Source organism: Pseudarthrobacter sp. MDT1-40-2 (assembly GCF_059383595.1).
On sequence record NZ_JBWZCL010000009.1, the window covers coordinates 1 to 44,412 of the forward strand.

The 44,412-nt window shown below is 63.2% G+C and carries 43 protein-coding genes and 1 pseudogene; 15 read left to right on the plus strand and 29 right to left on the minus strand.

All coding sequences use genetic code 11. The features are described from left to right. Positions 1–133: 133 nt before the first annotated feature. Together mmsA and mmsB are read left to right on the plus strand one after the other, a co-directional pair. Positions 134–1,663 carry a multiple monosaccharide ABC transporter ATP-binding protein gene (mmsA, locus tag AC50X5_RS16200; protein WP_494977105.1) on the plus strand — a complete coding sequence of 510 codons (1,530 nt, stop codon included), beginning with the start codon at positions 134–136 and terminating at the stop codon, positions 1,661–1,663. Positions 1,664–1,668: 5 nt separating this feature from the next. Next, the gene (gene mmsB / locus AC50X5_RS16205) at positions 1,669–2,973 is read left to right on the plus strand and encodes a multiple monosaccharide ABC transporter permease (RefSeq protein WP_494977106.1); all 1,305 of its coding nucleotides are present in this window, start codon (positions 1,669–1,671) and stop codon (positions 2,971–2,973) included. Between the two features lie 117 nt (positions 2,974–3,090). Here the strand turns inward: mmsB and AC50X5_RS16210 are convergent, their stop codons facing one another. The 3 genes and pseudogenes from AC50X5_RS16210 to AC50X5_RS16220 form a co-directional block, all read right to left on the minus strand. Beyond that, positions 3,091–4,380 carry an ammonium transporter gene (locus tag AC50X5_RS16210; RefSeq protein ID WP_494977107.1) on the minus strand — a complete coding sequence of 430 codons (1,290 nt, stop codon included), beginning with the start codon at positions 4,378–4,380 and terminating at the stop codon, positions 3,091–3,093. Positions 4,381–4,547: 167 nt separating this feature from the next. After that, positions 4,548–5,252 carry a TenA family protein gene (locus tag AC50X5_RS16215; protein WP_494977142.1) on the minus strand — a complete coding sequence of 235 codons (705 nt, stop codon included), beginning with the start codon at positions 5,250–5,252 and terminating at the stop codon, positions 4,548–4,550. A gap of 42 nt (positions 5,253–5,294) precedes the next feature. Next, positions 5,295–5,857 (minus strand): annotated as a pseudogene (locus AC50X5_RS16220) (dehydrogenase family protein); the annotation flags it as partial. Positions 5,858–6,039: 182 nt separating this feature from the next. Here AC50X5_RS16220 and AC50X5_RS16225 point away from each other — a divergent pair. Continuing rightward, complete coding sequence (locus AC50X5_RS16225; protein WP_494977108.1) at positions 6,040–6,666, plus strand: AmiS/UreI family transporter; 627 nt, start codon at positions 6,040–6,042, stop codon at positions 6,664–6,666. Here the strand turns inward: AC50X5_RS16225 and AC50X5_RS16230 are convergent. After that, positions 6,663–7,790: an FAD-dependent oxidoreductase gene (locus tag AC50X5_RS16230; protein WP_494977143.1), complete on the minus strand. Its 1,128-nt coding sequence runs from the start codon at positions 7,788–7,790 to the stop codon at positions 6,663–6,665. The two genes, AC50X5_RS16225 and AC50X5_RS16230, sit on opposite strands and share 4 nt — an antisense overlap. 42 nt (positions 7,791–7,832) lie before the next feature. After that, positions 7,833–8,399: a TetR/AcrR family transcriptional regulator gene (locus AC50X5_RS16235; protein ID WP_494977109.1), complete on the minus strand. Its 567-nt coding sequence runs from the start codon at positions 8,397–8,399 to the stop codon at positions 7,833–7,835. Positions 8,400–8,494: 95 nt separating this feature from the next. Between AC50X5_RS16235 and AC50X5_RS16240 the strand changes: the two genes are divergently transcribed. Then, on the plus strand, positions 8,495–9,328 hold the full coding sequence (locus AC50X5_RS16240) for an alpha/beta fold hydrolase (RefSeq protein ID WP_494977110.1): 834 nt from the start codon (positions 8,495–8,497) through the stop codon (positions 9,326–9,328). Between the two features lie 192 nt (positions 9,329–9,520). Next, positions 9,521–10,378 (plus strand): prephenate dehydratase, encoded by an 858-nt coding sequence (locus tag AC50X5_RS16245; RefSeq protein ID WP_494977111.1) that lies wholly within the window; start codon positions 9,521–9,523, stop codon positions 10,376–10,378. A gap of 34 nt (positions 10,379–10,412) precedes the next feature. On the opposite strand, the gene AC50X5_RS16250 is transcribed toward AC50X5_RS16245, so the two are convergent. From AC50X5_RS16250 to paaA, 8 genes are all read right to left on the minus strand, one after another. After that, positions 10,413–10,970 (minus strand): YdeI/OmpD-associated family protein, encoded by a 558-nt coding sequence (locus AC50X5_RS16250; protein ID WP_494977112.1) that lies wholly within the window; start codon positions 10,968–10,970, stop codon positions 10,413–10,415. A 105-nt stretch (positions 10,971–11,075) separates the two neighbouring features. After that, positions 11,076–11,732 (minus strand): LysE family translocator, encoded by a 657-nt coding sequence (locus AC50X5_RS16255; protein ID WP_494977113.1) that lies wholly within the window; start codon positions 11,730–11,732, stop codon positions 11,076–11,078. A 107-nt stretch (positions 11,733–11,839) separates the two neighbouring features. Next, positions 11,840–12,631: an enoyl-CoA hydratase/isomerase family protein gene (locus AC50X5_RS16260; RefSeq protein WP_494977114.1), complete on the minus strand. Its 792-nt coding sequence runs from the start codon at positions 12,629–12,631 to the stop codon at positions 11,840–11,842. 59 nt (positions 12,632–12,690) lie between these two features. Continuing rightward, positions 12,691–13,932: a 1,2-phenylacetyl-CoA epoxidase subunit PaaE gene (gene paaE, locus AC50X5_RS16265; protein WP_494977115.1), complete on the minus strand. Its 1,242-nt coding sequence runs from the start codon at positions 13,930–13,932 to the stop codon at positions 12,691–12,693. A gap of 9 nt (positions 13,933–13,941) precedes the next feature. Then, positions 13,942–14,490: a 1,2-phenylacetyl-CoA epoxidase subunit PaaD gene (paaD, locus tag AC50X5_RS16270; protein ID WP_494977116.1), complete on the minus strand. Its 549-nt coding sequence runs from the start codon at positions 14,488–14,490 to the stop codon at positions 13,942–13,944. After that, positions 14,490–15,398 (minus strand): 1,2-phenylacetyl-CoA epoxidase subunit PaaC, encoded by a 909-nt coding sequence (gene paaC / locus AC50X5_RS16275; RefSeq protein ID WP_494977144.1) that lies wholly within the window; start codon positions 15,396–15,398, stop codon positions 14,490–14,492. The genes paaD and paaC overlap by 1 nt, the downstream gene beginning before the upstream one ends. A 50-nt stretch (positions 15,399–15,448) precedes the next feature. Continuing rightward, positions 15,449–15,862, minus strand: a complete 414-nt coding sequence (gene paaB / locus AC50X5_RS16280; protein WP_494977145.1) for a 1,2-phenylacetyl-CoA epoxidase subunit PaaB — start codon at positions 15,860–15,862, stop codon at positions 15,449–15,451. A 53-nt stretch (positions 15,863–15,915) separates the two neighbouring features. Beyond that, positions 15,916–16,941 (minus strand): 1,2-phenylacetyl-CoA epoxidase subunit PaaA, encoded by a 1,026-nt coding sequence (paaA, locus tag AC50X5_RS16285; protein ID WP_494977117.1) that lies wholly within the window; start codon positions 16,939–16,941, stop codon positions 15,916–15,918. 315 nt (positions 16,942–17,256) lie between these two features. On the opposite strand from paaA, the gene AC50X5_RS16290 reads away from it, so the two are divergent. After that, complete coding sequence (locus AC50X5_RS16290) at positions 17,257–18,438, plus strand: glycosyltransferase 87 family protein (RefSeq protein WP_494977118.1); 1,182 nt, start codon at positions 17,257–17,259, stop codon at positions 18,436–18,438. A gap of 120 nt (positions 18,439–18,558) precedes the next feature. On the opposite strand, the gene AC50X5_RS16295 is transcribed toward AC50X5_RS16290, so the two are convergent. Next, complete coding sequence (locus tag AC50X5_RS16295; protein WP_494977119.1) at positions 18,559–19,923, minus strand: MFS transporter; 1,365 nt, start codon at positions 19,921–19,923, stop codon at positions 18,559–18,561. Positions 19,924–19,982: 59 nt separating this feature from the next. Continuing rightward, positions 19,983–21,929 (minus strand): FAD-binding monooxygenase, encoded by a 1,947-nt coding sequence (locus AC50X5_RS16300; RefSeq protein ID WP_494977120.1) that lies wholly within the window; start codon positions 21,927–21,929, stop codon positions 19,983–19,985. A 220-nt stretch (positions 21,930–22,149) separates the two neighbouring features. Between AC50X5_RS16300 and AC50X5_RS16305 the strand changes: the two genes are divergently transcribed. The 7 genes from AC50X5_RS16305 to AC50X5_RS16335 all read left to right on the plus strand — a co-directional run bounded on the left by AC50X5_RS16305 (position 22,150) and on the right by AC50X5_RS16335 (position 30,256). After that, complete coding sequence (locus AC50X5_RS16305) at positions 22,150–23,616, plus strand: fumarylacetoacetate hydrolase family protein (RefSeq protein ID WP_494977121.1); 1,467 nt, start codon at positions 22,150–22,152, stop codon at positions 23,614–23,616. Then, a complete protein-coding gene (locus AC50X5_RS16310) occupies positions 23,609–24,295 on the plus strand; it encodes a GntR family transcriptional regulator (protein WP_494977122.1) in 687 nt (228 codons plus the stop codon). Before AC50X5_RS16305 ends, AC50X5_RS16310 begins: the two co-directional genes overlap by 8 nt. Before the next feature lie 34 nt (positions 24,296–24,329). Continuing rightward, on the plus strand, positions 24,330–25,883 hold the full coding sequence (gene hpaE, locus AC50X5_RS16315) for a 5-carboxymethyl-2-hydroxymuconate semialdehyde dehydrogenase (RefSeq protein ID WP_494977123.1): 1,554 nt from the start codon (positions 24,330–24,332) through the stop codon (positions 25,881–25,883). Positions 25,884–25,931: 48 nt separating this feature from the next. After that, the gene (gene hpaD, locus AC50X5_RS16320) at positions 25,932–27,029 is read left to right on the plus strand and encodes a 3,4-dihydroxyphenylacetate 2,3-dioxygenase (RefSeq protein ID WP_494977124.1); all 1,098 of its coding nucleotides are present in this window, start codon (positions 25,932–25,934) and stop codon (positions 27,027–27,029) included. Positions 27,030–27,031: 2 nt separating this feature from the next. After that, the gene (hpaH, locus tag AC50X5_RS16325; protein ID WP_494977125.1) at positions 27,032–27,817 is read left to right on the plus strand and encodes a 2-oxo-hept-4-ene-1,7-dioate hydratase; all 786 of its coding nucleotides are present in this window, start codon (positions 27,032–27,034) and stop codon (positions 27,815–27,817) included. Next, the gene (locus AC50X5_RS16330) at positions 27,802–28,629 is read left to right on the plus strand and encodes an HpcH/HpaI aldolase family protein (RefSeq protein ID WP_494977126.1); all 828 of its coding nucleotides are present in this window, start codon (positions 27,802–27,804) and stop codon (positions 28,627–28,629) included. The genes hpaH and AC50X5_RS16330 overlap by 16 nt, the downstream gene beginning before the upstream one ends. A 124-nt stretch (positions 28,630–28,753) precedes the next feature. Further along, on the plus strand, positions 28,754–30,256 hold the full coding sequence (locus AC50X5_RS16335) for a DUF5129 domain-containing protein (RefSeq protein ID WP_494977127.1): 1,503 nt from the start codon (positions 28,754–28,756) through the stop codon (positions 30,254–30,256). Between the two features lie 27 nt (positions 30,257–30,283). On the opposite strand, the gene AC50X5_RS16340 is transcribed toward AC50X5_RS16335, so the two are convergent. From AC50X5_RS16340 to AC50X5_RS16370, 7 genes are all read right to left on the minus strand, one after another. Further along, positions 30,284–30,877, minus strand: a complete 594-nt coding sequence (locus AC50X5_RS16340; protein WP_494977128.1) for a histidine phosphatase family protein — start codon at positions 30,875–30,877, stop codon at positions 30,284–30,286. Positions 30,878–30,962: 85 nt separating this feature from the next. After that, positions 30,963–31,655: an urea ABC transporter ATP-binding subunit UrtE gene (gene urtE / locus AC50X5_RS16345; RefSeq protein ID WP_494977129.1), complete on the minus strand. Its 693-nt coding sequence runs from the start codon at positions 31,653–31,655 to the stop codon at positions 30,963–30,965. Further along, complete coding sequence (urtD, locus tag AC50X5_RS16350) at positions 31,655–32,491, minus strand: urea ABC transporter ATP-binding protein UrtD (protein ID WP_494977130.1); 837 nt, start codon at positions 32,489–32,491, stop codon at positions 31,655–31,657. Before urtD ends, urtE begins: the two co-directional genes overlap by 1 nt. Beyond that, positions 32,488–33,645, minus strand: coding sequence for an urea ABC transporter permease subunit UrtC (urtC, locus tag AC50X5_RS16355; protein ID WP_494977131.1), 1,158 nt, complete (start codon positions 33,643–33,645; stop codon positions 32,488–32,490). The genes urtD and urtC overlap by 4 nt, the downstream gene beginning before the upstream one ends. Beyond that, positions 33,642–34,526 carry an urea ABC transporter permease subunit UrtB gene (urtB, locus tag AC50X5_RS16360; RefSeq protein WP_494977132.1) on the minus strand — a complete coding sequence of 295 codons (885 nt, stop codon included), beginning with the start codon at positions 34,524–34,526 and terminating at the stop codon, positions 33,642–33,644. Before urtB ends, urtC begins: the two co-directional genes overlap by 4 nt. Before the next feature lie 55 nt (positions 34,527–34,581). Continuing rightward, positions 34,582–35,847, minus strand: a complete 1,266-nt coding sequence (urtA, locus tag AC50X5_RS16365; protein WP_494977133.1) for an urea ABC transporter substrate-binding protein — start codon at positions 35,845–35,847, stop codon at positions 34,582–34,584. Positions 35,848–36,135: 288 nt separating this feature from the next. Beyond that, entirely contained in the window at positions 36,136–36,639 is a 504-nt protein-coding gene (locus AC50X5_RS16370; RefSeq protein WP_494977134.1) for a GNAT family N-acetyltransferase, read from the minus strand. A 92-nt stretch (positions 36,640–36,731) separates the two neighbouring features. Here AC50X5_RS16370 and AC50X5_RS16375 point away from each other — a divergent pair, with 92 nt between their 5' ends. Then, entirely contained in the window at positions 36,732–37,376 is a 645-nt protein-coding gene (locus AC50X5_RS16375; protein WP_494977135.1) for a CG0192-related protein, read from the plus strand. 8 nt (positions 37,377–37,384) lie between these two features. After that, complete coding sequence (locus AC50X5_RS16380) at positions 37,385–37,921, plus strand: GNAT family N-acetyltransferase (RefSeq protein WP_494977136.1); 537 nt, start codon at positions 37,385–37,387, stop codon at positions 37,919–37,921. On the opposite strand, the gene AC50X5_RS16385 is transcribed toward AC50X5_RS16380, so the two are convergent. The 7 genes from AC50X5_RS16385 to AC50X5_RS16415 form a co-directional block, all read right to left on the minus strand. Further along, positions 37,886–38,305 (minus strand): heat shock protein transcriptional repressor HspR, encoded by a 420-nt coding sequence (locus AC50X5_RS16385; protein ID WP_494977137.1) that lies wholly within the window; start codon positions 38,303–38,305, stop codon positions 37,886–37,888. The two genes, AC50X5_RS16380 and AC50X5_RS16385, sit on opposite strands and share 36 nt — an antisense overlap. Positions 38,306–38,317: 12 nt before the next feature. Continuing rightward, the gene (locus AC50X5_RS16390; protein ID WP_493985809.1) at positions 38,318–39,295 is read right to left on the minus strand and encodes a DnaJ C-terminal domain-containing protein; all 978 of its coding nucleotides are present in this window, start codon (positions 39,293–39,295) and stop codon (positions 38,318–38,320) included. 102 nt (positions 39,296–39,397) lie between these two features. Further along, complete coding sequence (locus AC50X5_RS16395; RefSeq protein ID WP_494977138.1) at positions 39,398–40,108, minus strand: nucleotide exchange factor GrpE; 711 nt, start codon at positions 40,106–40,108, stop codon at positions 39,398–39,400. Between the two features lie 2 nt (positions 40,109–40,110). Further along, positions 40,111–41,979 carry a molecular chaperone DnaK gene (gene dnaK / locus AC50X5_RS16400; protein WP_494977139.1) on the minus strand — a complete coding sequence of 623 codons (1,869 nt, stop codon included), beginning with the start codon at positions 41,977–41,979 and terminating at the stop codon, positions 40,111–40,113. Between the two features lie 268 nt (positions 41,980–42,247). Further along, positions 42,248–42,685 (minus strand): hypothetical protein, encoded by a 438-nt coding sequence (locus AC50X5_RS16405; RefSeq protein ID WP_494977140.1) that lies wholly within the window; start codon positions 42,683–42,685, stop codon positions 42,248–42,250. A 45-nt stretch (positions 42,686–42,730) separates the two neighbouring features. After that, positions 42,731–43,486, minus strand: a complete 756-nt coding sequence (locus AC50X5_RS16410) for a TetR/AcrR family transcriptional regulator (protein WP_494977146.1) — start codon at positions 43,484–43,486, stop codon at positions 42,731–42,733. Positions 43,487–43,708: 222 nt separating this feature from the next. Continuing rightward, a partial coding sequence (locus AC50X5_RS16415; RefSeq protein ID WP_494977141.1) for an LPXTG cell wall anchor domain-containing protein occupies positions 43,709–44,412 on the minus strand: 704 nt, incomplete at its 5' end.

Sequence of the window (44,412 nt, forward strand, 5' to 3'; positions counted from 1 at the left end):
GGGGGAGGGGGGGGGGGGGGGTTTTTTTTGGGTGTTGGCCGCGTGGGGGGTGGGTCCGCCCCCACAGCCCATCCCAAGAGCCCCGTCGAAGAATCGGCCCGGCCAAGTTCCAACCAGTCAGCGGGAATTGACGATGAACGTACCCATTCTTCAAATGCGAGGAATCACCAAGACCTTCCCAGGGGTTAAAGCCCTTCAGGACGTCACACTGGACGTCAACCGTGGTGAGGTTCACGCCATTTGCGGCGAGAACGGTGCCGGGAAGTCCACCCTCATGAAGGTGCTCTCCGGCGTCTACGCACACAACACCTTCGATGGCGACATCCTCTTTGAGAATGAGCCCTGCCAGTTTTCCAGCATCTCGGACAGCGAGAAGCGCGGGATCGTGATCATTCATCAGGAACTGGCCCTCAGCCCCTATCTGTCCATCGCGGAGAACATCTACCTCGGCAACGAGCTGGCGAAAAACGGCTGGGTGGACTGGCGGAAAACGAATCTGGAAGCCGCCAAGCTGCTGGCGCGCGTGGGACTCAGCGAGAACCCCGTTACGCCCATCCAGCACATCAGCGTTGGTAAGCAGCAGCTCGTGGAGATTGCCAAAGCGCTTTCCAAGGAGGTGAAACTCCTCATTCTCGATGAGCCCACCGCAGCCCTGAACGACGAGGACTCAGATCACCTGCTGGATCTCATCCTGCACCTCAAAGGCCAAGGTGTCACCAGCATCATCATCAGCCACAAACTCAATGAGATCCGCAAGGTAGCAGACGCCGTCACCATCATCCGCGACGGCAAATCCATTGAGACCCTGCGGCTGGATCAGGGGCAGATCACTCAGGAGCGCATCATCCGCGGCATGGTGGGCCGCGACCTTGAGAGCCTTTATCCGGATCGGACACCCGCCATCGGCGAAGAAGTCCTGCGCATTGAGGACTGGACAGTCCAGCATCCCCAGGACCACTCCCGCACGGTGGTGCATAACGCCAGCCTCAACGTGCGCAAGGGCGAGGTGGTAGGCCTTGCCGGGCTCATGGGAGCCGGCCGGACCGAGCTCGCCATGAGCGTGTTCGGACGGACCTATGGCCGGCAGGTCTCCGGCAAGGTCTACAAGTACGGCAAGGAGATCAATACCTCCACCGTCTCGCACGCGATCGACCATGGCATCGCTTACGCCACGGAAGACCGGAAACACTACGGCCTCAACCTGATTGAGGACATCAAGCGGAACATCTCCATGGCAGCTTTGAACAAGCTGGCCAAAGGCGGCTGGGTAGACAGCAACAAAGAGACCACGGTGGCTAACCAGTACCGGAAGAGCATGAACATCAAGGCACCCTCTGTTGCTGCCATCACCGGCAAGCTCTCGGGTGGAAACCAGCAAAAAGTGGTGTTGAGCAAGTGGATGTTCTCCGACCCCGATGTCCTCATCCTGGACGAGCCGACCCGCGGGATTGATGTGGGCGCCAAGTTTGAGATCTACACGATCATTGCCGAACTCGCCGCCGCGGGGAAAGCCGTCATTGTGATCTCCTCCGAGCTTCCGGAACTGTTGGGCATTTGCGACAGGATCTACACGCTGTCCGCGGGCCACATCACGGGCGAAGTTCCCATCGCCGAAGCCACCCAGGAATCCCTCATGCACTTCATGACCCAAGAGAAGGAATAGCGAACATGTCCGCCCTACGAGAATCCCTTGGCTTCCTGACAAGCCGCCTCCGCCAGGTTGGCATCTTCGTCGCCCTGATCCTCATCGTCATCCTTTTCCAGATACTGACTGACGGCATCCTGCTGCAGCCACAGAACGTCAGCAACCTGGTGGTCCAGAACAGCTACATCCTGATTCTGGCCATCGGTATGGTGATGGTCATCATCGCAGGCCACATCGACCTCTCCGTCGGCTCGGTTGCAGGCTTCATCGGCGCTGTCTCTGGCGTCATGATGGTCCACTGGGGATGGGCCTGGTGGATTGCCATCCCCGCCTGCCTGTTGATGGGCGCCTTGGTAGGTGCGTGGCAGGGCTACTGGATCGCCTATGTGGGCATCCCGGCCTTCATCGTCACCCTAGCGGGCATGCTGATCTTCCGTGGCCTGACCCTGATCACCCTCAAGAACCAGCAGATCACTCCCTTCCCGGACGAACTGCGCGCGTTGGGCGGCGGTTTCCTGCCCGATATTTCGGGTGGAACATCTGTCCTGGAGTGGCTGACAGTTATTCTGGGCGTCGGCGGTACTGCTGCCATCCTGTTCCAGGCCATCAAGGAACGCCGGGTCCGCCGGAAGTTCAACCTGGAAAATGAACCGATGGCATGGTTTGCCGTCAAAAACGGCTTCATCGCCGTGCTGATGCTCATCATCACGTTCCTACTGGCAAGCTACCGCGGAACCCCGATTGTCCTGATTGTCCTGGCCCTCCTGGTGATCGTTTATTCGGCGCTGATGAACAACAGCATCTTCGGCCGCCACATCTACGCGATCGGCGGCAACCTCCACGCGGCTGAGCTCTCCGGCATCAAGACCAAGCAGGTAACCTTCCGGCTGTTCGTCAACATGGGCATCCTCGGCGCATTGGCGGGGCTGGTGTTTACGGCACGGCTGAACTCTGCGCAGCCCGCAGGTGGCACAGGGTTCGAACTAGATGCCATCGCAGCAGCCTTCATTGGCGGTGCGGCTGTCCAGGGCGGCATCGGCACCGTGGCCGGAGCAATGATTGGCGGCCTCATCATGGGTGTGCTCAACAACGGCATGTCCATCCTCGGACTGGGTACGGATTACCAGCAGCTCATCAAGGGTTTGGTGCTCCTCCTCGCAGTCGGATTCGACATTTTCAACAAGAACCGCACCGGCGGCAGCAGCAAGATCGGAAAGGCATTCACGTTCCGGACCAAGCCCCCGGCTGCCGGTGAAGGCGCACCGTCCAAGGACAAGGCGCCCGGACAGCCGGTGGCCGCATCCTCGGGTTCGTCCGCCAAGTCCTGACCCGTAAATAGTCCCTGCACGGCAAGCAGGGAGCACACATAACGCCCGGCCGGATGTTTTCCGGCCGGGCGTTCCGCGTAATCGCGACGTCCGGATATGCGCTCGAATAAACGCGCGCTATGACGGGCGCGCAGACCCCAGTTCCACGGGATCCTCATCGGTGAGGTAGGCAAACTCGGAGTGCGCCGCGATGTCGATGCCGCGGAGCTCGTCTTCCGGATGGATGCGAAGGCCCATGGCCCGGTCCAGGATCTTGGCCAGGATCCAGGTGACGCCGAACGAGTACGCCAGGACCGAGACCGTGGCCAGTGCCTGGACGCCCAGCAGCGCCAATCCGCCGCCATAGAACAGTCCACTCACACCGTTGGGAGCCGCGTCCGTGGCGAAGAAGCCGATCAGCAGCGTCCCCAGGATGCCGCCCACCAGGTGGACGCCAACGACGTCGAGCGAATCGTCATAGCCGAGCCGGAACTTCAGTTCAATGGCCAGGGAGCAGACGGCGCCGGCAATGGCGCCAATGGCAAGCGCACCAAGCGGGCTCACCGCGCCACAAGCCGGCGTAATGGCGACGAGAGCCGAGATCAGGCCCGAGGCGGCGCCCATGCTGGTTGCGGCACCGTGACGGAGGCGTTCCACCAAGGCCCAGGCGAGCAGGCCTGCGGAGGCGGCGACTGCGGTGTTGAGGAAGACCACCGACGCCGAATGGCCTGCGGACAGTGCCGAACCAGCGTTGAAACCGAACCAGCCGACCCAGAGCAGGCCTGCGCCGATCAGGACCAGCGGGCGGCTGTGCGGCTTGGTGTGCTCCATGGTGGGCCACCCTGAGCTGCGGCCCAGAACCAGAGCCAACGCCAGGGCTGCCGCACCTGCGTTCATGTGTACTGCCGTGCCCCCGGCGAAGTCGATAGCCTCAATGCCGCTGGCAATCCAGCCGCCGGTAACACTGCCGTCTTCGGAGGAGAAAGCGAAAACCCAGTGGGCAATCGGGAAGTAGACCACGGTGGCCCAGATGCCCGCGAACAACATCCAGGCGCCAAATTTCATCCGGCCGGCGGCGGCTCCGGCCACCAGGGCCGTGGTCACGCAGGCGAAGAACAGCTGGAAGGCTGCGAAAAGAATCACCGGGATAGATGATTCCTCGTCGGCGGCCAGCAGCTGCCCCATGCCGGGGAACTCGGTAATGTCCCCGATCAGTCCCAGCCCGCCAACAGAGTTGCCAAAGGCCAGGGAGTACCCAAAGAGCGCCCAGAGGACAGCCACCAGGCTGGCTCCACCGAAGCACATCATCATCATGTTGAGGATGCGGCGCGAACCCACCATTCCGCCATAAAACAGCGCCAGGGCGGGGATCATCATACACACAAGTGCTGAGCTTGCCAGGATCCAAGCGACGTTTCCGGAGTCCATGGAAACCCCTTTCTAGATGCGAGGAGAGAGCAGCAACCACCCGGAGAACCTGCCTGTAGCCGGGAAGCGGAGTTAGAACCGCGGAGCAAAGGAGGCAGCGGTTGCCGTCTGAAATCCACCATAGGACGGGGAGTCTGCAATAGGTTTCGGCCGGGTTAAATCAACGTTTAACTCCCGGGACGGGACCAGTAGCGGGTCTCCGGTGGACCGGATGGCCGTTCCATTGCCGAGTCGAAGAATGCCCGCTCAAGCCGGACGGCCTCCGTGAAGGTCTCCGCCACCCGCTCGCGGGTCGCGGCATCCGCGGGCTCGACGGCGTCGAACTCCTCCCTAAGCCACGTCACCCAGCCGTTGTAACCGGGGTTGTTGTGCAGCCGGATCCACTCCCGGTGCCTCGCGGCCGCAGGCCAGGATTCCTCATCACCGGCCCGTGCTGCCCAGTCGCCGTACAGCCACTCCGCCACCAGCAGCACAGCCAGGACATCCGGGTAGGAGCGGACGTCCAGGGCACGGCGCATCAGGGCATCGAAATCCCGGGTTGCCGGCGTCAGCTCAGGTGCGTTCCGGTCAGCCTCCGGGACGGACAACTCATGAAAGGAGTCCCGGAAATAACTGTTTTCGTCGGCGGCGAAGGCCCCCAGGACTCCGGCGAAGACCAACCTGGATGACAAGGACGGCGCGGACGCAACGGCCTGTCCCAGCAGGGCAACAAAGGCATCACAGAACTGGTAATCCTGCACCAGGTAGTGCCGCAGCACGGAGTCCGGGAGGCGTCCGTCCAGCAGCAGGTCAACAAATTCATGCCCGACGGCGGCGTCCCAGTCCGCGGCACACCTGCTTCTCAGATCTTCGGCAAAGCCCAAGCGCTTCATCCCCTTTTTCTTTTGGCGTTTCCCTTTTGGCGTTGGTGGCCAGATCAGGCTCTGGGCCAGCATCGCGTCGGCAACCTTTACGAAGCCGGCAATATTGGCCCCCCCGGACGTAGTCCCCGGGAGCACCATACTCTTCGGCAGTGGCCGCGCAGGCATCATGGATCCCATCCATGATGTCCGTTGGCCGGTTCTCCGTGTGTTCGAAGGACCAGGAATCGCGGCTGGCGTGCTGCTGCATCTCGTGGGCAGAGGTGGCCACGCCGCCGGCATTAGCGGCCTTGCCCGGTCCGAACAGCACGCCGCCCGCCTGCAACGCGGCCACCGCGTCAGGGGTGCAGGGCATGTTCGCGCCTTCGCCAACTGTCAGGAGACCGCTGCGCATCAGGGCGGCGGCAGCTCCGCCGTCGAGCTCGTTCTGCGTTGCCTACGGCAGCGCCACGGTGGCGCCGGCACGTCCACGATATACCCGCTCGAATCTGAACAGGCCACCACGGCGGCGCCGAGCGCCTGGGCCTTGGCGATTGCATGATGGCCACGTTGCCCGAACCGGAGCCCACCACGCGCTGGCTGTCAAAGGGCGGGCCATGCGATTCTGCCAGTCGTTTATGACCGAGCCGTACGGTCACATCGGCGAATCCACCGGCGGCAAGGCCTGCATCCATGAGTGTCTCCCCAGGCCGACTACAATTCCACTTGACGGTATCAAGTTTTCATATCTTGGAATCGAGATTAGCGGATTCCGCTCCCGCAACCGCCCCCAAGTCAGTCAGCTTACAAAGAGGTCGTCATGCCTTATCTCTGCCTGCTCCTTTCCGGAGCCGCCCTTCTGGTCAACGGGCTGGGCCTGTTGGGCCGCCTCCCCCGGCGCGATGCCGGCGCATTGAGCGCACTGGTGGGCGCAATCCAGGTCCCACTCGCCCTCGGCTATGTGGCCACGCACGACGGCGGCACCCAGGTTCTGCTCAGTGCTGCAGGGATGCTCCTGTTCGGCCTGACGTATGTCTATGTAGGAGTGGACACCTTCCTGGGGCTGGGTTCAAAGGGACTTGGCTGGTTCTGCGGCATGGTGGCCGTTCTCGGCGTACTGCTGGCCTTCGCATGGCTGGGCAGCGACCCCGTACTGGCGGTCTTATGGCTGGGGTGGGCCGTCTTGTGGGGCCTCTTCTTCGTTTCCATGGCCCTGGGAAAGACGGGCGTGAACCTGTTTACCGGCTGGTCCCTGGTGGTGACCAGCCAGGTCACCGCAACGGTGCCGGCTTTCCTGGGTATCGCCGGGCTGTGGCCCTATAGCGCGGAGGTTGCCCTGGGCCTGGCGGCGTTCCTTGCGGCGCTGTTCCTGGTGGCGGGCGCACTGGCCAGGCGCGGAACACCCGCACTGCGCCTTCCGGAGCCACTGACCGGCCTGCCGTCCTAGCGGGACGGACGGAACCTGGGCGGCACGCCGCCTGACCCGCCGGCCAGGTCCGCCGCCCACTGCCCGATCAACGGCGCAAATTTGGCCCCGTGGCCGGAGCATGGGGAAACCACAGTGATGCCGCCCACCCGGTCAATCACGAATTCCTCGTCAGGGGTGCTGGTAAACAGGCATGTGGTTTCGGCATAGGGCTGGGGGTCGACGCCGGGCAGGTAGCGCCGTACATAATCCACCACGTGTTCCCGGTTAGCCGGATCCACCATTCCAGTTTGTTCCGCGGCGGACGGGATCACCGGGCCGCCGTTGAACTCGGCCACTTTCTGCCCCTCGAATCCGGCGTCGCGCCCGCCGGGGAGGCCATAGACCATTATCCCGTCGGAACCGTGGATGAACGTGGGCCAGGAACGGGCAGCACCCTGGTCCAGGTAGCGGAAATGGAACGCCTGCTCCTGCCGCACCGTGATCTCCGGCAGCGCAGCGAGGAAACCGGCCGGAAGTGCCAGATCCTGCAGCAGCCGCGGCAGCCAGCCACCGGCACTGACCACCACGTTGCCGGCGTCGAGCGTTTCACCGTTGCGGGCGGTGAGCCGGTACCCGCTTCCGTTCCGCTCAATGCGCTCCATTTGCCAGCCAGTCTGGAGCCGTGCGCCGTCCGCAACGGCCAGCCGGACCATGGCCTCAACTGCCGATTCGACGTCAATTACCCCGGCGCCGGGGTGCCAAAGGACTTCGGTATCGAACGCGATCCCGGGCCAACGGCTGCGCGCCTCGCCGGCGGCCAGCAGGGAATGTTCGACGCCGGCACCCGCCAGGACATCCGCCAGCCGGCCGGGATCGCGGCCGGGACCGTAATCGACGGCGCCAGTGGGAGTGATGAACTTTTCTCCAGTGACCGCCTCCAGGGCATCCCACATGACTTTCGCCTCCACCACGGCGCCGGCATAAAAATGATCTTCATAGGCATAACGGAAAATCCGGGCTGAACCGTGCGAACTTCCATGGCGGCCCGCCGGCACATCTTGCTCCACCAGCGTGACGTCCAGTCCGCGCGAGGCCAGCTGCCAGGCGGTAGCGGCGCCGGCCAGGCCTGCGCCCACCACCACAAAGTCGGCAGTTTCGGTCAGTTTCACAGGTAATCCAAGCCTTGTTGTTGGGTGTAGAGGCAGCTACGAAGCGGCATTCAGCGCTGCGTCGATCAGGACTTCGGCGGCCTGCCGCGCCTGCCCGGCGGCATCCGGGCTGCCGGCGATGGCAGCGGTGGTCTGCGCCCCTTCGGCCAGGATGGACAGCTGCGCGGCAAGCACCGGCGGCCCACCGGCCTCCTTGGTCAACTTCCCCACATACTCCTGAAAAGACGCTTTATGCTGACGCGCGTAGTCGGCCACTTCCGGGCTGCCGGCCCCCAGTTCCGCGAAACTGTTGATAAACCCGCAGCCGCGGAACGAGTCCTGGCAGAACCATTGCGAGAGGTAGTCAAAGATGGCCAGGAGCCGTTCGCGCGGTGTTGCTGCCTCGCGCACCTTGGCGTCCAGGCCCTCCGTCCAGGCCTGATGCCTGCTCTCAAGGACCGCCATGACAATGCTGCTCTTTGATGGGAATTCCTGGTACAGCCTTTTGAGGGAGACACCGGCCGCCGTGCGCAGCTCGTCCATACCGACGAACTGGATTCCTTTCGCGTTGTAGAGCTCGTCGGCGGTAGCGACGATGCGGGTGCGAATCTCGGAAACTTCCATGCAACCATTCTACTTGCAATGAGAACGATCGTTCTATACGCTCTTACATATGACGGAGAACGATCGTTCTCCCATCACGAAAGGAACACTGGATCATGGGTTTCATCAAAGTCGGCACGGAGAACACCACGGACATTGAACTGCATTACGAGGACCACGGCTCAGGTCAGCCAGTGGTTCTTATCCACGGATACCCCCTCGACGGCGACTCCTGGGAGAAGCAGACGGCGGCTCTCCTGCAGGCCGGCTACCGGGTCATCACCTACGACCGCCGCGGATTCGGCAAGTCCAGCAAACCGACCACCGGCTACGACTACGACACCTTCGCTGCAGACCTCAACACAGTGATGGAAACCCTGGACCTTCAAAACGCAGTCCTGGTCGGCTTCTCCATGGGCACCGGCGAGGTGGGCCGCTACATCGGGACCTACGGCGAAGCACGCATTGCTAAGGCAGTGTTCCTCGCATCCCTGGAGCCGTTCCTACTCCAGACGGACGACAACCCCACAGGCGTTCCTGCCACTGTCTTTGACGGCATCCGCGATGCGGCCATCGAGGACCGCTACGCCTGGTTCAGCAACTTCTACAACGACTTCTTCAACACGGACAACTTCCTGGGCAACCGGCTCAGCGAGGAAGCCCTGCGCAGCGCCTGGAATGTGGCTGCCGGCTCCTCCTGGTACGCTTCCTTCGCGGTGGTTGACTCCTGGCTAACGGACTTCCGTGCGGACATCGAAAAGGTCACGGTCCCAGCGCTGATCGTCCACGGCACGGATGACCGCATCCTGCCCATCGACGCCACCGGACGCGAGTTCGCCAAGCGGCTTCGCTCCGCCGAGTATGTGGAGATCGACGACGCACCCCACGGCATGCTCTGGACACACGGCGCGGAGATCAACCAGATCCTGCTGCCCTTCCTGGCCAAGTAGCCGTCCGTCCCTTCCAACGGGCACTCCCAGGCTTGTCCGCAGGTCCCAGGCTTCAAAGCCGGGTTCTGCGGACAGGCCGGGGAATCCCGGAGCCGGCCGGAGCCAGCCAATCACGGGCCGGGACGGGCACGTCCAACGACATCCAAGACGACTGAATTGGGTGGTTCGGAAGGACATGGAACGATAGTGTCCATGCCTCAGAAAATCGCGTACCAGGGTGAACCCGGCGCCAACTCCAACATTGCCTGCCAGGAAATGTTCCCCGACATGGAGAGTGTTCCCTGCGCCAGCTTTGAGGACGCCTTTGAGCTGGTGTCCAGCGGTGAGGCCGAGCTCGCCATGATTCCGATCGAGAACTCCATCGCAGGCCGGGTGGCGGATATCCATATCCTCCTGCCCCAATCCAAACTGCAGATTGTTGGCGAGTTCTTCCTGCCCATCCACTTTGACCTGCTTGGCCTGCCGGGCAGCAGTATCGAGGCGGCCACCGAAGTCCACAGCCACATCCACGCTTTGGGCCAGTGCCGCCGGATCATCCGCGCCCACGGCCTCAAGCCTGTTATTGCGGGCGACACCGCCGGTTCCGCCCGCGAAGTACGGGACTGGAACGACCCCACCAAACTCTCCCTCGCTCCGCCCCTGGCGGCCCAGCTGTACGGATTGGAAGTCCTGGCTACCGCCGTCGAGGATGACCCCAGCAACACCACCCGCTTTGTGGTGCTGGCGCGCGAAAAGGAACTTCCTGCCCGCGACGAACTGGACGGGCCCGCCGTCACGAGCTTTGTTTTCCGCGTCCGCAACGTCCCGTCCGCGCTGTACAAGGCGTTGGGCGGATTTGCCACCAATGGCGTGAACATGACCAGGCTGGAGAGCTACATGGTGGGCAATGAATTCGCCGCCACTATGTTCATGGCGGACGTGGAGGGCCACCCTGAGGATGTGTCGCTGAAGCTTGCGCTGGAGGAACTGGCCTTCTTCACCACCGAGGTTCGGATCCTTGGCGTTTACCCGGCCGCCAATTATCGCCTGCAGCAGGCCGCCGGCGCCTGAGCTCCGCGTAAACCACCCGGGCCCGCGACGGGGATCAGGAAGAGTCGCGTCCTGCCAGCTTGGCTACTTCCCTGTCCAGAATAGCGGCACGGGATTCCGGGGTTCGGGCCTTAAGAAGAAGCAGGATCACCGCGTAGCGTCCGGTCCGTCCCAGCTTTTGGAAGGCAGAGTAAGCAACAGCATCCTCTGCAAGGGCCGCCGCCAGGTCCGGCGGCACCTCGGCCTTTCGCTGGGATTCATAGGCAGCCTCCCAGCGCCCGTCCGCCTTAGCCGCTTCGACTTCTGCCACACCCGAAGGCCGCATTAGACCGGCCGCCATCAGGGCCTCCACCTTGTCCACATTGATCCGCGACCACGCACTCCTGGCCCGCCGCCGCGAATACCGCTGCAGGAAGGCAGTGTCGCTGTGGGATTTCCGTTGGCCGTCGATCCAGCCGTGGCACAGGGCCACATCGAGCGCATCTTCGATCGCGATCAGCCCCGCTCCCGAGTGCCGCTTTCCGATCAGCAGCCAGGCTTCTGTCCGTTCAGCCTGGTTGGCTTCCAGCCAGTCCCTCCACTCCGCGGCATTGCGGAATTTCAGCATTTCCATCCTGGCCAACCCTTTCCGGTTCCATGCTGCCATTGTGTCGCGGGAGTGCCACGGGCGTAGCGGCGTGTTTAAGCCGCAAGGGTCCGCTCCCCCAGGGCAATACCATCAGCTCGTAGCGCCGGAAGCCACCACGCCCAGGCCCAGTGCCGCGATGATGCCGCTGCTGGAATTCTCGACGGCGGCACTCACCTTGGGGCGTTTCAGCCACCGCATCGCCTTGAAGGCCACGAGCGAAACCATCGAGAGGTAGGCGAACGAAACGACGGCCACGATGACGCCGAGAAGGAGCGCCGTGCCCATGGTGTCGCCGCCGCGGGGGATGAACTGCGGAACCACCGCCAGGTAGAACAGGCCGACCTTGGGATTGAGCAGGGTGGAAAGCGTTCCGGCACCGAAGCCGGTCAGCCGGCTGTACAGGAGCGCCGATTCCTGCACGCTGCCGTCCACACCGGTCCTGGCTGCCAGGGCCTTGGCGGCCTTCCGTGAGCGGATGAAGGACGATACACCGAGGTAGAGGAGATACACGCCGCCGGCAATCTTGAGCCAGCGGAAGAGCTCGGCTGACTGCTCCAGGAGTGCCGCCAACCCAATACCTACCAGGGCAGCCCACACCAGCGAGGCCGCCGCAGAACCCGCAGCAGCAGCCACCCCAGCGCTTGGCCGGCTCAACGCGATGCGCAGGACCAGGAAGGTGTCCGGTCCGGGCGTCAGGGCAAGAACAACGCACAGACCGGCAAACGCGGCGAGGGAAGCAAGGGTCATGAGCGCAATTATCCGGACAGGAGGCGGCGGACGGCAAGCTCCCGGAAGCAGCCAGCCTGACACTGATTCTGCAGCTCTCGACGCTCAGCTGCTTGACCTCCCCGGCATCAGCGAGCGTGGGAACCCCGGAATACCGGCTCCCGCTTCTCCTGAAAGGCCCGGAACCCTTCGGCATAGTCCTCGGTGGCGCACAACCTGGCCTGTTCGGCATTCTCCTGCGCCATCGCGTCCCAGAGGCCCAGGCGCTGGTCGCGGATGTGTGCAACCAGCTCCTTACTGGCAGCGAAGGCGCCCGTGGCACCCACCGCCACCCTGGCCACGATGTCCCTGGTGGAGTCCAGAAGTTCGTGTGCCGGCATAGCCCGGCTGAAGAGGCCCTGTGCCACGGCTTCCGCCCCGCTCATCAGTTCCGCTGTATAGATCAGGTCCAGCGTCCGGTGCATGCCCAGCCGCTCGGTAAAGTACCAGTGCCCGCCGGAATCCAGCGTGGCTCCCAATTTCGCAAACGGGGAACCGAACTTCGCGGTATCCGCCACGTACACCACGTCCGTGGCCAGCAGCAGCCCGAGGCCCACGCCCAAGCAGGCGCCGTGTGCCGCCGCGAAGGTGGGCGCCGGGAAAGAGCTCATCTTTTTCAGCAACGGTTCCACCAGCCCGCCAAGGTACGCCGCGGCGTCATCACTGTCCGCGCTCACGCCGGAAATGTCCCGGCCGGCGCAGAATGCCCGGCCCTCCCCCCTGAGCAACAGTGCCCGGACCTCGCCCCGGAAGGCGGCGGCAGCAGCGTCGTCGTACGCCTGGGACAAATCAGCCAGCGCCTGCTCGTCGAGGGAATTCAGCTTGTGTGGCGCGTCCAGCACCACCTCGGCAACACCGTTGCCAATGGAGAGGGAAATCATTCGGGCTCCTTTTTATTGGGGGTCTCGGACTTCGACAAGCTCGACCAACAATTCCACCGCTAGACGTCGAAGTCGACGGTGACTTCCGGGGTGATGGGATGCGACTGGCACGTCAACACGTAGCCTCTATCCAGCTCATCCTGCTCCAGAGCGTAATTCTCATCCATGGCGACGCTCCCGGCGACAACCTTGGCGCGGCACGTTCCGCAGACTCCCCCGGCGCAGGCGAACGGCACATCCGGGCGGACCCGCAGCGCTGCGTTGAGGATTGATTCACGGGCGTGGGTGGGGCTGGCCACCTCGCCCTGCAGGCCGTCAAGCTTGAACGTGATTTTGTACGTGTCCTGGGATGTGTCCACCGCTACCGGCCGGCCGGCATTGCCTTCGGGGCGGTCGGGTTTTCCGGAGGTGAACAGCTCGAAACGGATGTTTTCCGGCTGGACGCCGCGCTCGGCCAAAGTGTCACGGCACAGCTGTACCAGCTCAAACGGTCCGCACAAGAACCACTCGTCCACATTCTCAGCGTGGATGGCAGTGCCCAGCAGCTGTTGGAGCTTGTCGGCGTCGATCCTGCCGCTGAGCAAGGGAGCGATCCGCTGCTCGCGGGACAGCACGTGGTGGATGGCCAGCCGCTGCGGGTACTTATCCTTCAGGTCCGCGAGTTCTTCCAGGAACATCACATCCATGGCGGCCTTGTTAGCGTAAATCAGGTCGAAACGGCATTCCGGGTTGGCGGCAAGGAGCGTGCGGGCGATGGCAATCACGGGAGTGATGCCGCTGCCGGCGGCGATGGCTACAAACGTGGCTTCCCCGTTGGCGGCTACATCACCGGCCAGCTGCTCCGGGTTGTTCATGGAGTTCATGCGGTTCTGCTCCACAGCTTTGCCGTCCCGGCCGTGCTTGGACACGAACGCGCCCATGGGGCTCATGACATCCAGCGTGTCCCCGGCCTTCAGCTCGGCATTTGCCCAGGTGGAAAACAGCCCGCCCAGGTCCTTTTTCACCGCCACCCGGATCTCGCTGCTGCCGTCCTCGAAGCTGCGCGGCTCGGCGCAGATGGAGTAGCTGCGGCGGACCTCGCGCAGCTCGCCGGTCTCATCCGCGAGCTTGGTGCGCAGCGCCACGTACTGGCCGGGCAGGTAGTTGAAATGGCCGGCCAGCTCCGCCGGGACGTGGAAGCCCACCTCGATGGCGTCCTCGGTAAGCCGGCGCACCGCCTTGACGGTAAGGGTGTGGAAGGACGGACGACGGCGGCCGGGGGCCTGCTCCGTCTCTGCGTCAGTGGGGCGGACAACAGGCATGGGGCTTCCTTACAGCACTTTGAAGTAGTCGAACGGTTCCTTGCAGTCCTGGCACACATAGAGCGCCTTGCAGGACGTGGAACCAAAACGGGTGAGTTCCGTCGTTTTCAGGGACGAGCACTGCGGGCACTTCACGGCCATTTGGAGGCGGATGGGCCCGGCGTGGCGGGCGGCAGCGGCCAAACCGGTTGGCGGCGCAATGCCGTACTCCTGAAGCTTTGCCTTGCCCGCCTCGGTCATCCAGTCAGTAGTCCAGGCGGGGGCGAGCACCAGATCCACCTCGACGTCGGCGTAACCCCCGGTGGCGAAAGCCGTCTTGAGGTCATCACGGATGGCGTCCATGGCCGGGCAGCCCGAGTACGTGGGGGTAATGGTGACCTTGATGTTTCCACCCTGACCCAGCTCCACCTGCCGCAGGATGCCCAGGTCTGCGATAGTGAGCACGGGAATTTCGGGATCGCAGACGGTGGCAGCGATGTCCCACGCCTGTTGCTCCGCCGTTTTCTCCGACGCGGCGGCTTTGCTTTCGACGTCCGACACGTAGATGTCCATGACCATCACCAACTCGCTCCGGGATGCTCGCGGGCCAGCACCTGCATCTCGGCCAGGATGTAACCCAAGTGCTCCGAGTGCTTGCCGTGCCGTCCGCCGCCGGGGGCTGCCGGGACGTCCGGCACCTCGAGCTCCGCCTCGGCCAGGACGTCGCCGGTGAGCCGGTGGAAGTCCTCGCGCAGGCTTGAAGGCGCGACGGCGTCACCCGTCTCAGTGAGCCGGTTCGTCAGGTCATCGTCCTGGAACAGTTCGTTGACGTAGGGCCACATGAGCCGCAGGCCGTGGATGATCCGACGGCGGGATTCCTCGGTACCGCCGGCAAGGCGGAGGATCCACTGGGCGCTGTGGTCCCGGTGGTAGTCAACCTCCTTCACGGCCTTGGCGGCGATGGCAGCCAACGTGGCGTTGGTGGATCCGGCGAGCCGGCGGTAGAGCTCGAACTGGTAGTAGCTCACGATGAACTGGCGGGCAATGGTCACCGCGAAATCGCCGTTAGGCTGCTCGAAGAGCTGAACACTGCGGAACTCGTGCTCGCGGCGAAAATAGGCCAGATCGTCCTCGGTTTTCGTGGTCCCGTCTTCCCCTTCCATAGCACCGCCGGCGTAGCTGAGGAAGGACCGGGCGTGGCCCAGCTGGTCCAGGGCGATGTTGCCCAGGGCGACATCTTCTTCCAGTTCCGGGGAACGGGAAATCCAGTGTCCCAGTCGCTGGGCGAGGATCAGGGCGTCGTCGCCCAGGCGCAGCGCGTACTCCGCCACGTCCTGGGTGGGTTTGGCCAGGCCGGTGCGGACCTCGAGCGCGATGTCTTCGGGACGGAGGGCGTTGCCGGGAGTGATGCGGGTGGCACTCGCGTTGGAGTCACCGCCTGCCACGCCGGTTGAGATGTCGCCGTGGCCCGCGCTGGCAGGTGCCACGCCGGCGGGGGACCCGCTGCCGGCTTGCGGGCTGTGGGAGCCGGTGGGGATCACAGGTGCTTCACCCCTTCGCTTTTGGTGTAGTACGTGGCGTGCCGGTAGTCCTTACCTTGCGGCGACTCAAAAAACGCGCCCTTTGAGTCCGGATCACTGGCAGCGATGGCGTCGGCCGGGACAACCCAGATGGATACACCCTCATTGCGCCGGGTGTAGAGGTCGCGGGCATTGCGCAGGGCCATGGCGGCATCCGGTGCGTGGAGCGAGCCGGCATGGACGTGGCTGAGGCCGCGGCTGGACCGGACGAAAACCTCCCAAAGGTCCCAAGCGTTGCGGTCCGCGGAGGGCTGGTCTACGTCCGGGCTCGCCTTGGGCGCTTCGGTTTCAGCAGGCGAGGCCACGGGCGAGGGGTTTCCTGCAGGCTCCGGCATCGGAGCGGGCATCTCCGGGTTGCCGTGTGGAGCCATGGCGACAGGGGTCCCCGCCCGAGCTTGCGAGGTTGGGGTGTCGACATGGAGGCTCATGCTGCGAAATCCCTCGTCGACATTGAGTCTTTTGCCCGCTGTTTTGCTGCATAGGCAACTGCCGCTTCACGGACCCACGCGCCGTCGTCGTGCGCTTGCCGCCGGCGCTCCAGGCGCTGGGCGTTACAGGGACCGCGGCCGGCGAGGACCTCGTTGAACTCGTGCCAGTCAAGCGGGCCGTGCTCCCACTTTTTGGTGTCTTCGTTGAAACGGATGTGATCATCCGGAAGGGTGAGGCCCAGGACCCTGACCTGTTCCACCATCATGCCCACGAAGCGGCTGCGGAGTTCGTCATTGCTGAAGCGCTTGATATTCCAGGCCATGGACTGCTTGGAGTTGGGCGAATCGTCGTCCGGCGGTCCGAACATCATCAGCGACGGGGCGTACCAGCGGTTCACTGCGTCCTGGGCCATCTGCTTCTGTTCCGGGGTGCCGTTGGCCAGTTCCAGCAGGATCTCGAAGCCCTGGCGTTGGTGGAACGACTCCTCTTTGCAGATGCGAACCATGGCGCGGCCATAGGGGCCGTAGGAGGCACGGCACAGCGGCACCTGGTTGCAGATGGCCGCGCCGTCCACCAGCCAGCCGATGGCACCCATGTCCGCCCAGGTGAGCGCCGGGTAGTTGAAGATAGAGGAATAACGTGCCTTGCCGGCAATGAGGTCCGCCATCATCTTGTCCCGGGACTGGCCAAGGGTCTCGGCGGCCGAATAGAGGTACAGGCCGTGGCCGGCCTCGTCCTGGACCTTGGCCATGAGGATGGCCTTGCGTTTCAAGCTGGGGGCACGTGAAATCCAGTTCGCCTCCGGCTGCATCCCAATAATTTCCGAGTGTGCATGTTGGGAGATTTGGCGCAGCAACGTTTTACGGTATGCATCAGGCATCCAGTCGCGCGGCTCGATCCGGGAATCGTCGGCCATGACGCGGTCGAAATTTGCCTGGGCTTCGGTCATCAGGCGTGCGGAATCTTCCTGCTCTTCCGGGGACCGTTTAGCAGATGCTGACTGTAGGTCCTGCGTGGCCATCGTTACTCCTCTATACAGCGCTTTATTACCGAACGTTCGTTCAGGATATGTGCCTGAAGCCTCCGGGTCAACGGCCGATGCGAGCCCCGGGCCACTTCGCCATATCCCTTGTGCATGTACGGACGCTCTGACGACCGTGAGAAACTGACGAGAATGTGCAACCAGCCCGTCAATCTGTCCAGCCCGTCATTTTCGAGGTAACCCATTACCAGCGTCAGCAGATTTTCCAAACTCCGGTCCGGGGCGGTTTCTTCACGCCTGGAACGGGCCCTGAACTCCCCCCGCGGCCTCCTCATCGGATATCTGGTCATCCATGTGGCGTTCGTCGTTTTCTCCCTGACTTTTGCACTGCGGGGCGCAGCCTTGGGCGACACCGCCGTCTACCGTGACTGGATGCTTTCCGGTTTCAGCAGCGACAACGCCAGCGGGGGTCCCAGCGCATCGGTCTATCCCATACTGGCTGTGGTCCCAATGGCCATTGCCGGACTTGCCGGGCCCAAGCTGTTTTTTACTGGATGGGTCTTGCTGATTTCCGTGCTGAATGGCCTGGCCATAGCCTGGTTGACCAACTGGGGGCGTGAACTGCAAGCCGTCAAGGCAGCCTGGTGGTGGCTGATTTTCCTTTCGGTGCTCGGATTCGTAGGATTCTCACGGATCGATGGGGTCACGGCCCCGATCGTTCTTATTGCCCTGACATTGGGCGTATCCGCTCCTTTCACTGCCGCCCTGCTCCTCAGCATTGGCACCTGGATCAAAGTATGGCCGGCAGCGGTGCTGCTTGCCTTGTTTGCGGTGAGCAGGAACAAAGTGCTGCCGGTGCTTGCCGGGGTGGCCGTGACGGGGGCAGCTGCAGGAATCGCCGTGTTGATGGGCTGGCTCCCTAAGCTACTGAATTTCCTCACGCTGCAGGGCGAGCGGGGAATGCAATTGGAAAGTACCTTCAGCACTCCATGGGTATGGCTCGCTGCACTGGGGGTCGAAGGAACGCGGACCTACCTGAACGTGGACATCGGATCCATGCAGGTTGACGGACCGGGAACTGAAGTTATGTCCGTTCTCATGCAACCCCTGCTGCTCCTGGCCGCCGCGACGGTGGCCGGCCTGATGTGGCGGGTTCTTCGCCATGGCAAGCACAGGAGCGCAGACCGGACCGAACTGCTCCTCATGGGATCGCTGGCCCTGACAACTGCATTCATTGTCTTCAACAAGGTAGGTTCACCGCAGTTCATCCTGTGGCTGGGTCCGGTAGTGGCAGTGGGGCTCGCCTACAATTGGACCGCATGGCGTGTTCCGGCGACCCTGGTGATGGTTACCGCCATCGCTACGCTTGCTGTTTTCCCGGTGCTGTTCACTCCGCTCAGCAACAATGATCCGCTTGCAGTGCTTGCGCTCACCATCCGCAACGGCCTGCTGGTGGCGCTGCTTTGCTGGTCAGTCCGGCGGCTCTATGTCATGGCGAAAGGCACCGTGGGCATTCATCGATCAGGCACGGAGTAAGTCTGTGCCTGATGCCGCGGCGGGCTTGACCGCGCGGATACCCAGCACACCGAGGTTGGCAGCACCCGCCATCCCCGGGCAGGGACAGCGGGTGCTGCAGGTAATACCGGGAGCTGTTTTCTAGTGCACCGGCAGTTTCGCCGGTTCAACGTCGGAATCCGTGGCGCCCAGGAGCGCACCCCTGGTCTCCTTCACAAGACTCACGGCGATGAAGGAGATAACGCAAAGGCTCATGATGTACAGCGCAATGGAGCCTGACCAGCCGGTCTCCTTCAGCAAGGCTTCGGCGATGAGTGCAGCAAACGCCCCGCCAAGGATCGAACCCAGGGCGTAGCCAATGCCAATGCCCGAGTAGCGCACGCTGGCCGGAAACATCTCCGCATACATGGCTGACATCGGCCCATAGGACAGTCCCAGTCCAATAGTGAGGACGAAGATGCCGACGCCGTAAGCCCAGATATTGCCGGTGTCCACCAGCAGGAACATGGGAATCATCCACGCAAAGATGAGGATGTAACCGGCCTGAAAGGTCCGGACTCTGCCGATTTTGTCCGACAACGCTCCGCCCAGGAGCGTGAAGACAAGCCAGCCAAAGGACGCGAGGAGTGTGGCGAGCAGTACCGGCGACGCCTCCATGCCGAGCGTTTTCTGGGCATAGGAGGACAGGAACGCGATCACCAGGTAACCGGCAGCATTGTTGCCAATAAAAATGAGTGCGGCCAGGAGCACCTGCTTTTTATTGGTGCGAAGCAACTGTGTCAGCGGCGTTGCCGACTCCCTCTTCCGTTCCACCATTTCCTTGAACACCGGGCTTTCGGCAACAGCCGAACGGATAAAGTGGCCTACGACGATGAGAGCAACGGACAGCAGGAAAGGAACACGCCAGCCCCATTCCATAAACTGCTCGGGGCTCATTGAGCTGCGGAGCAGGAACAGGACAAGCGTGGCAAGGATCATGCCCACGGGAACCCCGATTTGCGGATAGGCACCCCAGAATCCGCGCTTGTTCCTGGGGGCATGTTCAACAGCCATCAGGGCCGCACCGCCCCATTCCCCTCCGGCCGAGAAGCCCTGCAGGATCCGCAGGACCATCAGCAGGACGGGCGCCCAGATGCCAATCTGGGCATAGGTGGGAAGGAGCCCGATCAGCGCGGTTGAGGCGCCCATCAGCACCAGGGTAAACACAAGCATTGCCTTGCGTCCCACCCGGTCTCCCAAGCGTCCGGCGATGACTGCGCCCAGGGGCCGGAAAAAGAAGCTGACCCCGATCGCTGCCCAGGAAACCAGCTGTGCCAGTCCCGGAGCTTCCGCGTCCAGCGGCTTGAAATACAGGCTGGCGAAAATGATGCCGGCCGCCTGTGCAAAGATGAAGAAGTCATACCACTCGATGGTGGTGCCGACCATGGTGCCGGCTACTACGCGGCGATCGGCCTTGCTCATGGGCTGGCGGCGGGCAGTGGGGTGCCCGGTAGAAAGAAACGACATAAAAAACTCCGTTGTTTTTGGGTTGCTTAGAAGTTATTGCGGCGTATTTGCTGACCGCTTCATGAGCGCTTCGCGAGTGCCGGGGAGGACACCGCCGTCGCGCTTTGGCGCGACAACAGAGGCGCAAAGAACTCGGCCAACTCCGCCGTCGCTGACAGGGGCAGGACGTTTGCTACGTACTGGTCAGGCCGGACCACTACGACAACCCCGCCGCGGTCCAGGCCCCGCAGCTCGAAAATGTCGGCGGCCGGGTTGGTGGCGTATACCTTCTCGTAATCAGTTAGCTTGAACGGCCCAACCTGCGGCTTGAAAATTGCCGGCACGTCGGTGAAGTCGAAGCTGTGGTGGTCCTGCTGGTAGATCACCTTAACGTCGAACCAGGTATCAGGGTCAGCTCCTGCAGGGGTTGCAGCCAGCGGCGACTCAGGAGATGAGGCCATCCACTCAGCCAGCAATTCTGTCGCCGAAGGGGCTGAGCCTTCCTGGCTTTTCGCGGGAAGAGCGGAATCAGCGAACACATAGATTCGCCACCGGCCGTCCGCTGTGGCGTGGTGGCCAAGATGGACCGGGTTAGTGTCGGCGACGCGGACCACCGGAGCGGACTTAAAGCGCTTACCTACAGGAAAACCGGTGGCCAGGTCCTGATGATCGGCGCTGCCCACCACGAGGGACTGTGTGTACTGGGTCATGAAGCCTGCCGGGAACTCGGCTGTGCTGACGTAGAAGTTTTCCAGCTCGGTGGGGTCCTCGAACTCTTCGGGCCGCTTGGCCATCAGGGTGGACCACTGCTTGTCGAAGTCGATCAGGTTTTTGGCAACAACCTGGCGCTCCTCGGAGTAGGTGGACAGGAGGCTTTCCGGGCTGCGCCCCTCGAGGACGTGTCCGAGCTTCCAGGCAATGTTGAATCCGTCCTGCATGGACACGTTCATTCCCTGTCCGGCTTTGGCGCTGTGGGTGTGGCAGGCGTCGCCTGTGATGAAAACCCGAGGGGTGCGCTTGCCGCGGTCCTCCGGCAGGACGTCGTCGAAACGGTCTGTGAGCCGATGCCCCACCTCGTAGACGCTGTGCCATGCCACGTTGCGTACGTCCAGGGTGTAGGGGTGGAGGATTTCGTTGGCTTTGTGGATGATTTCTTCGATAGTGGTGTTGCGGACCGCACCCTTGTTATTGGGGTCCACTTCTCCGAGGTCAACGTACATGCGGAAGAGGTGTCCGCCCTCGCGTGGGATCAGCAGGATACTGCCGCCTGATCCCGACTGAATGGCACACTTGGTCCGGATGTCCGGGAAGTCGGTGACAGCCAGCGCATCCATGACGCCCCATGCGTGGTTGGCCTGGTCGCCCGCTAGGGTGCAACCGATGGATGCACGAACCTTGCTGCGGGCGCCGTCGGCACCTACAACATATTTGGCGCGCACCACCCGCTCCTGCCCCTCACTGGGCCCTGCCGTATGGAGCAAAGTCACGGAAACGGGGTACTCCTCCCCGTCCGTCACGCTGAGCGAAAGGAACTCGTACCCGTAGTCGGGACGCATCCTGGTAGGTGCGTTAGCCATGAACTCGGCGAAGTAGTCCAGCACTCGGGCCTGGTTGACGATCAGGTGTGGAAATTCGCTGATGCCTGATGGATCATCGGGGGTGCGGGCTGTGCGGACGATATGTGACCGGTTGTTGACGTCGGGCTTCCAGAACGCCATTTCGGTGATTGCGTACGCTTCGGCAATGATCCGCTCCGCGAACCCAAAGGCCTGGAAAGTCTCGACGCTCCGCGCCTGGATACCGTCGGCCTGACCGATGGCCAGCCGGCCCGCGCGCCTCTCGATGATCCGGGTGGTGACGTTGGGAAACCGGGACAGCTGCGCTGCAGCGAGCATTCCGGCGGGTCCGGTACCCACTATGAGCACGTCAACCTCGTCGGGAAGCTCCTCGGGCCGATTGATGCCGACACCCGCTGCGGGCTGAATTCTGGGATCACCGGATACGTAGCCGTGGTGGTGGAACTGCACGGGACTTCCTCACTTCACTGTGGGCGATGCCATCCAATAGTGTTCTATAATCGAACAGGTGTTTCGGTATTCGAAACATCGGGCTGTGGCACACACTGTACGCCATGTGTGATGGGGACTACAAGAGGCGGCTTTTGCCCCGGGAACGCAGGGTTGACGCGGCGGTCAATAGCGCTCATGATAATTCGTATACGATTTCGTACTCGATGAGGAGGACCGTTTGGATCAGGTCACCGACCACACCCTGGCTTCGGCCCGCAAGGTCATAGCTGTCCACATCAATTACCCGAGCCGCGCAGCCCAGCGCGGTCGGACTCCCGCTCAGCCCTCCTACTTTTTGAAGCCATCCTCCTCGTTGGCCCTGACCGGAAATGCCGTCGAACGGCCGGCCGGGTGCGAGCTTCTGGGGTACGAGGGTGAGATCGCCCTGGTGATAGGCAAGGCAGCCCGGCGCGTCAGTATTGAGGAAGCCTGGAGCCGCGTGGCCGCCGTTACCGCCAGTAATGACCTTGGTGTGTACGACCTACGTTATGCGGACAAGGGATCAAACGTCCGGTCCAAGGGCGGCGATGGCTTCACCCCTCTAGGCCCGGCGCTGATTCCGGCAGACGCCGTCGACCCTTCCCAACTGCGCATCCGCACCTGGCACAACGGAGAACTGGTCCAGGATGACACCACCGGAGACCTGCTCTTCCCGTTCGCACGGCTGGTGGCCGATCTTTCCCAGCTGCTCACCCTTGAAGAGGGCGACATCATCCTCACCGGAACCCCCGCAGGCGCCTCCGTCGCCAAGCCCGGCGATGTCCTCGAAGTCGAAGTGGAAACGGTTGACGGCGCCATCAGCACCGGGCGCCTGGTCACGACTGTGGAGGAAGGCGCGACGCCGTTCGCGGACTTTGGTGCAGGGCCCAGGGTGGATGACACGCAGAGGGAGGAGGCCTATGGTTCCCGTAAGGCTGCAGGACTCCCTGAGCCGGCCGGTGCCCTCACTCCAGGGCTGAAGGCCAAACTGGAAAGCGTTGCCACCGCCACCCTGTCCTCACAGATGCGCAAACGCGGGCTGAACAACGTCAGCATCGATGGCCTGCAGGCCACCCGCCCGGACCGTCGCGTCGTTGGCCTGGCCCGTACCCTGCGCTACGTCCCCAACCGCGAGGACCTCTTCATAACCCATGGCGGCGGCTTCAACGCCCAGAAGAAAGCCATCGACTCCGTCAACGAGGGCGAAATCCTGGTGATGGAGGCCCGCGGCGAAAAGGGCACCGGAACCGTGGGAGACATTCTGGCCCTCCGCGCGCAGGTCCGTGGAGCCGCGGCCATCATTACCGACGGCGGTGTCCGTGACTACACGGCCGTAGCCGGTCTTGATATGCCCACCTATTTCGCCAATCCGCACCCTGCAGTCCTGGGCCGGCGCCACGTTCCTTGGGACACTGACATCACCATCGCCTGCGGTGGCGCCACAGTGCAGCCCGGCGACATCATCGTTGCCGATTCAGACGGCATCCTGGTGATCCCGCCTGCCATCGCCGAGGAACTGGTGGATGACTGCCTCCAGCAGGAGAAGGAAGAAACCTTTATTTTCGAGATGGTGAAACAGGGCAACAGTGTGGACGGCCTCTACCCCATGAACGCGCAATGGAAGGTCCGGTTCAAGGAGTGGGAGGCAGGCAAAACCAATGCCTGAAACTGCAGTTAACCTCTCCGCAGCCCCGGCTGCCGCCGGAAGTAAATCCGAACAGGCGTACTCCGAAGTTAAAGCGCGGATAGTGGCGGGCACCTACACTCCCGGTTACCGGCTGGTTCTCAACAGCATCGCCAAAGACCTGGGGTTCAGCGTGGTTCCGGTCCGCGAGGCCATCCGCAGGCTCGAGGCCGAAGGCCTGGTTAAGTTTGAACGCAACGTCGGAGCAACGGTCGCCGGGATCGACCCTACCGAGTACCTGTACACGATGCAGACACTGAGCATCGTGGAAGGCGCAGCGACAGCCTTGTCCGCGCCGCTCATTGGTGAAACAGATATTGCCCGGGCACGGGCTGTTAATGAGGAGATGCGCGGATGTCTTGAACACTTTGATCCGGTGCGCTTCACACATCTGAACCAGGAGTTCCACAGCGTCTTGTTTGAACACTGCCCAAACCCGCACATCCTGGACCTGGTGCACCGCGGTTGGAACCGGCTGGCGTCGCTGCGGTCCTCCACGTTCCGCTTTGTTCCCGGCCGCGCCCGGGCATCCGTGGACGAGCATGAAGCACTCCTTCAACTGATCGAAGCCGGTGCACCTGCCGACGACATTGAAAAGGCTGCCCGGCGTCACCGTTCTGCCACCCTCGACGCCTACCTGAGCCAGGCCAAAACCATCTGACCCTCCCCGCCACACCCAGCAGTAAGGAAAGACCATGACGTTCACTGCCGAACAGACCAAAAGCCATTACGTGCCGCAGGACCTTCCCAACCACATCCAGCACTTCATCAACGGAGAGTTCGTTGATTCCGTGGGCGGCAAAACCTTTGACGTTCTGGATCCGGTTTCCAACCAGAACTACGCCACCGCTGCCGCCGGCCAGAAAGAGGACATCGACCTGGCCGTAGCTGCGGCACGGGAAGCCTTCGTCAATGGTCCCTGGCCCAGGATGAAGCCCCGCGAACGCGCCCGTATCCTTAACAAGATCGCTGATGCCGTCGAAGCGCAGGAAGCCCGGCTTGCCGAGCTGGAAACCTTCGACACCGGGCTGCCCATTACCCAGGCCAAGGGGCAGGCGTTGCGCGCCGCGGAGAACTTCCGCTTCTTCGCGGACCTCATTGTGGCCCAGTTCGACGACGCCATGAAGGTTCCCGGATCCCAGATCAACTACGTGAACCGCAAGCCCATCGGCGTTGCCGGCCTCATCACCCCGTGGAACACCCCCTTCATGCTTGAGTCCTGGAAGCTTGCCCCGGCGCTGGCCACCGGTAACACCGTGGTCCTCAAGCCGGCCGAATTCACCCCGCTGTCCGCATCACTGTGGGCCATCATCTTCAAGGATGCCGGCCTCCCGGACGGCGTCTTCAACCTGGTCAACGGCCTCGGTGAGGAAGCGGGCGACGCGTTGGTCAAGCACCCTGACGTGCCGCTGATTTCCTTTACCGGCGAGACCACCACGGGCCAGACCATCTTCCGGAACGCCGCGGCCAACCTCAAGGGCCTCTCCATGGAGCTCGGCGGCAAATCCCCTTGCGTTGTCTTTGCCGACGCAGACCTTGACGCCGCCATCGACTCCGCACTGTTCGGCGTCTTCTCGCTCAACGGCGAGCGCTGCACCGCCGGCTCCCGCATCCTGGTAGAGCGGGCGGTCTACGACGAGTTCTGCGAGAAGTATGCCGCCCGGGCCAAGAACATTGTGGTGGGCGATCCGCATGATCCCAAGACCGAGGTGGGCGCCCTGGTCCACCCTGAGCACTACGAGAAGGTTGCCTCCTACGTGGAGATTGGCAAGACCGAAGGCCGGCTGCTCGCCGGCGGCGGCCGGCCGGAGAACCTGCCCGCAGGGATCAACAACAGCAACTACATCGCCCCCACGGTTTTCGCCGACGTCTCCCCCGACGCCCGGATCTTCCAGGAAGAAATCTTCGGCCCCGTCGTTGCCATCACACCGTTCGAAAACGACGACGAAGCACTCGCCCTCGCCAACAACACCAAGTACGGCCTGGCTGCCTACATCTGGACCTCGAACCTTAACCGTGCCCACAACTTCTCCCAGAACGTGGAAGCCGGCATGGTGTGGCTGAACAGCCACAACGTCCGGGACCTCCGCACCCCGTTCGGCGGCGTCAAGGCCTCCGGTCTGGGACATGAGGGCGGCTACCGATCCATCGACTTCTACACCGACCAGCAGGCCGTGCACATCACCCTTGGCACTGTCCACACCCCCAAGTTCGGCAGCATTGAAGATTCAGCCGCCAACGAGGGTTAGCAACCTCCCCCCACATCATCAGGACCTGCTCGAAGAAGAGAGACGATCATGACCACCTTTGTTCCCACCCCCACCGTTCCGGCCCCGGATATTGTCCGGTGCGCCTACATGGAACTGGTCGTTACAGACCTCGCCAAGTCGCGGGAGTTCTATGTAGACGTCCTGGGCCTGCACGTGACCGAGGAAGACGAAAACAACATCTACCTGCGCTCCCTTGAGGAGTTCATCCACCACAACCTGGTGCTGCGCAAGGGACCGGTTGCCGCCGTTGCCGCCTTCGCTTACCGGGTTAAGTCCCCTGCCGAAGTGGACGCTGCAGAGGCCTACTACAAGGAAATCGGTTGCCGCACCGAACGGCGCAAAGAGGGCTTCACCAAGGGCATCGGCGACTCCGTGCGGGTGGAGGACCCGTTGGGCTTCCCGTACGAGTTCTTCTACGACGTCCAGCACGTGGAACGCCTCACCCAGCGCTATGACCTCTACTCCGCCGGTGAACTGGTGCGCCTGGACCACTTCAACCAGGTCACCCCGGATGTTCCCCGCGGCCGCGCCTACCTTGAGGATCTCGGCTTCCGCGTCTCCGAGGACATCAAGGATTCCGACGGCGTAACCTACGCCGCGTGGATGCACCGCAAGCAGACTGTCCACGACACCGCCCTTACCGGCGGCAACGGCCCCCGCATGCACCATGTCGCGTTTGCTACACACGAGAAGCACAACATCATCCAGATTTGCGACAAGATGGGCGCGCTGCGCATCAGTGACCGGATTGAACGCGGCCCCGGCCGGCACGGCGTATCCAACGCTTTCTACCTTTACATCCTGGACCCGGACGACCACCGCATCGAAATCTATACCCAGGACTACTACACCGGAGACCCGGACAATCCCACCATTACCTGGGACGTTCATGACAACCAGCGCCGCGATTGGTGGGGCAACCCGGTGGTCCCGTCCTGGTACACGGAGGCCTCCCTGGTCCTGGACCTTGACGGTAACCCGCAGCCCGTGATTGAGCGCGAGGAAAAGAGCGAGATGGCTGTCACGGTCGGCGCCGACGGCTTCAGTTACACCCGCAGGAACGACGACGACGGCGGCGGGCCAGGTGGCGCCGTCGAAGGCTTTAAGTTGGGAGCGCAGCTCTAGCCATGCTGGATGAGAACACGATCGAAGCCATCGCGGACGAGCTACTGGAAGCCGGCCGGAGCCGCACGCCGGTCCCGCGTCTGACGTCCCGCTACCCGGACATGACGGTAGAGGACTCCTACGCCGTGCAGAAGCTGTGGCGCCGGCGGAATGAAGATGCCGGCCGCACTCTCGTGGGCCGGAAAATCGGCCTCACCTCCCGGGCAATGCAGGCAGCCACCGGCATCACTGAGCCGGACTATGGCGCCATCTTCGATGACATGGTGCTGGAAACAGGCTGCTCCGTGGAATGGGACAAGTTCACCCACCCCAGGGTGGAGGTGGAACTGGCCTTCGTGCTGAAGGACGGCCTCAAGGGTCCTGGCTGCACCATTTTCGACGTCCTCAACGCCACGGACTACGTGGTCCCGGCTCTTGAGATCCTCGATTCCCGGATCGAGATGGAGGGCCGGACCATTGTGGATACCATCGCTGACAATGCCGCCATGGGGGCCATGGTGATTGGCGGACGACCGGTGAAGCCGGACGCAGTGGACCTCCGTTGGGTCTCGGCCATTCTCTACAAGAACCAGACCGTGGAGGAAACCGGCGTCGCCGCCGGCGTGCTGGACCACCCCGCGAACGGGGTGCACTGGCTGGCCAACAAGATTGCCGCCCACGGGGACAGCATGAAAGCCGGCGACATCATCCTGGCCGGCTCCTTCACCCGGCCAATGTGGGTATACAAGGGTGATACTGTCCACGCAGACTACGGACCACTGGGAGCTGTCACATGCCAATTCATTTAAACGCGCCGGCCACGTTCCGCGACGCACTGCGCGATCAGACCGGCCAAGACGGCCGGCCGCTGGCGGGCATGTGGGTCTGCTCGGGAAGCCCACTGGTGGCCGAACTGTGCGCCGGATCAGGCCTGGATTGGCTTCTGGTAGACGCCGAGCACAGCCCCAACGGGCTCGAATCCATACTGGCCCAGCTTCAGGCCATCAACGGCTATCCGGTCCATACCCTGGTCCGGCCGCCGGTGAACGACATGGTGGTGATCAAGCAGTACCTGGACCTTGGCGTGCAAAACCTGATCATACCCATGGTTCACTCGGTGGCGGAGGCGGAAGCTGCCGTGGCCGCCACCCGATATCCGCCCCAGGGGGTCCGTGGCGTTGGATCGGCTTTGGCGCGTGCCGCGCGCTGGAACCGCGTCCCCGACTACCTTGCCCGCGCCAACGAAACCATCAGCGTCACCGTACAGATCGAGTCGACGGACGCCGTGGAGGCTGTCGCCGACATTCTTGCTGTCGACGGCGTGGACGCCATTTTCGTCGGGCCCTCCGACCTCGCTGCCTCGATGGGACTCCTGGGACAACAGGAACACCCCGAGGTGCGCGCCGCCGTCGAACACTGCCTTTCGGTTGCCAAAGCCACAGGCAAACCAGCCGGCGTGAATGCCTTCAACCCAAGCACCGCAAAACACTACCTGGACAATGGCGCCGATTTCATCCTGGTAGGAGCCGACGTCGCCCTCCTGGCGCGCGGTTCGGAAGCCCTCGCCGCGCAATACATCAAGCCCGCCGACGGCCAAAACCACCGGGGCACAACAGGGTGACCGTGTGTCCGCCACTCGTAGTCTCGAGGTCCTCGGTGGCCCGGACCTTGCTGGAGCATGTGGAGCGGTACGCGATGTGCAACTAGGCTGGCGCATACAGTGTTCACACGCCACCGGGGGAACTATGAGAACAGCTGCCGCCATGCCTGCCCGCACCTTCCGTCAAAGCGCAGCCCTCGTCCCGATGCTGCTGCTCGCCGTCGTATTGTGTCTGGTTCCGCTGCTGGTCACGGCGGGGGCCGCCCGGGCGGAACCACCCTCGGAGGTGGTGGTGGAGGATACTGCGGGCGCGCTGTATCTGCCGCAGCTCCAGCCCGCCCTGACGGAAATTTCGTTTTACCAGCCAACCAAAGTTGCCGTTTTCACCCGGGCCGGCCGCTCCAGCGACAACCTTAATGAGGAAGTACTCCGCTACGCGCGCGCCGAACATCCCGAGTGGCTCAGTCCGGACGGCCAGAAGTGGGCGGACGGACTGTTTGTCTTTGCGCTGGATACCACCGGCCGCCAGGTTGGTACCTACTTTGGCGAGGACCGGAAGGTCCCGCTGGATGATCAGGAAGCCATCCAGGAAGACAGTTTGGATCTGTTCCGGGAGGCCCAGTGGACGGATGGAACGCTGGCCGCCGTGCGTTCGGCGGCGTCCCGCATCGGCAGGCCCTGGTACCTGCACCCCGGCACCTTGTGGGCTACCGGAATCGGGGCGGCCGGCGTCCTTGCCGGATTCGGAATCCGCGCCGGCATCCGCGCCGGAAACCGGCGCAAGTTCCAGGAAGCACTCGACGCCGGTGACCGCTCGTATGCATCCGTTACCCTCCGCCTGGATGAAACCGAGGTGAACGCCTCAACCATTCCCGCTGACTCCACCTACGGCTCACAGGTACTTGAGAAATGGCATACCCTCTCTGCCAGGCTGCATGAGGCAACCAGGCAACGCGAACTCCTGGGTGCGCTGGGACCCAAAGAACGGTCCGTCAAGGCCAGCGTGAACAGAGCCGTAGAGTTCCAACAGGTGACAGCAGAACTTGACGGCCTCGACGACGCCATCGCAGACTCCAACGCCCTGCTGAACCTGCACTCATCCTGGCGGGAGGCCTGGCGGAACCAGAGCGCCGACCTTGTGGCAGAGCTCAGCGAAGTGGACGGGATGCTGAAGCGCAGCAGCACCAAAGGCAGCCCTGAAACTGCCGCAGCCCTGCGGGCCCATTCGGCTGCGGCCTTGACGCGGATAGCCGCCCTTGAAGCCGGTCTGGACAGCCGCACCGTTACCCCGGACGCGGCGCTTGACGGGCTCAAGGCAGAGCGGGGAAAAATCGCCGCCCTCCTGGAACAGCACGCCGACGCCGTTATTGCCGCCAACACTCGAACACAGCGGGAAGCGGAACTGATGCGCGAGAAGATGGACGAAACCGCCCAAAACCAGTGGCACACCAAACGTTACAGAGGCAGCATCGTGGACATCGCCTACCCCAGGGTGCCCATAGTCTCCGTGGTTGGCTTCAGTGGAGGTGTCGATGCCGGCCGGGAAGCCGTGGCATCCTCCCGGTCCTCGTCCTCGTCCGGGAGCAGCACTGGTTATGGCTCCAGTGGCGGCAGCTTCTCAGGTTCCGGCAGCTCGTCCAGGTTCTGACGCCCCAAAGATGTCCGGAAAAGCTAATCAGGCCTGAACGTCAGCCGTCAGGCGTGCGCCGTTGAAGTACTCGAGCTGCCAGCCGTCAGTGACGTGGTGGTGGGCCAGGTTGAGCACGGCATTGTCCACGCTGTCCAGCGTTTGGCCGAGCGCCAGGTTGAGCGTCAGCCGGATGAGTGAACCATGGGCCACCACCAGCACGCGCTGGCCCGGAAATTCCTTGGCCAGAGTCTCCAACGCTGACAGGCCACGGGATGCGGCGCTCTCCTCACTTTCTGCCCCCACGAAACCGCCGGGAAGACGCAGGGCGTCCAGCTCGGGGCCGTCCTGCATGCCCTCAGCTTCGCCGTAGCTGCGCTCCCTGAGGTCCGCCAGGCGCCTGGTCACGGTAAGGCCAAGGCCTTCGGCGATGATGTCGGCGGTTTCCGCGGCCCGGCTAAGCGGCGAGGACACTACGGCGTCCCATTCGTATCCCGAAAGGGCGGCCACGGCGTCCCGGGCCTGGCCGCGGCCGACGTCATTCAGGGGGATGTCAGTGGTTCCCTGCAGGCGCCGCTGCGCGTTCCAGTCGGTTTGGCCATGGCGGACAAGGGCGAAAGTGGTGAGGGTCATGCCTTCCATTGTTGTCCATGGCGGCGCGTGTGTCCTCCCGAATACCTGTCGAATGAATCACAGACACCTCCGCAGAGAGAGCGCAGCATCCGTGCTAGATCAGCATCGCCTCGCGGACCGTGGCGGCAGAGTCCGCACCACCCCGGCCCGTGGAGGAGACCCTGCCCGCGGCGAGCACGTAGTAGCTGTCCGCTGCCTGCAGCGCGAAGCCGATGTGCTGTTCCACCAGGAGCACGCGCATCCCGCTGCGCTGGGACAGCTTGATGATGGTCGCTTCGATCTCCGCAACCACGTTGGGCTGGATGCCTTCGGTGGGTTCGTCCAGGATCAGGAGCGTGGGCTGGGTAATCAGCGCCCGGGCAATGGCCAGCTGTTGCCGCTGGCCGCCGGACAGCAGCCCGGCCCGCCGGGACAGCAGCGGTTTGAGGGCAGGGAACATGTCCAGCGCCTCGGCCACGCGTTCGCCGCCTGCTTTGCGTCCGTCCGCCACCAGCTGCAGGTTCTCCAGCGCACTGAGCTGCCCGAAGGACTGCTGACCCTGCGGAACGTAAGCCATTCCGCGGGCCACCCGTTGGTGCGGGCGCAGCCCGGCCAGGTCCTCGCCGTCCAGTTTTATGGTCCCGCGGCTGGGTTTGAGAAGTCCGACGACGGCACGCAGCAGGGTGGTTTTGCCGGCGCCGTTGTGGCCCAGGATGGAGACCACGCTGCCGTTCGGGACCGTGAGGTCAACTCCGGAGATCACCTGGGTGCGCCCGTACCCTGTTTGCAGTCCGCTAATTTCCAGCATCAGTGGCCGTCCCTTCCTGAAGGTTCTGGCGTGGCGGTGGTGGCCAGGGACGCTGTGGTGCCCAGGTAAACGTCCTGCACCTTTTTATCCGCCTGCACTTGTGCAACACTTCCTTCGCTGAGGACTTTTCCGGCAGCCAGTACTGTCACCGAGGTGGCGTACTCGCGGACAAAGTCCATGTCATGTTCAATCACCAAAGTGATCCGGCTGGCCGCAATGCGGCGGAGCAACTGGCCGGTCTGTTCCCGCTCGTCCTGGCTCATCCCCGCGATGGGCTCATCCAGAAGAAGCAGGTCCGAGTTCTGAACCAGTAGCATGCCGATTTCCAGCCACTGCTTCTGGCCATGGGCCAGGATGCCGGCTTGCTTGTCCGCCAGGTGTCCCAGGCCAATGATGTCCAGCGCTTCGGCCACTGCCGGCTCCACGGCCTTACGCCGGCGCAGCATTTGCCGCGCCGTACGGCCGGATCCGGCAGCAATATCCAGATTTTGCAGCACGGAGAGGTTTTCAAACACGCTAGCGGTCTGGAAGGTGCGCCCCACTCCGAGTTTGGCGATGTGGTGCACCTTGCGGCCCAGGATCTCCTTGCCCGTGTGGTTTACGGAACCTGTAGCAGGAACCAGACCTGTGATGGCGTCGATAACTGTGGTTTTGCCGGCGCCATTGGGACCGATCAGGAACCGGAGGTCACCCTGGATGACGTCCAGGTCTACGTTGTCCACGGCAAGGAAGCCGTCGAAGGACACGGACAGGCCCCGCACTTCGAGGTACTTCGGCCGGCCGCGGAGGCCACCGGCACGCGGTTCGCCTTCGGGGAGTATGGTTGATGCCGTCATCGGCTGACCTCTTCCGGTACAGGTTCCAGGTTGGTAGTGGCGCCGGCGGCAGGACCGGGCGGTGCCGCCGTCGGGCTTTTCTTCGCTTTGCGTCCCTCTCCCCGCCATCGACCCACCAGCCCGGGCAGCGATGCCAACCCGCCGGGCATAAAGCCGACTACCAGGACGAACAGCAGGCCCTGGAAGTAGACCCAGAACGACGGGAAAGTGGAGGACAGGCCGGACTGTGCCGCGGCAACACCGATGGCTCCCAGCACAGGACCCAACAGAGTGGAGCGGCCGCCGATCGCCACGCCGATCAGGAAAGCAATGGACGGGATAACGCCTACATCTGCCGGCGAGATGATGCCCACGATCGGCACAAACAGCGCCCCTGCAATGCCGGCCATCACGGCTGCCACCACGTACACCACGGTTTTGATGGTGGCGGGATCGTAGCCGAGGAAGCGCACCCGTTCCTCCTGGTCGCGGACAGCCACCAGCAGTTCGCCGAAGCGGCTGTACATCAGCTGCCGCGCCACCGCGATGGAAAGCAGCAGGACAACGGCGGCGATCAGGTACAGCATCACCTTGTTACCGGGGTCCTGCAGGTCGTAACCGAAAAAGGACCTGAAGCCATTCAGCCCGTTTGAGCCGCCGGTGGTGGCTTGCTGGCCGATCAGGAAGACGGCGAAAGCTGCAGCCAGCGCCTGGCTGAGGATCGCGAAGTAGGCGCCCTTCACGCGGCGTTTGAAAATGGCCAGGCCAAGGACCAGCGCCACCAGGCCGGGTACCAGTACGACGGCGACGATGGTCACCACCGGGCTGCGGAACGGTTCCCACCAGCCGGGAACCTGGCCGCTGCCGTACAGCGCCATGAAGTCCGGCACTCCGGAACCGCCGAAGAGCGACGCGTCGGCCAGTTTCATGTGCATGGCCATGATGTAGGCGCCGAGGCCGAAAAACACACCCTGACCCAGGGTCAGCATGCCGCCGCGCCCCCACGCCAGTCCGATGCCGACCGCCACAATCGCGAAGCAAAGGAACTTCCCCAGCAGTCCGAGGTTAAAGGTGGACAGCACGGCCGGGGCGGCCACCAGCAGGAGCAGCGCACCCACGGCGAAGCCAACTGCCGTTCCGCGCGGGCCGCGTAGGCGGCGTAGCAAGGCGATCATGCCAGGCTCCTAGTCTTGAGGCTGAAGATGCCCTGCGGCCGGAGCTGCAGGAACACCACGATCACCAGCAGGATGAGCACCTTGCCGATGCTCGCCGTCGTCGAGTATTCAAAGACGGACTGCAGGACGCCCAGGGTGAAGGCCGCGATGACAGCACCCTTGATCTGGCCGATGCCGCCGGCCACCACCACCAGGAAAGCGTCAACAATGTAGTTGGTCCCGAGGTACGGGCTGGTGGAACCGATCAGCGTGACTGCCGCACCGGCGATCCCCGCCAGGCCAGAGCCGATGAAGAACGTCAGCTGGTCCGTGCGCCGGCTGGAGATACCGCTGGTTTCCGCCAGATCCCGGTTCAGCACTACCGCCCGGATGCGCCGTCCCAACGGGGTGGCCTTCAGCAGCAGGGCCAGGACCGCCAGGCAGAACAGCGAAAGCAGGAGGATGAACAGCCGGGTGAGCGGAAGCGGCGCGCCAAGTATCTCGATGTTGCCCTGCAGCCACCCCGGTGCCCGGACATCAACACTGGGAGCCCCGAAAATGTCCCGCGCGGCCTGCTGGAGGATCAATGCCACCCCGAAGGTCACCAGCAAGGTGTCCAGCGGCCGGTGGTACATGCGGCGCAGCAGGACCGCTTCCAGTACCAGCCCCAGGAAACCTCCCACCAGGAAGCCCACCGGAATGGAAACCAGCAGCGAGACGCCTGCATCAGCGATTGCCTGCTGCACCACAAAGGCTGTGTAGGCGCCGGCCATCATGAATTCGCCGTGTGCCATGTTGATGACGCCCATTTGGCCGAAGGTCAGCGAGAGCCCGAGGGCTGCAAGCAGCAGCACCGAGCCAAGACTGAGTCCGGCAAACATCTGCCCTATCAGGAGTTCCATTCCGGGAGGCCTTTCTTCCGGTTGCGGTGTTTCGGTGATTAGCGGCGAGCGCGGGCTAGCTGCCCAGGCCCTTGGCCCAGTCGTAGGTCTCCAGGAACGGGTCCGGTTCCACCGGTTCCGGCGAGGACCAGACCGTGTCAATGAGCCCGTCTGCGTTGATCTTGCCGATGCGCGGGGTCTTGGTGATGTGGTTGTTTTCGCCGTTGACCGTCACGGTTCCTTCCGGTGCCTCGAAGCTCACGCCGTCCGCTGCTTCCTGGACCTTGTCGACGTCGAACGAGCCCGCCTTCTCAACCATCGCCTTCCACAGGTACAGGGAGGTGTAGGCAGCTTCCATGGGATCGCTGGTGACTCGGTTCGCGCCGTACTTGGCCTTGAACGCGGCCACGAACTTCGTGTTGGCGGGGGTATCCAGGGTCTGGTAGTAATCCCAGGCAGTCAGCTGGTCTTGAACGTTTTCCAGTCCGACGCCGGGAACTTCTTCTTCGGCAATGGACACCGACACCACGGGCATGGTCTCCGCGGTCAGGCCCACGCTCTTGTACTGGCGGAAGAACGCCACGTTGCTGTCACCGTTGAGGGTGTTGAACACGGCGTCGGCCTTGGAATCGCGGACTTTGTTGACGATGGTCGAGAATTCGGTGGAGCCCAGGGGTGCATATTCCTCACCGAGGACTTCCATGCCCTTGGCCTTGGCGTAGGCCTGGATGATCTTGTTGGCGGTCCGCGGGAACACGTAGTCGCTGCCCACCAGGAAGAGGGACTTGGTGCCCTGCTCCGCCAGGTAGTCGAGAGCGGGGATGATCTGCTGGTTGGTGGTGGCGCCCGTGTAGAAGATGTTCTTTGAGGCCTCCAGCCCTTCGTACTGCACCGGGTAGAAGAGGAGTGCGTCGTTGGATTCGAAAACGGGGAGCATGGCCTTGCGGCTGGAAGAAGTCCACCCGCCGAAGACGGCCGCGGTGCAGTCCTGCTGAATGAGCTTGCCCGCCCGTTCGGCAAACTTGGTGGGTTCGCTGGCGCCGTCTTCGCTGATCACCTCGAGCTGCTTGCCCAGCACGCCGCCTGCGGCGTTGATCTCCTCGGCCGCCAGGGACAGTGAGTCAAAGACGGTGCTTTCACTGATGGCCATGGTGCCGGACAGCGAGTTGATGAAACCTACCTTGACGCTGCTGCCTGACGTGTCCACGCAGGAGGTTGCGGTGCTTGCTGTGGACCCGGCTGCCGCCGGATCTGAGATCTGGCTGCCACAACCTGCCAATGCCGCTGCCATCAGGCCTGCGGTTACCGGAAAAAGTGCGCGCTTCTTGACCGAAACTTTCATGTTTAACCCGTTTCTCACTCCGCCGCTGCAGCCAGGGCAGCGGGACGCCTCCGGGGCCATAAGGACACTGACCCGTTGCGCTAAACGTAGGGTCCGAATGTTTCAGGGCGCTCGATAATTCGTTTCAGGGTGGTTTCGGGATAAGCGGTGTTCCGGGCTTGGACAGCGGCCGGCCGGCGGACTCCCCCAAAAATCCGCGGAACTTCGGCTTCTGAGAATTAACCTCCAGGAAACGCGCAGGGCGTAACTTAACCGGCCCTGTCGGACACAAAGCCGCAGTTCAAACGGTCAGGGCAGCGGGCAGGACATCTCCAGCTCCGTCTGGCTCGGGTCAAGGTTGTAGGGCCTCTTGCCGCCAGTGAAACTGAACCCGTTGTGCAGATAGAAGCGTTGGGCACGGGGGTTGTCCTCATGCACTTCCAACCGGAGCAGGCTTCCCCGGGCTCCGGCCCAGGCCTTGATTGCTTCAAGCAGCGCAGCAGCCACGCCGTGGACACCTCCCCGGAAGTCCGGCGTCACGTAGACGCCAACGAGCAGCGGGTCCTGCGCGCCTTCCGGAATGTAGCAGCCCATGGTCCCCACCCAGCGGCCATCCTCAGCAACTGCAACCAGTGCGGTGCCCGTCTCCGCCTGCCCCCGGGCGCCACGGGCCCGCCAGTCCTGCTCACTGAGCTGCAGGGCGTCCTGCAGGGACTCAGCAAAGGCCACAGGCTCGTCGGCCAGCATTTCGAGGCGAAGGTCCCGCACCCGGCGCCAGTCCTCAGCCGTAGTAGCCCGTATGGTGATCGTCATGAAAGCCTGTCCCCCGTATCCATTGTTTTGACGACAGTCTAGTTCTGGCAGGCCCCCGGCTTGTAAGCGCAGACTGGCCTAGGCTGGGGACCATGGCCATCCTCCACAAAGCAACCTTGACCCCTTCAAAGCTCCAGCTCATCGAGCAGTTCCTGCCTCTGCAGCCGTGGTTCAACCAAGCAGGCACAGATGCGGCGCCCCAGCTTCTGGGCGCCTACCGCTTTGACGATCCGGATGGCGAAGTCGGGCTGGAGACGCACCTCGTTTCCCACGCCGGCACCGTCTACCAGGTCCCGTTGAGCTACCGCGGTTCCGAGCTGCCGGGCGCCGACGCGTGGCTCGCCGGCACCATGGACCACTCGGTGCTGGGCAAGCGGTGGGTCTACGACGCCTGCGCCGATCCCGTCTACGCCACTGCCCTCGCCGATGCGATCCTCCTGGGTCAGGAAGAGGCGGAGCAGTTTGTCCAGGCGGACGGGAAACTGGAACCTCGCCCCAGCACAGTCAGTATCAAGGGAAGTGGAACGCCCGACGGCGGGATCCCCACCGACGAGCCGACGCTCAGTCCCGCAGCGCCCACCACTGAAAACCGCGTCACTGTCATTGACGCCGGAAGGATGCAGCTCTTCGTCTTCCGGGTCCTGGACCTGGACGCGGCACCGGCAGATCCCGGGCTGAACGGTGTCTGGGCGGGACAGGAACTCCCCGTCCCCTTAGCGACGCTGGTGCAGGTATAAGAGATTCAGTGTCCATCTACAGCGTCGAGACGAAACGCTTGCGGCTGCGCCGGATGGCGGACGAGGACTTGGACCGGATGGCTGGCCTCCTGGGCAATCCGGAGGTTATGCGCCACTACCCCGCTCCCAAAACCCGCGCCGACGCTCAGCAATGGATCACCTGGAACAAGCGCAACTATGCCTATCACGGCTTCGGGCTCTGGATTGTGGAGACGAAGGAAGGTTACTTCCTGGGCGACTGCGGCCTAACCATGCAAGTGGTGGACGGCATTTCCGAGGTCGAGGTGGGGTACCACATCCTTCCTGAGTACCAGGGCCTTGGCTACGCCACCGAGGCTGCAGCGGGCTGCCTGAATTTCGCAGGGCAGGCGGGAATCGGCCGGGTTGTGGCTATCATCAATCCGGCCAACATCCCGTCCCAGCGGGTAGCTGTCAAATGTGGCCTGGTGCTGGAAAAACGCACAGTGGCGCACGGTCTGGAGCAGCTCATCTTCGCCGGCAGCCCGGCTTCACTGCTTAGGCCGCCACACCACTACGGCCTGTGACCTGGCCCGCGGGCGCTGGCCGCGTGCCAGGCTGACGACGTCGCCGGCTGCGCCCGCTGCGAAGATACGGGAGTCCAGTGGCTGACGGCGCCGGACGTTGAGTTCCTCGGTGAGCTCGGTGACCCGGTTCTGCAGCGCAGCCACCTGGTTCTCCAGCTGAAGGATCCGCTTGATGCCCTCCAGCGAGACGCCTTCCTGGGACAGCCGCTGGATTTCCCGGAGCATATTGACGTCACGCTGGGAGTACCGCCGGGATTTTCCCGGGGCACGCCGCGGCGAAACGAGGCCAAGGCGGTCGTACTGGCGGAGGGTTTGCGGGTGCATGTCCGCCAGCTCCGCAGCCACCGAGATCACGAAAATCGGCTGATCAGCACTGATGTTCATGACCATCCCGCCTTACAACCGGGCTTTTGCGGCGAGACCCTCACGGACGTCGGCATCGGCGGTAGCCTCGGCGAATGCCCGCACAGCCTCCTCCGCAGCCTTGTTCAAATTGCTGGGAACTGCGACGTCGATAGTCACCAGAAGGTCTCCGGTTCCCTTTGACGTCTTCACGCCGTGCCCCTTGACCCGGAGCGTCCGCCCGGACGGGGTCCCGGCAGGAACACGGACCCGGACCCGCTCGCCGTCGAATGTCGGCACCTCAATCTCCGCCCCCAGAGCCGCTTCTGCGAAGGTGACCGGGACGTGGATACGGAGGTTGTCGCCGTCGCGCGTGTAGAAGGGGTGCGGCTTGACCGAAACCTGGACCATCAGGTCGCCGTTTCCCGCGGCACCGGGCTGGCCCTTGCCGCGGACGCGGACCTTCTGGCCGTCCTTAATGCCGGGCGGAACACGGACGTCGATGACCTCACCATTGGGCTCGCGCAGGCCAATGGTGGTGCCCCTGATGGAACCGGCGAACGAAATACTGGTAGTCGCGGTCCTGTCGGCACCCTTTTGCGGGGTGCGCTGGTATCCCGCTGGACCGCCAAAACCCCCGTTGCCAAACAGGTCAGCGAACTCGGGCGGGATGCCGCCGGCCGTGCTGAACCCCCCGGCATGGCGTCCGGCATTGCCGGTGAACAGGCCGCCGAACATGTCCTCGAAGCCTGCATTGCCACCGGGACCGGCGCCGCCGGGGGCGAACCGGGCCCCGCCGCCCATGGCCCGGATGGCGTCATACTGCTGGCGCTCTTCGGGGTCAGACAGGACGGAGTAAGCCTCGGAGATGTCCTTGAACTTCTTCTCCGACGCGCTGTTGCCCGAGTTGGTGTCAGGGTGGTGCTCGCGCGCTAGCTTCCGGTAGGCCTTCTTGATATCGGCGTCGGAAGCGTCCTTGGCAACACCAAGGATCTTGTAAAAGTCCTTGTCCACCCAATCCTGGCTAGCCAATGGCGTTTCCTTTCAAAGTTGTGGGTCGGTGGTTGAGCCTCTTGGGTTTCGACGAGCTCAACCGACAAGCTCAACCACCGAGACTCAACCACCGGGGTAGTACTACGCCGGAACTGCGACGATGACCTGGGCCGCGCGGAGGACGCGGTCGCCCGTTTTGTAGCCTGAGCGAAGCACCTGGCTGACGGTGTCAACCTCGATGTCCTCGCCTGGCTGCTGGATGAGGGCTTCGTGGATGGTCGGATCGAACTCCACGCCGGTCTCATCGATACGGACCAGGTTGTACGTCTTCAGCGCATTTTCCAGCTTGGCGGCGATCGCGGCGAAGGGGCCGTCCTCGAGGTCGCCGTGCTGGCGGGCGGCATCGATGTCATCCAGTACCGGAAGCAGCGAGTTCAGGACGCCGATGACGGCCATCTCCCCTGCCACGGCACGGTCGCGTTCGACGCGTTTGCGGTAGTTGACGTACTCGGCCTGCAGCCGGAGAAGGTCATTCTTCAGTTCAGCTGCTTCAGCAGTGGTTGCGCCGGCAGGAACCCCCTGGGCCACGGATTCCTCGGCGGGCACCTGGATGCCGTTGAGGATTTCCTCGGCCTGGGCGAGGGCGTCGGCCTCGACCGGCTCCCCCGACTGAGTGGCGGGCTCGCCCGCGGGAGACTCGGGGTGCCGTGCCTTGCCGGTCACCGGGTCAACCTTGCGGTTGTCCCGGATGACCGGCTCCTGGCGTCCGGATCCAGCCTGTTCCTGCTGGCGCTCCTGTTGCTCTGAACTGCCGGCTGAAGAGTGCTCTTCCTCGTTACCGTGATGAGGCATAATTACTTCTTCACTTCGTCTTCGTCGATGATTTCGGCGTCCACGATGTCTTCATCGGAACTGGCGGACGCGCCGTCTGACGAGGCTCCCGCAGCACCTTCAGCGCCGGCGTCGGCCGGAGCCGCCTGGGCGTAGATTGCTTCGCCCAGCTTGGTCTGCGAGGCCTGCAGCTTCTCGAAAGCGGTCTTCACGGCTGCGTCGTCGGTGCCTTCCAGCGCCTTCTTGAGATCGTCGACGTCGGCCTGCACCTCGGTCTTGACCTCTTCCGGGAGCTTGTCAGCGTTGTCGGCGATGAGCTTGTCCACCGAGTACGCAAGTTGTTCGGCAGTGTTGCGGGTGTCGGTTGCCTCGCGGCGGGCCTTGTCCTCTGCTGCGTGCTCCTCGGCGTCCCGGACCATACGGTCGATGTCCTCCTTAGAGAGCGCCGTGCCGCCGGTGATGGTCATCGACTGTTCCTTGCCGGTGCCCTTGTCCTTGGCGGACACGTGGACGATGCCGTTGGCGTCGATGTCGAAGGTGACCTCGATCTGCGGAATGCCACGAGGAGCCGGGGCAATGCCGGTCAGTTCGAACGTGCCCAGCGGCTTGTTGTCGCGGGTGAATTCACGTTCGCCCTGGAAGACCTGGATGGCCACGGACGGCTGGTTGTCGTCGGCGGTGGTGAAGGTCTCGGAACGTTTCGTGGGAATAGCAGTGTTGCGCTCGATCAGGTGCGTCATCACGCCACCCTTGGTTTCGATACCGAGGGACAGCGGGGTGACGTCGATGAGCAGGACGTCCTTGCGCTCACCCTTCAGCACGCCGGCCTGCAGCGCTGCGCCAACGGCTACAACCTCATCCGGGTTAACGCCCTTGTTCGGTTCCTTGCCGCCGGCCAGTTCCTTGACCAGGTCGTAGACCGCGGGCATACGGGTGGAGCCGCCGACCAGGACGATGTGGTCGATGTCGGAGAGCTTGATGCCGGCTTCCTTGATGACGTCGTGGAACGGCTTCTTGGTGCGCTCGAGCAGGTCCTTGGTGAGGTCCTGGAACTTGGCGCGGGTGAGCTGCTCGTCCAGGTGGACCGGGCCGTCGGGGGTGACGGACAGGTACTGGAGGGAGACGTTGGTGCTGGTGGAGGAGGAGAGTTCCTTCTTGGCCTGCTCGGCAGCTTCACGCAGGCGCTGCAGGGCGATCTTGTCCTTGGAAAGGTCGATGCCCTTGACCTTGAGCTGGTTCAGCAGGTATTCAACAACGCGCTGGTCCCAGTCGTCACCGCCCAGGCGGTTGTCGCCTGCGGTGGAGCGGACCTGGATGGTGGAGAAGTCGTCTTCATCCTTGCCGACTTCCAGCAGGGAGACGTCGAACGTGCCGCCGCCGAGGTCGAACACGAGGATAAGTTCGTCTTCCTTGCCCTTGTCCAGGCCGTAAGCCAGGGCGGCCGCGGTGGGCTCGTTGACGATACGCAGCACGTTCAGGCCTGCGATCTCGCCGGCTTCCTTGGTGGCCTGGCGCTCGGCGTCATTGAAGTAGGCGGGAACGGTGATCACTGCATCGGTGACCTTTTCACCGAGGTAGCTCTCGGCGTCGTTCTTCAGCTTCATGAGGATACGCGCGGAAATTTCCTGCGGCGTGTACTTCTTGTCATCGATCGACACGTTCCAGTCAGTGCCCATGTGGCGCTTGACCGAAGCGATGGTGCGGTCGATGTTGTTGACGGCCTGGCGCTTGGCGATTTCGCCAACCAGGACTTCGCCGGACTTAGAGAAAGCAACTACCGACGGCGTGGTGCGGCCACCCTCGGCGTTGGCAATGACGGTGGGCTCGCCACCTTCGAGAACGGAGACAACGGAGTTGGTGGTTCCGAGGTCAATACCTACTGCACGTGACATGTGATGCTTCCTTCTTTCTTGGAAACTTGCTGCGGCGCTCAATCATTGAGCGTTCTGCACTCAAGGTTACTCCGGGAATTCGCGATGTCAATAAAAGTTGAGTCGAGTCCACTCAAGTTTGATGGGAAGGCCAGACAGCCTCGGGAGACTTCCTTGGATTTGCAAGGGTTTTTGGGCACGCTAAAGAGCGTTGGAAGGCCTTCCGCTGTCCGCGAACAGTCAAGGGCAGCTGGCTACGAAGCTGGTTGCAGGGGAAGAATTACCGACCCTAGCTGCCCTCCCAGGGGCGCTCCTCCTTGGGGTACTTCTCCTGGCCTACCTGCCCGGCCTGCCCGTAATCACCTTCAGGATATTCAGCGTCCCCATCGCCTCCGGGTTCGGAACTGCTGACGGATCCACCGTGCCCGGCTTTGCCGTAATCACCCTCCGGATACTCCCCCTCCTCCCGCGTCACCCCCGAGGTTTCGGATTCTCCTGCGCTGCCGTAGTCCCCAGTGGTGTACCCGCCTTCGTCGTCGGAGGCAGCACCCCCCGCCCTGCCGGCGTCCCCATAGTCGCCCTCGACGTAATCGGCATCGTCTCCGGACGGGCTGCTGCCCGAGTCCTGCACCACATCACGCTCCTGGCCTCGATCCGGACCGGCACCAAGAATGTCGTCGGGGTCGAGGGGGTTTCTGCTTGATCCTGAATCGGTGTTCTCGCTCATGGCTTTCACTCCTCTGGATGGGGCATCTTCAGAACAAAAGAAAGTCTACTTACCATTAGCATCGGGCGACAGGGCTGCGAGTCCTGCCAGCCGGGCCAGATGCTCCACATGCTGGTCGAAGAGTTCATCATTGGCGCGGAAGGTATCCGGCCCATACTGGCCAAAGACCTCGAAGCTGACAGTGCCAAAAAGCGCCGTCCAGACCAGCGTTCCGCGCGCCAGAATGGCATCGCTGAGCGCACCACCCAGTTGCCCGCGGATTGCCTCAAAATCAGAATGAAGGGCAGGTCCGACGGCGGGCGACCGCGACTCTGCAGGCGACCGTCCGCCCGTGGCGCGGTAGGCGTCATCCACCACCTTGATCAGCGCCCGCACCACCCTTGTTCCAGGCACTGTGGTGCGCTCTTCCGGCGCTTTGTAGCCGGGAACCGGGCTGCCAAACAAAAGTCCATAGCGGGCAGGTTCGCGAAGCGCCCAGGATCGGACGGCGTGGGCCAGCGCATCAAAGCGTCCCCGGTGGTCGCTTTCCGGACGGGCGGCAATGGCGGCGTCGACGGCGTCGCCCAGTTCGTTGTACGCATCCACCAACAGAAGAGTCAGCAGCTCATCCCGGCTTTCGACATACCGGTAGACGGCGGAGGACACCACTCCGAGGTCGCGGGCAACGGCCCGCAGTGAGAGTGCGGCGGCCCCCTGCTTGGCCAGATGTTCCCTGCCCAGCCGGAAAATATCGGCGATTGTTTGGGCCCTGGCGCGAGCACGGGGCGTAAGTGGGAAAACGGCAGACTCGGCGTCGGACATATCACCAAGCACGCCACGCAAAGGCCTCATCCGGCAGCACCGCAAGCGCTTGAGATCAGCGCTCGCTCTTGGCCTCTGGTCCGCCGGTGTCACGCCTGATAGTTGCTGTTCCAGCTGCATAATTTCATGGAACGTTGGCCGGAGCCCTTGGGCTCCGGCCAACTGCTCTTTATTCAAAGGTTGCTGACTGGGCCCCTAAGGCTCCGGCCAACTCATTGGGTATTAGTTCCGGGCGGTGCGGCTCCGGCGGGAAACGAGGAGGATCCCGCTTCCCAAGAGCAGGCTCGCAAGCAGCAGCAGCACAGATGCGTCCGTGCCGGTCTGTGCAAGGCTTCCGCCAACTCCAGTGGTGGAAGCAGCAGAGGCAGCGCCCTTCGCAGCGCCCGTGTTGCCAGCCGTGACCACCTTGGAGTGGGTTGCAGCAGCAGCGTTGTTATGGATTACGGTCTTCGTGTGGTGGTTGACGACGTTCTTACCACCGTGGTCGATCACGATCACAACCGGGTCCTTCGGGTCCTTCGGGTCCTTCGGGTCCTTCGGGTCCTTCGGGTCCTTCGGGTCCTTCGGGTCCTTCGGGTCCTTAGGGTCCTTCGGGTCCTTCGGGTCCTTCGGGTCCTTCGGGTCCTTCGGGTCCTTCGGATCCTTCGGGTCCTTCGGGATCACTACGGAAGTGTTGCAACCCTTGACTGTGCTGTCACCGATGACAGTGATCGCGTTGCACGTGATATTGATAGGCGCGAGAACGTTCAGGTCCAGACCGATATTGCCAACCAAGCCGTCCAGGTCAAGCAGGTCCCCATCAAGCAGGTCCCCACCAAGCAGGTCCCCACCAAGCAGGTCCCCACCAAGCAGGTCCCCACCAAGCAGGTCCCCACCAAGCAGGTCCCCACCAAGCAGGTCCCCACCAAGCAGGTCCCCACCAAGCA

Excerpts from the sequence above, each read along its gene's own strand:
- paaB (WP_494977145.1), bottom strand. The coding sequence starts at position 15,862 with ATGGCTCCACACGGCAACCCGGAGATGCCCGCTCCGATGCCGGAGCCT.
- dnaK (WP_494977139.1), bottom strand. The coding sequence starts at position 41,979 with ATGTCACGTGCAGTAGGTATTGACCTCGGAACCACCAACTCCGTTGTC.
- hpaE (WP_494977123.1), top strand. The coding sequence starts at position 24,330 with ATGACGTTCACTGCCGAACAGACCAAAAGCCATTACGTGCCGCAGGAC.
- AC50X5_RS16335 (WP_494977127.1), top strand. The coding sequence starts at position 28,754 with ATGAGAACAGCTGCCGCCATGCCTGCCCGCACCTTCCGTCAAAGCGCA.
- AC50X5_RS16245 (WP_494977111.1), top strand. The coding sequence starts at position 9,521 with ATGCCTCAGAAAATCGCGTACCAGGGTGAACCCGGCGCCAACTCCAAC.
- AC50X5_RS16405 (WP_494977140.1), bottom strand. The coding sequence starts at position 42,685 with ATGAGCGAGAACACCGATTCAGGATCAAGCAGAAACCCCCTCGACCCC.
- urtA (WP_494977133.1), bottom strand. The coding sequence starts at position 35,847 with ATGAAAGTTTCGGTCAAGAAGCGCGCACTTTTTCCGGTAACCGCAGGC.
- AC50X5_RS16340 (WP_494977128.1), bottom strand. The coding sequence starts at position 30,877 with ATGGAAGGCATGACCCTCACCACTTTCGCCCTTGTCCGCCATGGCCAA.
- urtB (WP_494977132.1), bottom strand. The coding sequence starts at position 34,526 with ATGGAACTCCTGATAGGGCAGATGTTTGCCGGACTCAGTCTTGGCTCG.
- urtD (WP_494977130.1), bottom strand. The coding sequence starts at position 32,491 with ATGACGGCATCAACCATACTCCCCGAAGGCGAACCGCGTGCCGGTGGC.
- AC50X5_RS16225 (WP_494977108.1), top strand. The coding sequence starts at position 6,040 with ATGCCTTATCTCTGCCTGCTCCTTTCCGGAGCCGCCCTTCTGGTCAAC.
- paaE (WP_494977115.1), bottom strand. The coding sequence starts at position 13,932 with ATGCCTGTTGTCCGCCCCACTGACGCAGAGACGGAGCAGGCCCCCGGC.
- AC50X5_RS16260 (WP_494977114.1), bottom strand. The coding sequence starts at position 12,631 with ATGATTTCCCTCTCCATTGGCAACGGTGTTGCCGAGGTGGTGCTGGAC.
- mmsA (WP_494977105.1), top strand. The coding sequence starts at position 134 with ATGAACGTACCCATTCTTCAAATGCGAGGAATCACCAAGACCTTCCCA.
- AC50X5_RS16370 (WP_494977134.1), bottom strand. The coding sequence starts at position 36,639 with ATGACGATCACCATACGGGCTACTACGGCTGAGGACTGGCGCCGGGTG.
- AC50X5_RS16330 (WP_494977126.1), top strand. The coding sequence starts at position 27,802 with ATGCCAATTCATTTAAACGCGCCGGCCACGTTCCGCGACGCACTGCGC.
- AC50X5_RS16235 (WP_494977109.1), bottom strand. The coding sequence starts at position 8,399 with ATGGAAGTTTCCGAGATTCGCACCCGCATCGTCGCTACCGCCGACGAG.
- hpaH (WP_494977125.1), top strand. The coding sequence starts at position 27,032 with ATGCTGGATGAGAACACGATCGAAGCCATCGCGGACGAGCTACTGGAA.
- paaA (WP_494977117.1), bottom strand. The coding sequence starts at position 16,941 with ATGGCCACGCAGGACCTACAGTCAGCATCTGCTAAACGGTCCCCGGAA.
- AC50X5_RS16255 (WP_494977113.1), bottom strand. The coding sequence starts at position 11,732 with ATGACCCTTGCTTCCCTCGCCGCGTTTGCCGGTCTGTGCGTTGTTCTT.
- hpaD (WP_494977124.1), top strand. The coding sequence starts at position 25,932 with ATGACCACCTTTGTTCCCACCCCCACCGTTCCGGCCCCGGATATTGTC.
- urtE (WP_494977129.1), bottom strand. The coding sequence starts at position 31,655 with ATGCTGGAAATTAGCGGACTGCAAACAGGGTACGGGCGCACCCAGGTG.
- AC50X5_RS16295 (WP_494977119.1), bottom strand. The coding sequence starts at position 19,923 with ATGTCGTTTCTTTCTACCGGGCACCCCACTGCCCGCCGCCAGCCCATG.
- AC50X5_RS16375 (WP_494977135.1), top strand. The coding sequence starts at position 36,732 with ATGGCCATCCTCCACAAAGCAACCTTGACCCCTTCAAAGCTCCAGCTC.
- paaD (WP_494977116.1), bottom strand. The coding sequence starts at position 14,490 with ATGGTCATGGACATCTACGTGTCGGACGTCGAAAGCAAAGCCGCCGCG.
- AC50X5_RS16410 (WP_494977146.1), bottom strand. The coding sequence starts at position 43,486 with ATGTCCGACGCCGAGTCTGCCGTTTTCCCACTTACGCCCCGTGCTCGC.
- AC50X5_RS16250 (WP_494977112.1), bottom strand. The coding sequence starts at position 10,970 with ATGGAAATGCTGAAATTCCGCAATGCCGCGGAGTGGAGGGACTGGCTG.
- AC50X5_RS16240 (WP_494977110.1), top strand. The coding sequence starts at position 8,495 with ATGGGTTTCATCAAAGTCGGCACGGAGAACACCACGGACATTGAACTG.
- AC50X5_RS16210 (WP_494977107.1), bottom strand. The coding sequence starts at position 4,380 with ATGGACTCCGGAAACGTCGCTTGGATCCTGGCAAGCTCAGCACTTGTG.
- AC50X5_RS16385 (WP_494977137.1), bottom strand. The coding sequence starts at position 38,305 with ATGAACATCAGTGCTGATCAGCCGATTTTCGTGATCTCGGTGGCTGCG.
- AC50X5_RS16395 (WP_494977138.1), bottom strand. The coding sequence starts at position 40,108 with ATGCCTCATCACGGTAACGAGGAAGAGCACTCTTCAGCCGGCAGTTCA.
- mmsB (WP_494977106.1), top strand. The coding sequence starts at position 1,669 with ATGTCCGCCCTACGAGAATCCCTTGGCTTCCTGACAAGCCGCCTCCGC.
- AC50X5_RS16310 (WP_494977122.1), top strand. The coding sequence starts at position 23,609 with ATGCCTGAAACTGCAGTTAACCTCTCCGCAGCCCCGGCTGCCGCCGGA.
- urtC (WP_494977131.1), bottom strand. The coding sequence starts at position 33,645 with ATGATCGCCTTGCTACGCCGCCTACGCGGCCCGCGCGGAACGGCAGTT.
- AC50X5_RS16215 (WP_494977142.1), bottom strand. The coding sequence starts at position 5,252 with ATGAAGCGCTTGGGCTTTGCCGAAGATCTGAGAAGCAGGTGTGCCGCG.